The organism is Collinsella sp. LCP19S3_B6 (genome assembly GCF_052121815.1).
GTDB lineage: Bacteria > Actinomycetota > Coriobacteriia > Coriobacteriales > Coriobacteriaceae > Collinsella.
Genome location: NZ_JBQKDN010000004.1, coordinates 1 through 56,813, shown reverse-complemented (window position 1 = coordinate 56,813; position 56,813 = coordinate 1). Strand labels below are relative to the sequence as shown.

Genomic DNA, 56,813 nt, shown 5'->3' with positions numbered 1-56,813 from the left:
TCAGCATCGCGGAACCCATGATGAACAGGCCGATGATAAACAGCGAAAGAAAAATCGTGATGACGGCGCCGAGCGAGGTGGTCCAGTTACGGAAGAAGTGGCTCATTGCCTCTTTGAGCGAATAGCCCACGTTAGTTGGTGCCATAGTTGCCGTAACCTCCCCTCTCCTGGTCGCGGATTACGTGGCCGCCCTCGAGGGCGATCACGCGACGATGCATACTATCGACCATCTCGCGATCGTGGGTAGCCACGATCACGGTCGTGCCGGTGCGGTTAATGCGCTCGAGCAGCTTCATGATGCCGAGCGAAATTGCCGGGTCGAGGTTGCCCGTTGGCTCGTCACAAATCAGCAGCGGCGGACGGTTGACCATGGCGCGGGCGACGGCCACGCGCTGTTGCTCGCCGCCGGAAAGCTGATCGGGCAGCGAGTCCATCTGATCGGCCAAACCGACCAGACGCAGCACCTCGGGCACCTGGCTGCGAATGACGCCCTTGGGCTTGCCTATGCACTGCAGGGCAAACGCCACGTTTTCATAGGCGGTCTTTTGCGGCAGAAGCTTAAAGTCCTGGAACACGGCGCCAATCTGGCGGCGCAGGAAGGGAACCTTGCGGTTCTTGATTTTCATGAGATCCTGACCGGCGACCAAAATGCGACCGCTCGTAGGCCTGACATCACGGTTGAGCGTGGAAAGCAGCGTGGTCTTACCCGATCCGGAATGACCGACCAAGAAGACGAACTCACCCGGATAGATCTCGATGTTGATGTCGTCGAGTGCGGGCTTGTTGGGCTGTGCCGGGTAGATCTTGGTGACATGCTCCATCAGAATGACGGGCTCGACACCGGCCTGCTTGGCCATCTTCTTGCGACTTGCCTGCGGATCGATAGGCGCGAACACCGACGTAAAATCGGGGTTGTTGAGCGCGTTGTCAAGACTTGCGACCTCGGCAGCCTGATCATTCTCGACCATGGGCGCAGCGGGCTGCGTAGGATCGGGAATGCCGGCAAAGAGGCCGGACTGCGCCGGCTGCGGCGCGGGCGTAGCAGGAGCCATGGGATCGGGAATGCCCGCCATGGTCGGCTGAGGCTCGGCTGACGTCTGAGGCTGGTTCACGCGAGCAGTCACCTTTTGGACGGGCTCAAAGCCCGCAGCGGCGGAAAGCTCGGCATCGCTGGTGGGATTGTAGGCAAAGGGATCGGATACCGGCCGTGCCTGATCTGCCGGTTGTGCGGGGGCCTGGGCAATATGCTGGCCCTCTGAATCCGGAGTGGCGAAACGTGTGCCCGGGACACCTTGCCGTGTCTTGGGGGCCTCATCGCCCGCACCGGAGGTACGGAAGTGGTTACCCACTGGTGCTCCTTATCATCGTGCGTTTAAACTACATGAGCGCTTTGTATTTTAGCAGCATTAGCTTCACTGCACATAAGAAGCATGGCAGGGTTTTGGTCTCACCGGCCGCGCACAGGGCTAGCTCCCAAATCGTCCTCGGACATGTCGGAGTCCCCGCTGCGCGCTTCGCGCTGCGGGGACTCCTCCGTCCTGCGGAATGATTTGGGAGCTAGCCCTGTGCGCGGCCTGCGGCTACTAAGGAGTCGCCGCGTTTTTCTTGGGGTGCTGCATATACAAAGTTGGAAGGGCTGAGTTGCACTTTGCTGGCCTGGGCCCGCTTCCCGGAGGAAGCCCTTGCTTGGTGCGGGCCTGATTTGTTTGTTACCGACAAAAACAGGGGCGCCCTCTTTGGGGGCGCCCCTGTTGTGGCTTGCTTACGGTTGCTGAAGCGATACTTTGCCTCGTCTTGCCCTAGGCCAAGAACTCCTTGGTGGTTGCCACGATGTTGGCGGCATCCAGGCCGTACTTGTGCAGGAGCTCGGCGCCCGGACCGGACTCGCCAAAGGTATCGTTGACGCCAATCTTCTTGAGCGGCGTCGGGCACTGAGCGCAGAGCACGTCGGCAACGGCGCTGCCCAGGCCACCGATCACGGAGTGCTCCTCGACGGTCACGACGTGGCCGGTCTTGGCGGCGCTCTTGACGATCAGATCGGCGTCGATGGGCTTAATGGTGTGCATGTTGATGACCTCGGCGTCGATGCCCTCGGCAGCGAGCTGCTCGGCAGCCTCGAGAGCCTCGCCAACCATCAGGCCGCAGGCGATGATGGTCACATCGGCGCCCTCACGCATGACGATGCCGCGGCCCAGCTCGAACTTGTAGGTCTCGGGGTCGTTGATGACCGGCGAGGCCAAACGGGCAAAGCGCATGTACACGGGGCCGTCGCACTCGTAGGCGGCGCGGACCACGGCGCGGGCCTCCACGTCGTCGGCCGGGACAATCACGGTCATGCCAGGGATAACACGCATAAGGGCGATATCCTCGCAGCACTGGTGCGTGGCACCGTCCTCGCCCACCGAAATACCGGCGTGCGTGGCGCCGATCTTGACGTTGAGGTGCGGATAGCCGATGGAGTTACGGACCTGCTCAAAAGCGCGACCGGCGGCAAACATGGCAAAGGTGCTCGCGAAGGCAGTACGACCGGTGGTCGCGATACCGGCGGCGACACCCATCAGGTTGCTCTCGGCAATGCCCACGTCAAAGAAGCGGTCGGGGCAGGCGGCCTTAAACTTACCGGTCTGCGTGGCGGCGGCCAGGTCGGCGTCGAGGACCACAAAGTCGTCGTGCTCGGCAGCGAGCTCAACGAGGGCCTCGCCGTAGCTTACGCGCGTGGCGATTTTCTTGACGTCTGCCATCCTAGAGCTCCTCTCCGGCGGCCGTGAGCTCTGCCATGGCCTGCTCAAACTGTTCATCGTTGGGGGCCTTGCCGTGCCAACCAACCTGGTTCTCCATAAAGGAAACGCCCTTGCCCTTCATGGTCTCGGCGATAATGGCGGTAGGCTGACCCTTAGTGGCGCGAGCCTCGGCAAAGGCGGCGCGAATCTGACCGAAGTCGTTGCCGTCGGCGAGCTCCACCACGTGGAACTTAAAGGCGCGGAACTTGTCGGCGAGCGGCATGGGATCGTTGACCTCCTCGACGGGACCGTCAATCTGCAGGCCGTTGTGGTCAACGATCACGCAGAGGTTGTCGAGCTGCTGATTGCCGGCAAACATGGCGGCCTCCCAGACCTGGCCCTCCTCGCTCTCGCCGTCGCCCAGCAGGGCGTACGTGCGGTAAGTATCGCCCCAGTGCTTGGCGGCGACGGCCATGCCCACGGCGGCGGAGATGCCCTGGCCCAGCGAGCCGGTGGACATGTCGACGCCCGGAGTGTCGTTCATGTTGGGGTGGCCCTGCAGGTGGCTGCCGATATGGCGCAGCGTCTCGAGATCCTCCTTGGGGAAGAATCCGCGCTCGGCGAGCACGGCGTACAGACCCGGAGCGCAATGGCCCTTGGAGAGCACAAAGCGGTCGCGGTCGGCCTTGCGAGGATCGGCCGGGTCGACATTCATTTCCTCAAAGTACAGATAAGTCATGATGTCGGCAGAGCCGAGCGAACCGCCCGGATGGCCGGACTTGGCAGCGTGCACGCCGGTGACGATGCCCTTCCTTACCTCGTTGGCAACCTTTTTGAGCTCTTCGTCGCTCATTGTGCCTTCCTTTCATCCTCTTTAGACAAGATGCGCACGGCGCAGAAGGTAATCCCAACCCAGCCGCAATGCACGTGCGCCATTCATTATGCTGGAAACTGAAGGCTTTACCAGAGTTTTTATCATTATTTGAATAATTTAGCTGGCAGACCCGCTGATGAATCGGTTTATCAATGTGAACGTCTTTTGGATGGAGCGCAGTCTGCCCTACGCGTTAATGTCCTTGAACCCCTCGCCGAAGGCTTCCGTAACGTCGGCGACCGTCACGATAGCTTGAGGATCGCGCTCACGCACGATGGTCTTAAGTGTATTGAGCTCGCGGCGGCTAACGATCACCATAATCACCGGCTTCTCCGCGCCCGAATACATGCCGGTCGCCTTAAATTTAGTGCAACCGCGACCCAGACCATACATGATATCGGCCGCGATATCGGGGAAATTCTCCGAGATGATGAGCACCATACGGCGCTTGTTGCCGCCATCGACCACAGCGTCGATCACATAGCCGCTAATCACCATCGAAAGCCCTGCATACAGCGCGTTCTCTAGAGAGAAAACGGGGGCCGATGCCGCGCATACGGCGACATCGATCGCCATGACGGTCGAACCCACCGGCAGCGAGGTATTACGCGAGATAATCTGGCCGATGGTGTCGGAGCCGCCGGTGTTGGCGCCGGCGCGTAACACCATGCCGTAACCAATGCCCGTGATAATGCCGCCCCACATAGCGGGAAGCATCAGGTCTGCATCTGCCAGAGGCGCTACAAACGGGGCAAACAGGTCGGTAAAGAAGCCCAGTAGCACAAAGCCTGTCGCCGTCTGTACCACATAGAACATGCCGCCCTCGCGCATTACGACCAGCAACAGTAAGGCGTTCATCACGATGGTTTGGATACCGACGGGCAGCGACACGCCCCGCGCGGCACCGACCGCCTGGATAATAGTCGCAAGGCCCGTAACGCCACCGGCGGCAAGACCGTTGGGAATCAAAAACAGGTCGGTCGCGATGGCCGCCAAAGCGCACCCAAGCATAATCTGGGGCAGATCGTGGAAGAAGTTCATTGAAAGAATGCGCTTAATATCCAGACGATATGCCATGCTACCCCCCTCAAAAAAGCGCACCCCATTGGGTGCGCTTTGAACTTCTTACCGTATTTGATTCTACCGATTCGCCAAGGAAAAACCACCCCGCGGCGGGTTTGCTCTGGATATAAAACCGCCCTGTCCAGAGTTTAGTGTCGGTCCGTGACTCACCCGGGGCTTAAGCGGACGGAGACTCCGCATCAGCATTGCCGGTAGCCCAGCGATGGTAGCCGATCACAAACGGATCCAAGTCGCCATCGTCGAGAACGGCGTCGACGTTGCTGGTCTCCACGCCCGAGCGCAGGTCCTTGACCATCTGATACGGATAGAGCACGTAGCTGCGGATCTGGTTGCCAAAGCCAATCGTGGTCTTGGGACCGCGGATCTCGTCGAGCGCCTCGGCGCGCTTCTCGAGCTCAATCTCGTACAGGCGGGCCTTGAGAATCTGCATACACGCGGCCTTGTTCTGAATCTGGCTGCGCTCATTTTGGCAGGTCACTACAATGCCGCTGGGAAAATGCGTCACGCGCACGGCGGAGTCGGTAGTGTTGACGCCCTGGCCGCCCGGGCCGCTTGCGTGGTACACGTCGACGCGGATATCGTCGGGGTTGATCTCGATATCGATATCGTCGGGCAGCACCGGAATGACCTCGACGCCGGCAAACGTAGTCTGTCGACGCTTCTTGTCATCAGTGGGGCTAATGCGCACCAAACGGTGAACGCCGGCCTCGGCACGAAGCATACCGAAGGCATCCTTGCCCTCAACGGTAAAGGTCGCGCGATCAATGCCAATGACCTCGGCAGCGGGGCAATCGTTGATGGTGACCTTCCAGCCGCGGCGCTGGCAGTACTTCATGTACATCTTAAAGAGCATGAAGGTCCAGTCCTGCGCCTCCAGGCCGCCCTGTCCGGGCTTGATGGTCACAATCGCGTCACCGTGATCGAACTCGCCGGTAAACCAGCTCGAAAGTTCGAGCTCATCGATGGCGCGCGCCAGACGATCCGCCGTGGCGGCAGCCTCCTCATGCAGTGCAGCGGCATCGGGGTCATCGCCCATTTCCTCGGCAAGTTCCAGCGCCGCGCGGGCATCGGAGAGCTCGCCGCGCGCGGTATCCACGGCGGCGATATCCTCCTTGGCGCGCGCAATCTCTTCCATCGTGGCGCGAGCGGCATCGGCGTCGTCCCAAAAGCCGGGAGCGACGCTCTTGGCCTCAAGCTCGGTCACGTGGGTGCGCTTCTCGTCCAAATGAAGATACGACTCAACCTCGCCGAGCCGGTCCGCAAACTTGTCCAGCTCGGCGGGCGTTACCTCTAAAGCCTCGGCCATTAACGATTCCTGCCGTGGCAGTACTTGAACTTCTTGCCGCTGCCGCAAGGGCACGGTTCGTTGCGACCCACGTTGACATACGGGTCGTCGCTCTCGGACTTGCGGTAGGTGGTCACCTTAGCGCCGTTGTTGACAGCTGCCGGTCCGCCCTGGACGGCCGTGCGAGCCTGTGCCCGTGCCTCCTTGCGCAGGACCGAGTTGCCGTTGTCGCCATCGACGTCGGCGGGGCCGGAGAAGCGCGCACCCTCGAGCGCGGGCTCTTCCTTGTGCTCGACGGCACGCGGGGCGGCCTTGATCTCGATGCGCAGGACGGTGCGCAGGTAATCCTCATACATGGTGTCAACGAGCATCTGGAAGGCACCATAGGCCTCAGTCTTGTACTCGACCAGCGGGTCGCGCTGACCAAAGCCGCGCAGGCCGATACCGGTCTTGAGGTAGTCCATCTCCTGCAGGTAGTTCATCCAGCGGGTATCGATGACGCGCAACATAACCTGAGTATTGAGCTCGCGCATGAGGTCCTCGCCCAGGCGCTCGGCCTTCATGTTGTAGCACTTCTCGACGTAGGCTAGGACATCGGCAGCAAGGGCCTCGTAATCCTCGTCGGGGAACTTGGGCGTATCGATATGGCCGGTCAGCTCCACGACCCACTTGCGCAGGCCATCGAGGTCACGCTCGCCGTCGTGGCTGTCCTTAGTGCAAAACTCCTGCACGCAGCGGTACACGGTGTCGTGCATGACCTCGGTGATGTGGTCGGTCAGGTCCTTACCGTCCAGAATCTTGTTGCGCTCGGCGTAGATAACCTGGCGCTGCTTGTTCATCACGTCGTCGTACTCAAGAACGCTCTTGCGCATGGAGAAGTTGATGCTCTCGACCTTGTGCTGGGCGCTCTCGACGGCCTTGGAGATGATCTTGTGCTGGATGGGCATGTCGTCGCCCATTTCTGCCGTGACCATCATCTTGGAGACGCGGTCCATCTTGTCGCCACCGAACAGGCGCATCAGATCGTCCTCGAGCGACAGGTAGAACTGGGTCTCGCCCGGATCGCCCTGACGGCCAGAACGGCCACGCAGCTGATTGTCGATACGGCGGGACTCATGGCGCTCGGTGCCGATGACGGTCAGACCGCCGGCCGCAAGCACGCGCTCGCGCTCGGCCTTGCAGGTCTCCTTGGCCTCGGCGTTAAACTGCTCGAGCTGCTCGGGCGTCACGTCCTCCATGGTCAGGCCCTCGTACTCCAGGCGCTCGCGCACCAGCTCGTCGGGGTTGCCGCCCAGCAAGATGTCCGTACCACGACCGGCCATGTTGGTGGCGATGGTCACGGCGCCGTAGCGTCCGGCCTGGGCAACGATATGAGCCTCGCGCTCGTGGTGCTTTGCGTTGAGGACCTCGTGCGCGATGCCGCGCTTGGTAAGGGCGGCCGACAGCTTCTCGGAGCTTTCGATGGAGACGGTGCCGACCAGGACCGGCTGGCCCTTGGCATGACGCTGCTCGACATCATTGGCAACGGCGTTGTACTTGGCCTGGATGGTGCGGTACACCAGGTCCTCGTGATCGACACGCTTCACGGGCTTGTTGGAGGGGATGACCTCGACGGGCAGCTTGTAGATCTCGCGGAACTCGGCATCCTCGGTGAGTGCCGTACCGGTCATGCCGGAGAGCTTGTCATACAGACGGAAGTAGTTCTGCAGGGTGATGGTGGCAAGGGTCTGGTTTTCCTCGCGCACGAGCACGCCCTCTTTGGCCTCGATGGCCTGGTGCAAGCCCTCGGAGTAGCGGCGGCCCTCCATGATGCGGCCGGTGAACTCATCGACAATCTTGACCTCGCCGTTGGTAACGACGTACTGCTTGTCGCGGTGGAACATGTATTGGGCCTTCAACGCCTGCTGCAGGTGGTTGACCAGCTGGCCCGAAAGGTCGGCGTAGATGTCCTCGATACCCAGGCGGCGCTCGATCTTCTTGAGGCCGCGCTCGGTGGCGGCAATGGTGTGCTTGGCCTCGTCCATGACGTAGTCGCCCGTGGGCTCCACGTCCTCGGTGGCGGTGAGCATATCGTGCGACACGTCCTCGCCGCGCTCCAGCCCGCGCACGGCGCGCGCGAAGTCCTTGTAGGTGCTGGCCGACTTGGTGCCGGCGCCCGAGATGATCAGCGGGGTCCTGGCCTCGTCGATCAGGATGGAGTCGACCTCGTCGACGATAGCGTAGCTGTGGCCGCGCTGGACGCGCTGCTCGGGGCGGGTGACCATGTTGTCACGCAGGTAGTCAAAGCCAAACTCGGAGTTGGTGCCGTAGGTGACATCGGCCTGGTAGGCCGGGCGCTTAAGCTCGAGCGGCATGTTGTTCTGCAGCAGGCCGACGGTCATACCCAAATACTTGTAGATGCGGCCCATCCACTCGGAGTCGCGCTTTGCCAGGTAGTCGTTGACGGTAACGACATGCACGCCCTTGCCGGCGATGGCGTTAAGATAGCCGGCCAGGGTGGAGACGAGCGTCTTGCCTTCGCCGGTCTTCATCTCGGCAATATGACCCTCGTGCAGCGCCATGGCGCCGATGAGCTGTACGTCAAAGTGACGCATGCCCGTGATGCGCTTTGAAGCCTCGCGCACGGTGGCAAAGGCCTCGGGGAGCATGTCGTCAAGCGACTCGCCGTTAGCATAACGCTCGCGGAACTTATCGGTCTGGCCGCGAAGCTCCTCCTCGGTCATCTTCTCAAACTGAGGCTCAAGCCCGTTGATCTGGTCAACGATCTTGTAGTAGCGCTTAAGGTCCTTATCGGATCCAAAGGACAGCAGCTTTGACATGAATCCCATGTGGTTTTCCTTTTTTGGCCATCGCCCGTAGCGCACTGCACTGGGCGAGTTAAACACAGATAGTTGTACTTTAGCCAAACGGGACGCACGCTATACGCTCGACCTCATCCCCCACGTAATAACTACGACCGACCTGCCAAAAAGGGACGTTTTATTTTAGTGGCTACGGCCCAGATAGGCGCCGATAACTTTGCGCTGCTCGGCGCTCGCCCGATAGTAGACGCGAAGCTCGCCTTCGGCATCCAAATCAAAGCGCGCCTCGTCAATCAGGCCATTCTTGTGCGCGGTCATGAGCGCCTCCTGCATGCGCGGCCTTGCAAAGGCGGCAAACGATGCATACTCGGCCGCGAGATCGGCCATCACATCGTCGACGCAAGCCTCGTCATGGCAAACAAAATAATCGAGCATGGCATAGTTAAGCGGAAGCATCCCGATCACCGTCCTTTTTAACCATGTCGAGGGGATTCACGGCGATCAGGCAAATGCCGACGAGGTTGACGACGGCCGCCACCCATGCGACGGACGGAAGCGCGTAGCCGTCAAAGCCCAAGACCAGGCCGACGATAATCCACGTAAACAGCGGCGCTGTAAAGGTATAGGTGCCGTTGATGGCCATGCCCAGCGCCGTGCCGCACATGGAGTTGGCGCGATACCAGCTCATAAACGAAAAGTAGGCAGCAAAACCGGAGCAGGCGAAAAACGCGACGGAGGATTTGTCGGTGAGCGCTTGGGCGACAAGGACGTAACTCTGACCAAGGGGCTCTCCGCATGCCAAGGTTAGGACCGGCAGTACCAAGCACAGGTTGCCGACCCCCGAGACAAGCTGACGAATGTTGATGGCGATCTGAGGATCGATCATGCAGGTGGCGCGGCCGCCCACGCATCCCTCGACGCCCCAGCACAGGGCGGCTAACAGCGCCAGGCCCAAGCCAAGCGGCATGCCGGAAGATGCCTGCCCGCTCAGGCCGGCGCTACCGATCATAGCGCCGGCGACCACGCAGGCAACGATGCCGGTGACGACACGGGGGCTAAGCGGCTGTCGGTAGAGCACGCGGGCGAGCACCGCACCGATCGCGGGGTTGAGCGCGGCGATGGGCACGGCAAGCGTGCCTGCCTGCGAAAGCGCGATAACGTAGGCGGCAGAAGCGATGGGCCCGCCAATGAAGGCGGCGGCGATAACGATGACGCCGGGCTTTGAGGCGATGCAGCGGCCTAGGTCGGCGAGTTTGCCCTGACCGGCAGTGAAAAACGTGGCCCAGACGGCACTCAGCACGTCATTGACGCCCGAGGCGATTGTGGGCAAGATGAATACCGCCAAAAGGCCGGAGGGAGCAAATGCATCGAACCAACCGGCCCAAACGCCAAAGAGCTGACCGGCGGTAACAAAGGCCGTGTACAGCGCATACATGCAGCTCGAAAGAGCCGCGACAGCGATACCCTTCCTAAAATAGGCAGCATCGAGCGCACGCTTCTTTGCCACCGCGAGCTCGCGATTGCCCAAGGACGTCGATGTGTCCACGTAGCCTCCTATCGGTTACCTGCCAAAAAGGGACAGGTTTATTTTGGCAGGTTTTATCTGGGCAAACCAAAAATCCCCACCGTTCGGTACAAAGAGGGCGTGCTACTTTGCGTCGATAAGAAAAGGGCCGTGCACCCAATTGGATGCACGGCCCTTTTGCCATGAATGCGAGCGATTCCTCGGCGAGCTATTTACTCAGCAGCCTCGGTGGTCTCGGCCTCGGCAGCGGCCTCCTCGACGGGAGCCTCTGCGGGAGCCTCGGCGGCCTGCTTGGCAGCCTCCTCGGCAAACTTAGCGGCACGCTTGGCCTTCTCGGCAGCCTTAGCCTCAGCGGCGGCCTTGCGAGCGGCCTCGGCCTCAGCAGCCTTGGCGGCCTTGGCAGCCTTGGCCTCCTCGGCCTTCTTGAGCTGGGCGGCAGCGGCGCCACCGAACTTGTCGGCGAAGCGCTGGACGCGTCCACCGGTGTCGACGAACTTCTGCTGGCCGGTGTAGAACGGGTGGCACTCGTTGCAAAGCTCGACCCTCATCTCGGACACGGTAGCGTGCGTCTTGAAGGTGTTGCCGCAGGAGCACGTCACCGTGCACTCGACATACTGGGGATGGATACCCTGCTTCATGGTAGGACTCCTTATTGGTCAGGCGCTGGTTACCGATCAGCGCATAAGGCGTCTTGGTTTCCGACCAAGACAACAAACTCGGCTATGTTACCACGGCGTCGAGCGTCCCACAAAAGGTTCACGGTCTTTACGCCGGAGCGCACAGGCGAATCTGCCCGATCGCGGCGCCAACAGAGCCGCCCGAGCTGTCAAGAGTGCCAAAAATACACCCTACGAGACAAGCGCTCCATGTTGCAGACGTGTAACGCCGCAGCAAAGGTGCCCCTTTTTGCACGGGACAGGTACAATGATGAACACTGTACCGTAGCGGAGCGCCGCCGCGCGCCGCCAACACGCGAAAGGGTTTCCCATGGCCGAGATCTCGTCCTCCCGTATCGTCATCACCGTCCTTGGCAAGAACCGCCCCGGCATTGTCGCCGGCGTCACCCGCGTCCTGGGCGAAGCCAATGTCGACATCCGCGACATTACGCAGTCCATTATCGAGGACATCTTCACCATGACCATGCTGGCCGACACCGCCGAGTCCAAGCTCGACTTCGCCGAGCTGCAGAAGGCCCTGGCCGAGGCCGGCGAGCTTTCGGGCGTCAACGTGTCCATCCAGCGCGAGGACGTCTTTAACTTTATGTACCGCCTGTAGCGAACAGGCTGCGTGACGACGGCCCAACGTGCGCCCAGGCGCAACGTCGCCACATAGCCCGGAGAGGAGCGCGCATGGCCTACGACGCCAAGAAAATCTATTACCGCTTCGACGACCACCTGAGCCGCCTGGTCCTGGACTACGAGGCCAGCCGCCAGATTGCGCCCGAAAGCGAAAATTTGTATTACGGCATGCCCACCGAGCCTTATGACGAGGGCCTGTTTGTCGAGCACAATGTTAAGCGCGGTCTTCGCAATGCCGACGGATCGGGCGTGGTCGCGGGCCTCACCCGTATCTCGGACGTGCACGGCTACAACAAGGTCGACGGCCAGGTCGTGCCCGACAAGGGTCGACTCACGCTGCGTGGTTACAACATCGAGGACCTCGTCAACAATGCCCAGGCCGAGGACCGCTATGGCTACGAAGAGGTCGCCTACCTGCTCATTACGGGCTCGCTGCCCAACAAGGATGAGCTCGACGGCTTTTGCGGGCGTCTGGGCGCGTTTAGGCACCTGAGCGACGAGTACGTTAAGGAATTCCCGATGACCACGGTGTCGTCGAGCATCATGAACGTGCTTCAGCGCGCCGTGCTGCTGCTCTATGCCTTCGACGCCGAGCCCGACGTGATCACCCCCGAGCACGAGATCGATGTTGCCATCTCCATGCTCGCCCGTCTGCCCCGTATTGCCGCCTTCGCGCACATGGCTTCGGTCGCCAAGCGTCGCGGCTCCGAGGTGCATGTGCCGCACCCCACGCCCGGTCTCTCCACCGCCGAGACCATTTTGCAGGTGCTGCGCGGCGGCATGGCGTTTACCCGCGACGAGGCGATGCTGCTCGACGTGATGCTTATGCTCCATGCCGAGCACGGCGGCGGCAACAATTCCACGTTCGCCTGCCGCGTACTGTCGTCGTCGGCCACCGACCCGTATTCGGCCTACGCCGCGGCCATCGGCTCGCTCAAGGGCCCACGCCACGGCGGCGCCAACGCCAAGGTCGTGTCGATGCACGAGGACATTCGCGCGCACGTTTCCAACTGGGAAGACGACGACGAGGTCGCTTCCTATCTGGGCAAGATCTTGGACAAGCAGGCCTTCGACGGCACGGGGCTCATCTACGGTATGGGACATGCCGTCTACACGCTCAGCGACCCGCGCGCCGAGGTCTGCCGCCACTACGCACGTTCGCTCGCCGCCAAGAAAGATCTGGGCGAGGAGTTCGCGCTCATCGAGCGTATTGAGCGCCTAGCGCCGCAGGTGATGCGGGACCACGGCATGACCAAACCCATCTGTGCCAACATCGACCTGTATACAGGCTTTATTTACAAGATGCTCGGCGTGCCCGAGACGCTCTTTACGCCGCTGTTCGCCGTCGCGCGCATGGCAGGCTGGTCGGCGCACCGCATGGAAGAGCTCTTCTGCGCGCATCGTATCATCCGTCCGGCCTACCGCCCGGTGATCGAGCCACTGGAGTACAAGCCACTCGCCGACCGTTAGGACGCGCACCGTTATAGAACACGAGCGTGGCCAGGGCATCACCGCCCTCGGCCACGCTTTTTATGCCAGCAGAAAGGGCTGTATCGAATGATTGTTTTTTCCGATATGGATGGAACACTGTTGACGAGTGACAAGCAGATGAGCGACGCCACCTGGGCGATGCTCGACGAGCTCGCACGTCGCGGCATTGAGTTTGTACCGTGCACGGGGCGTCCACTGTCGGGCGTCTTTGAGGCCATCCTCGCCCATCCCGCCGTGCACTACGCGGTCTGCGCCAATGGCGCTAGCGTCTGGCAGCTCGACGAGGATGTGCCCACCGATGCCTCACGCGCCACGCGCATATTGAGCCGACCGCTCGACCGCGCCATCGCCCACCGCGTCCATAGCATTGCCGCTGGCCACGATGTGACCTTCGATATCTTCGCGGATGGGCAGTGCTTCCTCCCCCGCTCGCTCTACACGCGACTGGACGAATTCTGCGGCGGAGATCCTCACATCGCGGCTTCGCTCAAGCGCACGCGAACGCCGATCGACATGGATATCGACAGCAAAATCGACGAGGTCGAGGTGCTCGAACGCATCGCCATGTACTGGCACGACTCAGCCGACCGCGATGCTATCGTGGCGGCGCTCGACACACTCGAAGGCATTGAGGTCACGCGTTCGTACGCCATGAATATCGAGGTCATGGGCGGGGGTGCCACCAAGGGAACGGCATTGGCTTGGCTATGTGGGCGTCTGGGCGAGCCTCTCGCCGACGCCTGGGCGTTCGGCGACAACATCAACGACATCCCCATGCTGCAGGCAGCGGGCCACGGTGCGGCGATGATCAATGCCGAGCCCGAGGACCGCGAAGCCGCCGGCGCCATCACCGAATACGACAACGACCACGACGGCGTCGCCCGCGCCATCATGGCCGCCCTCGCCTAGCAGCAGCAACCCGGCAGGGTAGCTAATTTGGGACGGGGCTTTTTTAGCTACCCTGGTCACAGTAGTCGTTGGGGGCACTCTTCGCGGGGCGCTGCAAGGGCTGTCCCCATCTGCCGAATTAGGCGAGACTCTCCAGCACGCGACGGAGCTCCTGCTGGACGGCGTGGTCGCGGTTGCACCCCACCACGCGATCGGCGACTGCCTTGAGCGCGGGGCGCGCGTTTTCCATCGCGCAGCCCGTGCCGACAAAGCGAATGATCTCGTAGTCGTTCATCGAGTCGCCAAACGCCATGACCTCGTCGCGTTCGACGCCATAGTGCTCCATGAGCTGTGCGATGCCCGAGGCCTTCGACACACCGGGCTGCATGGCATCGATCCACGCGTTGCCCGAAGGCGCAAAGGTAAAGAACTGGCCGAGCTCGCGCTGCAGTACGTAAGCGCTGTCCATAACGGCACCATCATCGCAAAAGATACTCGCCTTGATGATATTTACGCTGGGATCGGGCAGCTCCCAAATGCGCTCGGCATTGGGAAGGTCCTTATCCACCTCGCGCACGAACTTACTCTCGTCATCGAGCAAGAAGGACTTGGTTCGGTCAAAGAGCGCAAGATGCAGATTGGGAAACGTCGCGACGGCCTGGGCTAGCTTTCGAATCGCCAGGTGCGAATACACCTCACGGCCTACCATTTTGCCGTCGGCGTAGACCTGGGCACCGTTAGCTGCGACAAAGTCCATTTTGTCGCGAACGGGCGCAAAGAACTCGCACAGGCGATCGTAGCGGCGGCCTGACGACGCGGCAAAATGCACGCCATGCTCGCGTAGCGCCAAAATCAGTTCGTAGGTCTCGGGAGGCACCTGGCCGTTTTCGTCAAGCAACGTGCCGTCCATATCGGATGCAATCAGCTTAAACATAGAAAAGCTCCCTTCGGGCTTGCTGGAATCGAACGTGTATCCGATTCCAACGTACCCAAAGGGAGCTCAAATAAGACCCCGCAGTCATAAACGTTACATAGACCTGGCAAATAGCTCACGCGCGCCAGAGAGCCCACGGTCGCGGCGTCAGGCGACACGCCAAAGAGTGTCCCCAGCGACTAGTCGTTTAAGAACGTCCCCGATGACTAGTCGGCGTAGGTGAAGGTCGTGACGTCGAACATGCCCTCGGGGCGGATGCGGAGCGTCGGGATGACCGGCAGGGGCAGGAAGATGATGCCCATGATGGGGTCGAGCGGCGGCTCAATACCCATGGCGCGCGCCTTGACCATAAAGTCGTCGTGCTGCGCTGCGACATCCTCGGCCGTGCCCTCGCTCATCAGGCCACCGAGCGCCAGCGGAATGCGGGCCACGACCTCGCCGTTGCGCACCAGCACGTGACCGCCCTGGCCCACGGCCTCAACAGCAGCCATCATATCGGCGGCGTTGTCGCCCACCACGCACACGTTGTGCGAGTCGTGGCCGATCGTGGAGGCAATGGCACCACCGGTGATGGTGAAACCGCGCACCCAGCCGCGACCGATATGCTTGCCGACCAGGCCCAGGCCATCGGGGCCGTCGCCGTCGACGCCCTCGGCTTGCAGCGACACGCCGCGGCCATGGCGCTCAATCAGCATAATGCGGCGCAGGCCCTCGGCGCTCTCGGGGCGAGCCATACCCGTGATGGCCTTACCCGGCACCACGTCAATCACAGCCTCGCCCGGCTTAAAGGCATAGTCGAAAACGTCGAGCGAAAGCTTCGGCAGCTTAACAGAGGCGCGCAGCTCGTCGGCAAGGGCTGCAACCTCAGCCATCTCGGGTGCGATCTCGCCCACAAAGGCGCCATCCTGCGCCACCAGAGCACCGGCGGCATATACGCGATGCGGGGCCGTGGCAAACGTCAGATCGTTGAGCACCAGCAGGTCGGCACGCTTACCCGGAGCGATGGCGCCGCGGAGCTCATGCGGATCGCGGCAACCGTGGTCCAGACCAAAGGCCTCGGCCGTGGAAAGGGACGCCATGGAGATGGCGACCACCGGGTCGATGCCGGCCTCGATGGCCACGCGGCAGGCGTTGTCGATCATGCCGGTCGAAAGCGCGTCGGAGGGGGCGCGGTCGTCGGTCGCAAAGCAGCAGCGGCGAGCACGGGCGGGGTTTTCCAGCAGCATAGGCGACAGGTTGGCAAGATCATGGCTGCAGGTGCCTTCGCGCAGCATGACATACATGCCGCGGGATAGCTTGTCGAGCGCTTCCTCGGGAATCGTCGACTCGTGGTCGGCGATAATACCCGCCGCGGCATAGGCGTTGAGATCCTTGCCGGCAACAAGCGGAGCATGACCGTCAACCTGCTTGGACGGCGTCTGGTTGGCAGCATCGATGCGAGCGCAGGTCTCGGGGTCGGCCATAAAGACACCCGGCAGGTTCATCATTTCGCCCAAACCAAAGACGTCGCCCGGATGCTCGGCAAAAAACGCCTGCATATCGGCAGCGGTGATGACGGCACCGGCCTGCTCGTCGGGCAGTGCGGGCACGCACGAAGGCATCATGTACTTGATGGAGATGGGCGCGCGACAACCGTCCTCAATCATAAAGCGCAGGCCGTCTAGGCCGGAAACGTTAGCGATCTCGTGGCTGTCGGCAATAGCGGTGGTGGTACCACGCGTCGCCGCCATGCGCGCATACTCGGCAGGGCGGATGTTCGAAGACTCGATATGCAAGTGTCCGTCAATAAAACCGGGTGCGAGATAGCGACCCTGACAGTCGATAACCTCAGCTGCCTCGTACGTGCCAGCAGCTTCATCTCGACCATCGTAGAGAACACCGACGATCACGCCGTCCTTGACGGCGACGCTACCGGGTGCCACGCGCTGACCGTACACATCAACGATCTGTGCGTTGGCAAACAGCGTGTCGACGGGCACGCGGCCCTCGGCGGCATCGATCACAGACCTCATGACCTCAACGGACATACATACTCCTTTAACCGTAGAAAAAAGCTGCGGAGCGGACAGACCTTCACCGCAGCAAGCCAATAGCCATTGTATGCCCAAACGATGGGCCAGCAATACGCCCCTCTGCTTAACGGCACACACCACTTGGCGCAATGGGGACAGGCTGCTTTGCACCAAAAAGAAACGTCCCTAAGTGCCAACCGGGACAACGCCGTAGGTGGAGGACGGACAGCGAGCGGACTCCAGAGCGAACAAATTGGCATGAAAAGAGGACGGCATAGACCTTCTGGTCATGCCGTCCTCTTTGAATGACAAGTTGTCGCTCTGGTGCCCGCGCAGCGTCGACCGGTCCGCCGTTCGTTAGAACGGCGGAACTGAGGGCAGCGTCGACCGGTTACGCGGTTTGGTAAAACCGCGTAACTAAATCAACTTGAAGCCCTTGCGCTTGCCCACGGAGAGGGTGTCGCCCAGCTTGAGGGCACTGGGGTCGATGTTGTAGCTCTTGGGAGCCACGGCCTTGCCGTTGATCTTGACACCGCCGCCATCGATGTCGCGACGAGCCTGGCCGGCGCTGGCCGAAAGACCCAGGTCCTTGAGCAGGCCGGCAAGGTAAATCTGGCCTTCGTCGTTTACAGTCAGCTCAATATGCTTCTCGGGGAAGTCGGCGAGCTGGCCCTCCTTGAACACACGGTCGAACTCGGCCTGGGCCTCGTCGCCGGCACCGGCGCCGTGGTAGGTGTCGCACAGGTCGCGGCCCAGAGCGCGCTTGAGCTCATAGGGATCGGCAGAGCCATCGGCCAGGGCAGCGTCGATCTTGTCGACCTCGGCCGGGGTGAGCGAGCTCGCCAGGCGGTAGTACTTGCCGATCATCTCGTCGGGGATGGACATGGTCTTGCCGAACATATCCTTAGGCGCGTCGGTCAGACCGATGTAGTTGCCATAGGACTTGGACATCTTACGGACGCCATCGGTGCCCTCGAGCAGCGGCATGGTGAGCGCGATCTGCGGCTCCATGCCCATCTTCTCCATGAGCTCACGGCCGGCGAGCAGGTTGAAAAGCTGGTCGGTGCCGCCCATCTCCACGTCAGCCTTGATCATGACCGAATCGTATGCCTGCATCACGGGATACAGGAACTCGTGCAGGGCGATCGGCGTCTGGGACTGATAGCGCTTGGTAAAGTCATCGCGCTCAAGAATGCGGGCGACGGTGAACTTGGAGCACACCTGCAGCAGACCGGCCAGGTCCATCGACAAGATCCAATCGCCGTTGTGCACGATGGTGGTCTTCTCGGGGTCCAAGATCTTCATGGCCTGGCTCACGTAAGTCTCGGCGTTGGCCTCGATCTGCTCCTGAGAAAGCTGCGGGCGGGTGGAGTTCTTGCCCGAGGGGTCGCCGATCAGCGCGGTACCGTTGCCGATGATCAGGGTGACGTTGTGGCCCAGGTCCTGGAACTGGCGCATCTTGCGCAGGGGCACGGCGTGGCCCAGGTGCAGGTCGGGGCTGGTGGGATCGACGCCGAGCTTGATGTTGAGGGGCTCACCCTTCTCAAGCTTCTTACGAAGGTCGGCCTCGGGGACGATCTTCGCGGCGCCCGAGGTGATGATACGCATTTGCTCGTCAACAGACAGCATTGGGTATCCTCCTTTTGCTATAGCACCCTCGCCGAAAACAGCGGTGCTGGAAGTCCATAAACTCTCATATGATAACAAACTGACGCGACGCGGCACCTACGACAGGAAAATCCTCGTCCTGCCGCATGCGTCGATGGCAACTGGCAAACGTGTACCGTCACGATCGACCAGATAGCGCGTCTGCCGGCGACGCAAGCAGTCGCGGCAACAGGCCTGTCCCGTCGCATCGGTGGCACAGACGCCCTCTGCGGTCAGCAGGCAGTGCTCGCACACCATGAGCTCGGGACGATCGGTATCGACGGGGCCCAGGACGCCAGGACAGGCGGCAAGCTCGGCAACGCGTTTCGCATCGTGAGCGACAAGTTCGGCAGGCAAAAACACGCGCTGCGCCCCAAGCCCCCGCAACCAGGCGAGCGTTGCCCGGTTCGCACAGAACACCGGCGCTGCCACGTCAAAGACGACGCGCAGTTCGCGAGCTATCGCCACTTGTCCCAGATTACGACAGACGATGCGGCCGGCGCGCTGCATGAGCGACCGAGTACGCTCGATATCGCCCACACGGCAGACCTCGTCGAGCACAACAGTCGTACCGGACAAGTCGAGCTCTTCGTTCGGGTCCTGGTCCATCAGCTGCCAGGCAAAGACCAAGCGAGCGGCGACAGACTCTGCAGGTTCTTCCGGCTGCGTTCCGCTATCCATCAGAACGCCCGCAAACGGCAGCGTCTCGACAGCGCGTTTCGCAAGCACGACCGCATCGGCCTCGGCCCGCATGCGCTCCAGTGCCGCCGCCGTTTGCTCAAGCACACCAGCACTGCGAATCAGATACACTTCGCAGCCTGCGTCGACCTTGCGCTTGCAATGGACAACGATGCGCTCCCCCGCCTCGGCATCCACCGGGCAGGGAACTTGCGGCCAGCGTTTAGGTACATCGGGACGCGCGTCGGCGCCCGGGTAAAACCTGATCTCGAGCGTATCGCCCGCCGCCACGGCGGCATCGAGCTCGACGGTCACTTCCTCGTGTCCCACGGCAACCAAACGGCCCACACGCACGCCCTGGTTGATCGCGCGTTCAAAACTCATAAGCTCCGCGCCCGAGCGGCCTCGCAGATACGCGTCGGTAAACCCGCGGTTAAACGACCTTCCCAGCTCACGTTCGAGCGCCTGCACGGCATCGGGATCCCACGCGCCATCACGCAGCATATCGAGCGCCCGGCGCCACGCCCGAACCACGTTGTAGACGTAGTCGGGGTTCTTCATACGCCCCTCGATCTTGAGCGACGCCACCCCGGCAGCAACAAGCTCGGGTAAATGAGCAATGCCCAGATAGTCACGCGGGCAGAGCAGACGATCGCCTTCGACGGCAACGACGCTCTCCCCAGCCTCATCCACCAAATCGTATGCCAGTCGGCACGGCTGCGTGCAGTCGCCACGCATCGCCGACCGTCCGCGCCGCAGGGCCGAAAACTCGCACGCGCCCGAATAGCCAATGCATATGGCACCATGGCAGAACACCTCGATGGGCACACCGGTAGCGCAGAGCGTCGCAATCTCTGCCACGGTCAGCTCGCGCGCCGTCGTCACGCGCTCGACCCCCAGCTCGTCAGCCGCCAAACGCACGGCCCCCTTGCTATGGACGCCCGCTTGGGTGGACAGATGAATCTCGACCCCCGGAATTGCCGCATGCAGCGCGCGGGCTAGGCCCGCATCTGCCACGATCAGCGCATCGGCGCCCAGCACATGCGCATGTGCCCCCAGTGCCACGGCTTCGGACAGCTCGTCGTCGAACACGAATACGTTGAGCGTCACGTACACGCGCACACCATGGGCGTGCGCCACGGCACACCCGCGCGCAAATTCGTCATCACTAAACCCGTGCGCACTCACGCGGGCGTTAAATCCGCTCAGCCCGGCATAAATGGCATCGGCACCTGCCGCGATCGCGGCGAGCATCTGATTGAGCCCGCCAGCCGGAGCCAACAGCTCGGGCAGTGCCAGCCCCGATGTTGGCGTCCCATTCCCGCATTGTCTGCTAGGCTCAGTCGCCCAAATCGCCATCGGCAAACTCCTTACCAAGGTATGCAATCGCTCTGTTAATTGCCGTCAACCAGCATACACGAGGCTTCGCGCGGCTCGATTGGTTTATCGTGTAATAACTTATGTCCATCCTGCCCGACGCACACCCGCCGCCTGGCACGACATACTTGGAGGTCAACATATGGGTCCTCGCCAACGACAGGGACACGGTCGCTCTAAGACGCACGTCCTGCCCGTCATCCTGCTTTCGCTTTTGGGCTTTTTGCTCATCGCGGGCGTAGCATTTGGCATCGGCATGATCGGCAACGTCAACCGCTGGCTGTCCGACCTGCCCGACTACACCGACGCCAACGCCTATCTGGTCAGCGAGCCCACCGAGATTGTTGACTGCAACGGCAACAAGATCGCCAGCTTCTATACCCAAAACCGCAAGTCCATCACCAAGGACCAGGTCTCCCCGTACGTCCTGCAGGGCACGATCGACGTCGAGGACGAGCGTTTCTACGAGCACGGCGGCATCGACCTCTTGGGCATCGCGCGTGCCTCGGTGGCAACCCTTGCCGGCGGCCACGAAGGAGCCTCGACCATCACCCAGCAGCTGGTGCGCAACACCATCCTGCAGGAGGAGCAGTTCGACTCGACCATCGAGCGTAAGGTGCGCGAGGCCTATATCGCCATCAAGATGGAGGACATGTACTCCAAAGACGAGATCCTCATGATGTACCTCAACACCATTTACTATGGCCACGGCGCCTATGGCATCGAGGCCGCCGCCGAGACATACCTCTCCAAGAGTGCTTCCGACCTCACCCTGAGCGAGGCCGCGCTGCTCATCGGTCTGCCCAACTCGCCTTCACAGTACGACCCCACGGTCAATCCCGACCTGGCGCTTTCCCGCCGCAATAAGGTGCTCGACAACATGCTGCGCCTGGGCCACATCACGCAGGAAGAGCACGATGCCGCGCAGGCTGAGCCCATCACCCTCAACGTGACCGAGATCTCGGGCAGCGGTGTCGACGTATACTCACAGCCCTACTTTGTCTCCTATGTCAAGCAGCTGCTCGAGCAGGAGTTCTCCACCGACGTGCTCTTTAAGGGTGGCCTGACTGTTAAGACCACCATCGACCCCACCATGCAGCAGGTGGCCGAGGAGGCTGTGCGCTCACAGCTCGACACGCTTTCGCTCGATGGCCTGGACATGGGCATGGTTGTCGTTGACCCCAAGACCGGCTACATCAAGTGCATGGTGGGCGGCTACGACTACAACGCCGACGAGAATCACGTGAACCACGCTACGGCAAAGCGCCCCGTGGGCTCCACGTTTAAGGCCTTTACGCTGGCAACTGCCATCCAAAACGGCATGAACCCCAACGTCAGTCTCAACTGCAACTCGCCACTCAAGGCCAAGGGCACCACGACCGAGGTGCAAAACTATGGCAACCAGAGCTATGGCAACATCACGCTTAAGCAGGCAACGGCATACTCATCCAACACCGGCTACATTCAGGTGGCCGAAGCCATCGGCAATGACAAGATCATGTCGCTCGTCAAAAAGCTCGGCATCGATCCCGCCAAGGACAATATCGAGGACGTTCCCGTCATGACGCTCGGCACCGGGTCCATCTCACCGCTCGAGATGGCATCGGCCTACGCCGCTTTTGCCAACGGCGGCTATTATCGCCAGCCGATCGCCATCACCGAGATCGACTCGCGTACCGGCTCGGTTCTGTACCAGCACACCGACAATCCCACGCGGGTGCTCACCGAAGGCGAGGCTGCCGCGGTTACCGACGTTCTATCCGGCGTCATGCAGGGCAGCGGCACGGGTGCCGCCGGCGCGCTGAGCGTCAACCAGCCCTATGCCGGCAAGACGGGCACCACTGACAACACCACCAACCTGTGGTTCTGCGGCTACACGCCGCAACTGGCATGCGCCCTGTGGACCGGTTATTCCGCAGGCGAGATTCCCATCCAAAAGTACGGTTCGGACCTGCTGGGCGACAGCACCAACCTGCCCGTCTTTAAGAAGTTCATGAACACCGTTCTTGCGGGCGCCGAGCGCGAGGAGTTCCCGACCGGAACGGCTCCCACGTACAAGAACAATAACGTCTGGAAGTTCTACGGCACCAACAACAAGAAGAAGGAAGAGGACGAGGATAAGGACGAAGACGAGGAAGAAGAGGAGGAGACCACCGGCGGGAGCGGCAACGAGGGCGGTAACACCGGCGGCGAAGGCGATGGCGGCAGTACCACCCCTACTCCCGACCCCAGCCCCAGCCCCGATCCCAGCCCCAGCCCCAGCCCCGACCCTGGCCCGACCCCCGATCCCAGCCCTAGCCCGACCCCCGATCCTTCCACAGGTCAGTAGATAGCAAAGCGCCCGAGCAGCTCAAATGCTCGGGCGCTTTTTGCTGGGACATACATGGCATATCGCGCGCAATCGAGATGCCACGACAGGAGCGTCACAAAAAGGGCGTCGGCTCAAAACCGACGCCCCTGTATTTCCACCGTCTTAGCTGGCGTTGTTTACGCGCGTAAAGCTATTTACGCGCGGCACTGAGCTTGTTAATCAGCGCTTCGAGGCGTTCGCCATCCTCGGCAGTCTGAGCGATAACCAAAATCGTGTCATTGCCGGCAAGCGATCCGAGCACATCGGGCAGCTCGGCCGCATCGACAGCCGCGGCAATGCCCGAGGCGGTGCCGGGCTGAGCCTTAATCATAACCAGGTTGTCGGTGCGCAACACACCGGTAACCAGCTCGGAGACCATGCGCTGCAGGTGCAGGTCCTCAGCCAGAACATAGATGCCCTCGGGCAGTTTGCGCAGCCCCATATCGGCGATGTCACGCGAAACCGTCGCCTGCGTGCAATCAAAGCCCATGGCGCGGAGTTCGTCCACCAGCACGCGCTGCGTACGCACGTCTTTATTGCGCACGATATCTCTGATGGCATCCTGGCGCCCGTTGCGTTTTTTAGCCATATAAAACCTCACTCCATAGATGGCGAAGACAATCTATCAGTGATTGAATAGTTTAGCGCTATTTGAGGCTATTTGTGAATAAGAACGCATTTCGAAACAATTCTATGCAAATTATTTTCGAATATGAAACAGCTAGGCTATCCTTGCGCCCGTTCTGTTCAAAAAAGCAGCCAGATGCGCATACATAACGCAGCGCATAGGCTTAACGTTGGCAATCGGCCCAAACAAAAGCCCAAGGCCTCGGCGCTCTCCCTTAAGGGCCACCGCCATCTGGCGGGTCCGCACGTCGTTGAGCATATCACGCAATCGTGCCGTACGCTCAATTGAAGACACCCCATGGGGGCTCAGGCACAAATTCTCGATACAAGCAACCAAGCGGCCATAGTAAAACCGTTGGCAGGCCAGCTTTAGATGGTTATCGTCATCTATTGCGTCAAATGGCACGCAAAGCTCTTCAAGCGCCTTGGCGTCATCGGAAAGTCGCGAGAACATGGTGGGGTCGAATGAATCCGCAACCGATGGCGCGGCCGTATGGAAACAAGCTTCGGCGCACCCAAATACGCGTTCCGCATGCGAAAGGGCAGGCGCCAAAAAGGCGATCGCACGATACGACTCGGCATGCTGCAGACACAACTCAAACAGGGAGCGTTCATACATCACACCGGAATGTTGACAAACCAGACCGCTCTCGACCAGCTTGGCCAGGCCTGAAGCCCGGTCTCCATCGTCGGCAAGGGCAATGGATTGCGCATCCAACATACGAGAATGGCGTTCCCGATGCGTATCGTAGCGATCGAGCGACACCGAGGGAAACACGATATCTGCCGAGGTCTCACAAGCGACATCGAGCATTGCCAAAAACGCGCGCGGCGCAAACCACTCATCGGCGCTCATTGCGATAATGTGGGCCCCGCGCGAAGCGGCAAAACCCTCGCGAAGGCAAGCTCCGCTCGACGGATCGTCAACGTCTATCAGATCGATGTGAATATCTCTGCCCGCGGCAACATCGAGCGAATGACGAACGCCCGGCGCAGCGTTGCGACATGCAACGACAATCTGCATATCGTAGAGGTCTTGGTTTTGGACGCTTTCGAGTGCACGCATCGCGTAGCTGGGCGAACCCTCCACAACAAGGATCACCGAAAGTCGCGGAAGCGAGCCACGTCGAAGCAAGTTATCCATCCTCTCGACAGCAATAATCAACTGCCGTTCATGGTACACCCCGGCAATAAACGCAATGAGTCGCCTGATGCGCTGCACGCCAAGAACAGATGTTGCACACGGCTCGCCCACACGAGCAGCATACTTAGATGGCTCTCGTTTCTCCCCTATTCGAGCGCGACGAGCTCGGTGGGGTCATAATCTACGCCCATAAAGGTAAGGCCGCACGCCGGCGCCGTGGGACCCGCAGCAGTACGATCGCAAGCGTCAATCACCTCGCGCATCCACTCGGGATCGCGGCGATGCATGCCGATCTCGACGAGCGTTCCCACGATGGTGCGCACCATCGAATGCAAAAACGCATTGCCCTCGATGGTAAACGTGAGGATATCCTCGCCAAAGGCGACCTCGTGGCCAAACTCGGCACGCATCACGCAACGATGCGTTGGCTTGCCCACGGCAGAAGCGACCTTACAAAAGCTCTTAAAGTCCTGTTCGCCCAAAAGCGCTGGGCAGGCGGCTGCCATCGCATCCACGTCCAAAGGATAACGATGCCACCATACCGCACCACGCGATAGCACCGGACGCGCATCGCGATCGGCAATGCGGTAGGTATAGGTCCGAGAACGTGCGTCAAAACGCGCAGAAAAGCCCTTACGGGCCTTGTAGACCTCATTAACGGCGATATCTTTGGGCAGCAGCGCATCCATAGCTCGCAGCCACCTGCGGCGCGTTAAAGCGAGCTCAGCGTCCGTAACGGGCACGCTGATGTATTGGGCCACCGCATGCACCCCTGCATCGGTGCGCCCGGCACACGTCAAATCGACTGAGCGGCGCAAGAGCGTCTCTATGGCAAGACGCAGCTCTCCGGCAACCGTCGTCTGCCCCGGCTGCTCGGCAAATCCGCTATAGGACGAGCCGTCATAGGCAACACGAAACACCAACGTGGCATCGAGCTCTGGAGTCAAATTGAAATCAGACGGCGCGGTCATGGGCGCTCCCAACAAACAAACAACGATATCGCGACAAAAAAAGAGGGGTACGCGAACGTACCCCTCGAATATAGCCTATGCAGACGAATTGTCTACTCAGCGGTCTCCTCAGCAGGAGCCTCCTCGGCAGCGGTCTCCTCGACAGCCTCGACCTTCTTGGGAGCAGCGGCCTTCTTGGGGGCCGGAGCAGCCTTCTTGGCCTTGGGCGTGCAAGGCTCGGTGACGAGCTCCATGATAACGATGGGAGCGTTGTCGCCCTTACGGTTACCGAGCTTCATGATGCGGGTGTAACCGCCGTTGCGATCTTGCCACATGCCCTGAGCAGCCTTGTCGAAGATCTCGGCAACGAGCTGCTTATCGCCGAGCTTGGCGATAGCCAGACGACGAGAGTGCAGGTCGCCCTTCTTGGCCCAAGTGATGATCGGCTCGACAACCGAACGCAGCGCCTTAGCGCGGGTCTCGGTGGTCTTGATGCGGTCGTTCTCGAAGAGGGCCTTGGCCAGGCTCTTCTTCATGGCCTTGGTGTGGCTCGCATCGGTGCCGAGCTTCAGGCCCTTCTTAACGTTGTGACGCATGGTCTAGTTTCTCCTCAAATATGCGAAGCATTAAGCCTTCAGGCTCAGGCCCATGGACTCAAGCTTGTCCTTCACTTCCTCGATCGACTTAACACCGAAGTTGCGGATGTTCAGAAGATCGTTCTCCGAGAACTCAACGAGCTGACGGACCGAGTGAATGCTGGCACGCTTAAGGCAGTTGTAGGAACGGACAGAAAGGTCCAGATCCTCGATCTGCTTGTCCAGCTCGGCGTTGTCGTTGGTGACCTCGGGAGCGAAGATCGAAACCTCCTCCTCGACCTCGGGGGTCTCGGCAAGGTTCATAAAGGCAGCCATATGCTGGTTGATGATATTGGCAGCCTGGACCACGGCGTCGCGCGGGGCGATGGAGCCGTTGGTCTCGATCTCGAGGACAAGGCGGTCGTAGTCGGTGTGCTGACCGACACGGCAAGCCTCAACGAGCTTGGCGCAACGGGATACCGGCGAGTACAGCGAGTCGACGTGGATCACACCGATGGGATCGTTGTCGCGCTTGTTGGCCTCGCCAGAGACATAGCCGCGGCCATAGCCGATGCGCATGCTCATGGTGAGATGGCCACCCTCGGTGAGCGTAGCGATGTGCTGCTCGGGGTTGACCAACTCAAACTCGGACGGAATAAAGAAGTCCGCACCGGTGACCTCGCAGGGGCCGTCAACCGAGATGGTGGCGGTCGCCTCGTCGGTCGTGCCGAGAGCCCTGAAGACAAGACCCTTGACATTCAGGACGATGTCAGTGACATCCTCGACCATGTTAGGGATGGTCATGAACTCGTGCTGCGCACCATCGATCTGAATAGCCTCGACGGCGGCACCCTCGAGCGAGGACAGAAGAACGCGACGCAGGGAGTTGCCCAGCGTATCACCGTAACCGCGCTCGAGCGGCTCGACGGAGACACGAGCAGACGTCTCGTTGATCTCTTCGACCTGAACCTGAGGCCTAATGAATTCTGACATGTATTACCTCCAGCCTCAGCAGCCCGGATGGACTACTTAGAGTAGAGCTCGACGATGAGCTGCTCGTTGATATCACCGCTGATCTGCTCACGCGTCGGCAGAGCGAGCACGTTACCAGACAGCTTCTCGATATCGACCTCAAGCCAGCCAGGGACCTCAAAGCGCTCGGAGGAAATCAGAGCCTCCTTGATGGGGAGGAGGTCACGGAACTTCTCGCCGACAGCGACGACGTCGCCGGCCTTGACGCGGTAGGACGGGATGTCCACGCGCTTGCCGTTCACGGTGAAGTGACCGTGGCGGACGGACTGACGAGCCTCTTTACGGGTGCGAGCGAAGCCAAGACGGAAAACAACGTTGTCGAGGCGAGACTCAAGGATGATCATGAGGTTCTCACCGGTGACGCCGTTCATCTTACGGGCCTTGTTGAAGTAGCCGTGGAACTGCTTCTCCAGAACGCCATAGATGAACTTGACCTTCTGCTTCTCGCGCAGCTGCATGCCGTACTCAGATTCCTTGCGACGGCGCTTGGGCTGACGGATAGATTCCTTCTTGCTGCTGTAACCGAGCTCAGCGGGATCGATCCCGAGCTGACGGCAGCGCTTAAGAACAGGAGTCCTGTCGATTGCCATATTGATACGATCCTTTCAGTTACACGCGGCGACGCTTCTTGGGGCGGCAGCCGTTGTGCGGGATGGGGGTCTTGTCCTGAATGCTCGAGACCTCGAGGCCAGCAGCCTGGAGGGAGCGGATGGCGGTCTCACGACCGGAGCCGGGGCCCTTGACGAAGACGGAAACCTTCTTCATACCGTGCTCCATGGCCTGCTTGGCAGCAGCCTCGGCAGCCATCTGGGCAGCGAACGGCGTGGACTTACGGGAGCCCTTGAAGCCCACCTGGCCAGCCGACTTCCAGGAAATGACGTTGCCCTGGGGATCGGTGATCGAAACGATCGTGTTATTGAACGTAGAACGGATGTGAGCCTGGCCCACGGAAATGTTCTTACGGTCCGCGCGCTTCAGACGGGCAGCGCGAACGTTCTTCTTAGCAGTAGCCATCTATCTAGCGCTCCTTATTTCTTCTTCTTAGCACCGATCTGACGCTTCGGGCCCTTGCGGGTACGAGCGTTAGTGTGGGTGCGCTGGCCGCGGACCGGGAGGCCCTTGCGGTGACGAAGGCCGCGGTTGCAGCCGATGTCCATAAGGCGCTTGACGTTCTGGTTGCGCTCACGGCGGAGGTCGCCCTCAACCATGATCTGGTTCTTGTCGATATACTCGCGGATGGCGTTAACCTCATCCTCGGTGAGGTCCTTAACGCGCGTATCCACGTTAACGTTGCACTCGACGCAAATCTTCGTCGCAGTGGTGCGGCCGATGCCGTAAATGTAGGTCAGACCGATCTCAACGCGCTTCTCACGCGGGAGGTCGACACCATTAATACGGGCCAACGTAGTCTCCTCTCTTAACCCTGACGCTGCTTATGACGGGGGTTCTCGCAAATGACGAGGACCTTGCCATGGCGCCTAATGATTTTGCACTTATCGCACATCTTCTTGACCGAAGGACGTACCTTCATCGTTCTTCCTTTCGGTAGCGCTCAAACTACTTCCCTACTATCTACTCGCCCAGCCGCAGGCGTTTAAAACTATGGCTGGTCTTCACACACAATCCGACCGTAGGTTGAGCTAAGCCTGCAGTCGGAAATAAGAGTGCGTGTATGCGTGCCGCTATTTGTAGCGATAGGTGATGCGGCCGCGGGTCAGGTCGTACGGGGAAAGCTCCACGACAACCCTGTCACCGGGGAGAATACGGATGTAATTCATTCGAATCTTGCCAGAAATGTTGCACAGAACCGAATGACCGTTCTCGAGCTCGACCTTAAACATGGCATTAGGCAACGGTTCCTTTACCGTACCCTCGAGCTCAATTGCGTCTTCCTTCTTCACAAGCAATCATCTTTCTCTAGAAAACGACAGCGATTGAGTATTCTACAACACGTATACACGCATCGTAATAACTTCGTAATGGCTCCACAACTACGTGGAACTTGTTACATTTGAAATGTAAAACAAAGCCGTTCCCTGATACCCAAGATCGCCTTGAAATGAGAAGGCATAGACCTTGGGGTCATGCCTTCGAAATTGAAAGGCGAGGTTGGGCATCAGGGGGCGGCGACTTTTACATTTCTCCGCCTTGGAGCGAACACCAGGATCCTTGCGCATCGGTGGTGAGAATCACCGGACCGTCATTGGTGATGGCGACGGTGTTCTCGTAGTGCGCGGCGGGCAGGTGGTCGTTGGTGGTGACGATCCAACCGTCGGAGCCCGTGCTCACATGGTTGGAACCCATCGTTACCATCGGCTCGATGGCAATGACCATACCGGCCTGGAGGCGAACGCCCCTCCCCTTCTTTCCATAGTTAGGAACGTTGGGGTCCTCGTGCATCACGCGGCCAATGCCATGACCCACATAGTCACGAAGCACGCCATAACCGTGAGACTCGGCGAGGGACTGGACGGCATAACCAACATCCCCGATATGGTTACCGGGAACAGCCTGCTCAATGGCAGCCTTAAGGCAATCGCGCGTAACCTCGCACAGGGCCTTGGCCTCGGGCGTAGGGGTTCCGACGAAAAACGTCCATGCGTTATCGCCAACCCAACCGTCGACAACGGCTCCCGTATCGATGGAGATGATATCGCCATCGCGCAGGATCATATCGGGGTTGGGAATACCGTGGACCACGGCATCGTTGATCGATGCACAAATGGTCCCCGGGAACCCGCCGTAACCCTTAAAGGCCGGGGTGCCGCCATGCATGCGGATAATCTGCTCCGCGAGCTGATCGAGCTCAAAAGTCGAAACGCCGGGGCGCACCATGGCTCCAACGTGGCGGAGCGCCATCTTAGATAGCGCTCCTGCCTTCTTCATCTGCTCGATTTGCGTTGCAGACTTAATCTTAATCATAGACCGAGGGCCTCTTTGACATCCCCGTATACGGTCTCGCGAGCCTGGTCACCGTTGACCGACTTGAGCAGACCCTGCCCACGATAGTAATCGACAAGCGGGCTCGTGGACTTCTCGTAGACGTCGAGACGGTTCTTGATGGTCTCGGGCTTATCGTCGTCGCGCTGATACATCTCGCCGCTGCATTTGGGGCAGGTAACATCGGCAGCAGTGCCGGTGTAACCGCAGGCGCGGCAGGTGCGACGCGAGGACAGACGATCGATGATGACCTCGGGGGCCACGTCGACCAGAAGGGCGCAGTCGATCTCGCGACCCATGGTGGAGAGCTCGGAATCGAGCGTCACAGCCTGGGCGGTGTTGCGCGGGAAGCCGTCAAGGATGAAGCCCTGCTGGGCGTCATCAGCGGCAAGGCGCTCCTTGACAAGGTCGATCACGAGCTGGTCGGGAACGAGCTCGCCAGCGTCCATGTACTTCTTAGCCTGAATACCAAGCTCGGTGCCACCCTTGACGGCAGCACGCAGCAGGTCGCCCGTGGAGATGTGAGCGACGCCAAACTCGGCGACGAGCTCCTGTGCAACGGTGCCCTTACCGGCACCCGGAGCTCCGAGCAATACGAGGTTCATGAGCAATCCTCCTCTAGCCTATTTAAAGAATCCATCGTAATCATACATCTTGATCTGGCCTTCGAGCTTGTCGACCGTGTCGAGCACGACGCCGACCATGATGAGGATGGACGTGCCGCCAAATGCCTGGATCAGCTGATTGCCCGTGAAGGAGAAGATGATCGAAGGCACGATGGCGATGAGCGCCAAAAAGACAGCGCTGGGAAGCGTAATCTTGTTGAGCGCGTTCTTGATGTAGGCCGCGGTAGCCCTACCCGGACGAACGCCCGGAATAAAGCCGCCCTGCTTCTTAAGGTTGTCGGCCGTGTCATCGGGATTGAACACCATGGAGGTGTAGAAGTACGCGAAGAACACGATGAGGACAACGTTAAGCACCCAGTTGAGCCAACCGGTCGAAAGCGCAGAGGCAACTGCCTGAATCCAGCCGATGCCGGGGAAGAACACGGCAACCTGAGCCGGGAAGTACAGCAGCGCCGAAGCGAAGATGATCGGCACGACACCCGCGGTGTTGACCTTGATGGGCAGGTAGGTGGTCTGGCCACCCATCATGCGACGGCCCACGACGCGCTTAGCGTAGGAGACCGGAATGCGGCGCTGGCCGCGCTCAAGGAAAACGATCAGCGGGATAACCAGCAGGATGATGGCGCAGATGATCACCATAGTGATGATGCCACCGCCATTGCCCTCGGTGCTGGAGAAGATCGCCTGCGGCAGACCGGCCATGATGTTCGCAAAGATGATCAGCGACATGCCATTGCCGATACCGCGCTGGGTAATGAGCTCACCAATCCACATGATCAGCATGGCGCCCGCGGTGAGCGTGCCGACGATCATGAGGTCGAAGATGATCTCGGGAGCGGCGGCGCCATTAAAGCTGATGCCGAAGCTCTTAAAGAGGAAGAGGTAACCCACGGAGTTGAGGATTGCCAGAGCCAGGGTGAGGTAACGCGAATACTGCGTAATCTTGGTCTGACCGACCTCGCCCTCGCGGGAAAGCTCATGCAGGGAAGGCACAACGGCCTGGAGCATCTGGAGGATGATCGAGCTGGTGATGTAAGGCATGATGCCCAGCGAAAACACCGACACATAGCTCAACGCGCCGCCAGAGAAAAGATTCAGGAGGGCCATAGCACCTGCGGCGACCGAATTGTTATCGGTCGAGAAAAGGCCCAGCATCCCCTGGAAGGGAATGCCGGGCACAGGAACGTGCGCACCAATGCGGTACACGACGAGCATAGCTATGGTAAAAAGAATCTTTTCGCGCAGTTCTTTGATGCGGAAAGCATTCTTAAGACCATTTAGCACGGCAGCTCGACCTTTCCGCCGGCGGCCTCGATCTTGGCCTGCGCAGAAGCGCTGACCTTGTCGACCTTGACCGTGAACTTCTTGGTAAGCTCACCATTGCCGAGCACCTTGACGGGCTCGAACTCGCTCTTGGTGATGCGAGCGGCCTTAAGAGCGGCACCGTCGATCACAGCGCCATCCTCGAACTTACGCTCGAGACGCTCAACGTTAACAGCGGTGTACTCGATACGACGGGGGTTGCGGAAGCCCGGAAGCTTGGGCAGGCGCATAGCCAGCGGAGTCTGGCCACCCTCGAAGCCGGCACCCTTGGTGCCGCCAGAGCGAGAGCCCTGGCCCTTCTGGCCGCGGCCAGAAGTGGTGCCGTGACCCGAAGAATTGCCACGGCCAACGCGCTTGCGGTTCTTGGTGGAACCGGGCGCGGGAGTAAGATCGTGAAGCTGCATTTGCTACTCCTCTACAATCTCGACAAGGTGCTTGACCTTGAAGATCATGCCGCGGACGGACTCGTTGTCAGTAATCTCGCGAACCTCGCGGATCCTGTGGAGACCGAGGGCACGGACAGTACGGACCTGGTCCTGCTTGCAACCGTTGGTGCTGCGGACCTGCTTGATCTTGATGGTGTCAGCCATGCTTAGTTCTCCTTACCGACGAACATCTCAGAGACCGTCAGGCCACGGCGAGCCGCGACGTCCTCAGGGCTGGAGAGCTCCTTGAGGCCCTCGACGGCAGCCTTGATGATGTTGAGGCCGTTATCGGTACCGAGGGACTTGGACAGGACGTTCTTGATGCCAGCAAGCTCAAAGAGGGGACGCACAGCGCCGCCGGCGATAACGCCGGTACCCTCGACAGCGGGCTTGATGATGATGCGGCCGGCACCAAAGTGGCCGATAACCTCGTGCGGAATGGTGCCCTCTTCGGTCACCGGCACGTGGAACATGTTCTTCTTGGCATCGAGAGACGCCTTGGAGATGGCCATGGGCACCTCAGCGGACTTGCCCATGCCAACGCCGACGTTGCCCTTGCCGTCGCCAACGACGACGAGAGCGACGAGGCTCATGCGACGACCGCCCTTGACGGTCTTCGACACGCGGTTGATGTAAACGACGCGCTCCTCGAACTCGGAGGCCTCGCGCTGCTGCTTCTGATTACGAGCCATGTGCTACATACCTCCTAGAACTCGAGACCGGCGGCACGAGCACCGTCGGCGAGGGCCTTGACGCGGCCATGGTAGATACGGCCACCGCGATCGAAGGCGACCTTGGTGATGCCGGCCTCGATGGCACGCTTGCCAACGAGCTGACCGACCTTCTCCGCAGCCTCCTTGTTCGAGGTGTGGGTGCCCTTGAACTCGGCCTCGAGGGTCGAGGCAGAGACGAGCGTCAGGCTGGAGCCCTTGCTGTCGTCGATGATCTGGGCATAGATGTTGGCGTTAGTACGGGTCACGCGAAGACGCGGACGCTCGGCGGTACCCGAGATCTTGCCGCGAACACGACGCTGACGACGCTTGAGGCCTTCCAGCTTCGCCTTATGCTTGTTCATACGTAAACTCCTAAAAAGGTTGATCTTGCCAGCACCTAACGGGGTGCTGGTCTTATGCGAGTGAGTCGGTTACGACTACTTGGCGGCCTTACCCAGCTTGCGGCGGATGTGCTCGCCAACGTAGTGGATACCCTTGCCCTTGTAAGGCTCGGGAGGACGATGGCCGCGGATCTCAGCGGCGATCTGACCGACCTGCTGCTTGTTGATACCCTTGACGTTCACGTGGGTGTTGTCGGGAACCTCGAAGGTGATACCCTCGGGAGCCTCGACGATCACGGGGTGCGAGAAGCCCAGGGAGAACTCGAGGTTCTTGCCCTTCTGCTGCACGCGGTAACCGACGCCGGCGAGCTCGAGCTTCTTCTCGAAGCCCTCGGAAACGCCAACAACCATGTTGTGGATGAGGGCGCGGGTGAGGCCGTGGCGGGCACGGGTCTCACGCTCGTCGTCGGGACGGGAAACGGTGAGGACGTTGTCCTCGATATTGATAGCGAGCTTCTCATAGACATCGAGCTCGAGCTGGCCCTTGGGGCCCTTGACGACAACGTTGTTGCCGTTGACTGCCACTTCGACTCCGGCGGGAATCTGGACAGGCTTATTACCGATACGAGACACGGTGATCTCCTTTCCTTCTACCTACCGAGCGAATTACCAGACGTAAGCGATGATCTCGCCGCCGACGTTGTGCTTGCGAGCATCGCGGTCGGTCATGACGCCATGGCTGGTGGAAATAATGGCGGTACCAAGGCCACCGCGGACGCGGGGCATGTCGGCAACGCCGGTGTACTTACGCAGGCCCGGCTTGGAAATGCGGCGGATGCCGTTGATGACCTTAGCCTTCTTGGGACCATACTTAAGCGTGATGTGCAGAGTCTTCTGGGGAACGGTGTCCTCGACATCGTAGCCCTCGATGTAGCCCTCCTCGTGCAGAACACGAGCGATCTCGACGAGCTTCTTGCTGCTCGGCATGGAGACCGTGGCCTTGTTCACAGAGTTAGCGTTACGAATGCGCGTAAGCATATCTGCGATCGGGTCTGTAAGGTTCATACAGATTCTCCTTCGTTCTTGATGAACACGTGCTCTTGGTTCTTCGCCGCCCTTAACGGCAAAGCCTAACTAGCACGTTTTCCCTGTTCCAAACGGATGCTTGAAACGCTGGTAGTGACTTACCAGCTGGCCTTCTTAACGCCGGGAAGCTCGCCCTTGAGTGCAAGCTCGCGGAAGCAGACACGGCACAGGCCGAACTTGCGGTACACAGAGTGCGGACGGCCGCAGCGCTGGCAGCGCGTGTACTCACGAGTAGAGAACTTCTGCTTGCGATTGCACTTGACGATCATCGATGTCTTAGCCACTTATATCCTCCTCACATAGAGTATTGTTCGCCCCAAGCGCCGCCCCCTTGTGGGAACGGCGCTTATAGGGCAGGTGAACCTATTTCTTGAACGGGAAACCAAAGGCGTCCAGAAGGGCCTTGGCCTCCTCATCGGTGTTGGCGGTGGTCACGAAAGTGATGTCCATACCACGCTGGTGATCGACGGAGTCAAAGTCGATCTCGGGGAAGATGAGCTGCTCGGTGACGCCCATGGAGAAGTTACCACGGCCGTCGAAGCTCTTGGCGGAGATGCCGCGGAAGTCGCGGATACGAGGGATAGCGACGGAGGTCAGACGATCGAAGAACTCCCACATACGGTCGCCACGCAGGGTAACCTTGCAGCCGATCGGCATACCAGCGCGCAGGCGGAAGGTAGCGATGGACTTGCGGGCACGGGTGATCATCGGCTGCTGGCCGGTGATGGCGCGCAGGTCGCGCACGGCACCGTCGATGGCCTTGGAATCGGTAGCGGCCTCGCCGACACCCATGTTCACGACGATCTTCTCAAACTTGGGGATCATCATGACGTTCTCGTACTGGAACTTGTCCTGAAGCTGCTGCTTGACCTCGTTGTTGTACTTGGCCTTCAGACGCGGCACATACTTCTCTTCTGCCATTGTTCACTCCTTCTTGGGGTTTTAAGCACGGGGCGTGGCCACGGTGGGTTGTCCTCGTGCCTCCTGACTGCATCCGCGCCGCTCATGGCATTTCGCGGTTTGGACTCGACGCAGCAGGAGCCGACAAAACAATCGGTACTATACGCGCATTGGGTGCGTATTTCCAGAAAAACATCGTCTGCCTGCACAACTCCACAACTCCCCCGCACAAATGGGTCCCAAAAAGCCGTTGCGGTGAAATAGGGACTGTTTGGCGGCCTAACAGGCTTAAACAATCCGTATTTCACCGCAACTCATATATGAGGCGTTATTTTTGGCGAGGCAGGACCAGGTTGAGGACGACGGCGACAAGTGCGGCGACGGCAATGGAGGATCCGCCAAAGACGGTGTCGACCCATGCGGGGAATCCAGCGCCGGCAAGCGCGCCGGCCGTGCGCTCAATGCCCGTGCCAAAGGCGATAGAGAGACCCATGAGCGTGGTATCGCGCTGAGACAGGCCGTGGCGGGAAAACATGACCACACCGTTCATGCCGATGGTTGCGAACACGCCAATGGTGGCGCCGCCAATCACCGGTTGCGGAATGGACGTGAGCACTGCCGCGCACTTGGGCAGCAGGCCCGCGACGAGCAGAATGGCGGCTGCGAGCGTAAAGACCATACGGTTGACGACCTTGTTCTCGGCGATGATGCCCACATTCTGGCCAAAGGTTGCCGTGGGGACGCCGCCCAAAAAGCCCGAGAGCATACCGACGAGACCATTGGCGATCAATCCGCCCGAGATCTGACTATCGGTCGCGGGGGTATCGAGCGCCGCAGAGGACACGGCGGCAAACTCTCCCATAACCTGCACGGCGTTCACGATGGCCACAACGCCCACCACGGCACACGCCGCTGGATCGAACACCAGACGATGGGCGCCAAACGCCGGAGGGGCAAACCAACTTGCAGTCGCGACAGCCGATAAGTCGACCATGCCCAACACCGCCGCAACGACAAAACCTGCGCAGATACCGGCCAGGATGCTGCCCAGCTTGAGGGCGCCCTTGCCGTAGTTACCGACCATAAAGGTGACGACAAACGTCACGAGCGCGACGGTCCAGTTGGTGACGCTGCCAAAATCGGCCGCGCCCTCCCCGCCTGCCATGGACGCCACGGCAACCGGGCACAGCGACAGGCCAATGACAAAGATGACGGTACCGAGCACCGGAGCTGGGAACAGAAAGCTCAAGCGCTTAAACAAAAGACCAAAGAGCACGACGAGCGCGCCGCCGATAACTTGAGCGCCCAGCACGGCCTCGAAACCAAGCTCAAGACCGACCGCTTTAAGTGCCGGCACGAAGGTAAAGCTCGCGCCCATCACGATGGGCAAGCCCGAGCCGACGATGCCTTTTATGGGGAACTGTTGAAGGAAAATGTCAAGCGCCGAGAGGACGAGCGACGCCTGAATGACGGCGGCTTCCTCTTGAGGCGTGAAGCCGCAGACCGACGCGATGATGATAGCGGGCGTGACGATACCCGCGAATGCCGCCAGTACATGCTGCAGTGCATGGGGCAATACCTGCACAAACGAAACTTTTCCCGTACGTTCGAACAGGGCGTCCCCTGCCACCGACTCTGCCATTTGCGCCTCCCATACCCCAGGCAGCGGCCCTATGCCGCCCAACGGGCGGACATTATAGGGCATATGGCACAGGTAGCATTTTGATCCGCATGCGGCAGAGGGCTGGGGTAGCTAATTTGGGACGGGGCTCTTTTAGCTACCCAACAGTGAGCGAACGCCTCGAGATGATTTTTCTGGGACGGGGATTTAAAAACCATTGCGTACCTAATGATTTTTTAATCCCCGTCCCAGAAAAATCATCGAGCAGGCAGGGTAGCTAAAAGAGCCCCGTCCCAAATTAGCTACCCCTGGGATGCGACTAGCGCTTGCGGGGGACGAGCTTGGTGCGACGCAGATGGATCATCTCGGCGGCGATGGAGATGGCGATCTCTTCGGGGTCCTCGGCCTGAATGGCAACGCCGATCGGCAGGTGCAGCTCGTCGATCTGGTCCTGCGTAAAGCCCTCCTGCTCCAAGCGAGCCCGCACAAAGGCCGTCTTGCGGCGCGAACCCAGGCAACCCAAATAGGCGGGCTTGGCGCGCAAGGCCTGAATCACCACATCGATATCGGACTTGTGGCCCGCCGTGGCGACGACTACCAGATCGCGCGGACCGATGGGGCATTGCTCGTCCAGGTTCTTGTAGTCGACCAGACGACGGTCGTAGACGCCGGGTACCCATTCGGGCGTCAACGTGCCGGGGCGGTCATCGCACGCCACGACGGCAAAGCCCGCCGCCGTGAGCACGCGCGCCGTCGCGGCGCCCACGTGACCGCAGCCAAAGATGTAGGTCAGGCCCTCGGGGCAAAGCGTCTCGATGTGCGCCGGGGGAATCTCGGAGGCGGCGTTGGTGTAGGTGACCTTACTCCCCTCTTCCGTCAGCGAAAGCCCGGGGCAGCCGGCAATGGTGCGGCGCGACTCCTCGCCATGGTATTCGGCAGCGTCGCTTTCGAGCGCGCTTGCGATAAACGGTTCAAAGTCGATGACGAAGTCGCCGATGCGTCGATACGCCAAGACGTCGGCAACCGACTGGAACAACGGCGCCTGCGATGCATCCAGGTGCAGATAGCACAGGCAGATGGCTCCGCCGCAGATCATGCCGGTATCGGAGTTCTCGCCGCCCATGGTGTAGCGGACCAGGCGCGACTGCCCTGCGGCCAACAGCTCGCGCGCCTCGTCCAGCGCAAAGAGCTCGATCTTACCGCCGCCGATGGTGCCCGCTTGGCTGCCATCGGCAAAGACGGCCATCCAGGCACCCACGCCGCGCGGCGATGACCCTGCCGTGCCGGCAACTACCACCAGCTCGCACGTCCTACCAGCCTTCAGAGCGCCAAGCGCAGCATTCACCACATCGAGCTTTTCCATCGTCGCTTCCTATCCCCTAAAAACGTCGGTGAACATGGCGAGCGCCTCGAGTACGCCGCCGCCGACCGACGTCGCCTTGTCCGAAATATAGTTGATGTAGCTGGCGTCGCCGCGCGGGTCGACGTCGGCACATTTAAAGCCCTCGGTCACCAGAACGCCGTCGGCCAAAAGGCCGCGCAAGCAGCCGTCAATCTGCGTGACCATGGGAGTGTCGCCCGCATACCCGATCACATCGCCGGCACTCACGATGTCGCCGATCACATGGTCGGACCTAAACACACCGGCGGCGGGGCTGTGGATAACGCGCTCCTTGCCATACCCGGCGATGACACCCGGCACGCCCGTATTGGGCTGGGGCGAGCCCTGGGTGATGACGCGGCCGAGGAAATGACCGCGCATGGTCTCGACCACGGCATCGCAATCGACCGGCGCGGTAAAGCCCGGTCCTACGGCGATGACGACAGGCGCCATATCGCGCGTGGTGCCCAAATTGCGCTTGGCCAGGATCGCGTCGACCACAGCAGCGGGCTTAAGTTCGTCGAGCATCTTGGCCTGGGGATCCACCACGACGGCGACATCTCCGGCCTGGGTAATTGCAAGCGCCTCTGCCGGCGTCTGCGCCAAGCGAGCGCGAATGCCCTCAACCTGAGCCTCGCCCAGGCGAATGGCCTCGCAAAAACTGATCGTGCGACGGATGCACGTGGGAACCGCGATATCGGCCATAACGACCGACACGCCGGCGCGCACCAAACGGGCGGCGACGCCCGTGGCGATATCGCCGGCGCCGCGAACATAAACGAGCATTTCCGGGGCACCTCCCTGTGCTACGGTTTGAACAGAGCAAAAGCGGTTCGACCGCTACTCTGATGATTATTTATTATCACAGTATTATACGGCGGTGAACAGATGGAAACGGTTAGCGGCAATCTCGCCTCGGCGCTCAGGATCGAGCCGGGCATTACCGCGATTATCGGCAGCGGCGGCAAGTCGACCTTGCTAAAGACGCTCGGCCTTGAGCTTATGCGCGCGGGCGGCCGCGTGCTCCTCTGCACCACCACGCATATGTTTCCCGTCGCCGGCGTGCCATGGGACGGGTCGAGTCGTCGCCTGGACGCCGCACCTTGGAAGCCGGGCGCCGCACATGTCCCCGGTTGCACCTGCGAGGCCTGCGCGGGCCTTGCGCGGGGAAGCATCTGCCAAGCAGGTGTCTTGGACCCCGAGACGGGCAAGCTCTCCGCCCCCGCCGAGCCGCTCGGCAAGCTGGCACAGCGCTTTAACTACGTCTTGGCCGAGGCGGACGGCAGCAAGCGGCTCCCGCTCAAAGCCCACGCTGCCTGGGAGCCGGTGATTCCCTCTGGCACGGCCAACATCGTCTGGATCGTTGGCGCCTCGGGGCTCGGCAAGCCCATCAACGAAGCCGTCCACCGCCCCGAGCTCTTTTGCGAGCGTTGCGGCTGCGAGACCACCGATACCGCCACGCCCGAGCGCGTCGCCCAGGTGCTCAATGCCGAGATGCAGGCGCTGAGGCTCGACGCCGCGCGCGTCATGCTCAACCAAGTCGACACGCTCAGCGACCCCACGATGGCCGACCGCTTCGAGGCTGCCCTCGGCCGTCCCGTCGTCGCCACCAGCCTCCAGGGGTAGCTAATTTGGGACGGGGCTCTTTTAGCTACCCCATGTTGAGAGAAAAAACATCAGGTAGGCAGGGTAGCTAAAAGAGCCCCGTCCCAAATTAGCTACCCTGGCGGCACCCCCTGCTAGCGAGGCGCGTAGCAGGCCGCAACGTGTTCTGAGACGCGGCGCTGGCCCTTGGCGGTGTCGACATCCCACAGCTCGTAGGCACGTGCCTCGACCAACTGGATATCGGCACGGCCGCGCAGCAGCGACGATCCGCCGTCCTTGCCCTTAAGCCCCATAAGGTTAGGAAAGAAGCTCGCGGGGAACAGCACCGGAGAGGCCGGCTCGCCGTTCAGGGCAAGACGCACGGGCGCGACACCGCCGTTGGCCTTAAAAGCACCGGCGAGTGCCTCAAAAGAATCCGAACTCACGAGCGGCTGGTCGCCCGGCAAAAAGAGGCAACCTTTCCAGTTGCGTTCGACTCCCCACGAAAGGCCCGCACGGACGCTTTCGCTGCGCAGCTCGCCCTCGTGCAGCGCGCACGGGCAATGCTTGTCCTCGCAAATCTGAGCAACCTCGGGCCAACGCGTCGAAACCACAACGTCAAAGCCCCGGGGAACCGAATCGATGGTCCGGGCAATCAGCGGCTCGCCATAGATATCGGCAAGCATCTTGTTAGAGCCAAACCGCTTGCCCTCGCCCGAAGCCATAATGACGCAACCAAGTTTCATGGCGATACCTCCCCTGAAGCCATCGTACCCATAACGCGCGTCGCGGGGCATCTACATCGAAAGCGCTTATCCCGCACGCCCACGATGCAAAAAGGGGGCACCCCGCCGGTTGGCAGAGCGCCCCCTTTACATGGCTTACCTCAACCCGGCTTTAGGCCTGGAACCAACGGACGGCGTTGCGCTCATAACGCAGCGACACTTTCGTTATTTGCGAACAAGTGGGGTTTATGGCAAAGTGTGCCCAAACTAATTTTTAGGAAGGCACCGATGACCCCCGCACAGATTGAGTTTTATAAGCGCCTTGCACACGGCCTGGCGCTCCAGTTTGGCCCCAACTGCGAAGTCGTCGTCCACGATCTGGAGACCGAGGACGTGGATCACTCTATCGTGGTGATCGAAAACGGCCATGTAAGCGGACGCAAACTGGGTGACGGTCCCAGCCATATTGTGTTTGAGTCCATGCACGAGGACACCACCGACGTGCACGACCGCGAGCCATACCTCACCAAAACCGCCGATGGCAAGCTGCTTAAGTCCTCGACCATCTTTATCCGCAACGACGAGGGCAAGCCTGTCGGCATTTTGGGCATTAACTTTGACATTACGCTCATGAAAGCTTTTGAGCGCTCGCTCGATGCCTTTACCGGCACCGACGGCACGGGCTACACCGAGCCCGAGCCCATTACCAAAACCATCGGCGACCTGCTCGAAGATCTGCTGCGCGAGTGCGAGCAATACGTGGGCAAGCCCGCAGCCCTTATGACCAAAGATGAGCGCATTCGCGCCATTGGCTACCTCGACCGTCGCGGCGCCTTCCTCATTTCCAAGTCGAGCGAGCGTGCCTGCGAGTTCTTTGGCATCTCTAAGTACAGCTTCTATAGCTACCTCAACGAGGCAAAGGCTGCCGCCGGCGACAAGTAGGCAACTCGGCCGGATCGCCCTCCCCTTTTGGGCGTGAGTTCTGGAATGCACGAATCCGAGAGTCGGCCGCAAGGCAAGTTCCATATAATCGAAGGACGAGACAGTTCGAAAGGATGGAACAAGATGGGGTCGAGCAACGCATCGCGCAACGGCCACGGAGGCTTCGCTTCTGCCGTCAGGCATGCGAAACGCGCGTTTGACGAGGGCGAAGACGATCTGTTTGCGTTGAGTCTCGACGACGTGATGAGCGATCGCCCCTGGACAGCCGACGAGCACATGAGCGGCAAAACCCATTCGGCAGGCGATCCTTCCGAGACGGCATCGTTTATCGCCGCGGCGCAGCATCTTGCGCCCGAACCGCCCGTTGCAGATCTCGACGACTTTGCGACCCGTCAGCTTGCTTTCGATTCCTGGGCTGATGCCGATCTGGACGAAACATCTGCCGGCGCGCCGACGCTCGGCGAGCCGGTAAATCCGCTTGTCGCCGCGTCCGCTTCCGAATACGAGCCGGACGACCATGCGCAAGCTATGCCCACATCCTCATACACCGATAACCACACTGACAACGGCGATTATTATGGCGACTACTACGCCGCGGAAGAGGCGCCGCGCTTTTTGGATTTCAATCCAGTAGCAAAGATTATTTTTATAGCGATTGTCGTGGTGCTACTTGGCGTCATTGCGTTTGAGGGATTCCAGCTGTTCCGCAGCCCCGTCGAGTCCGAATCGGCAACGCAGCAAAAAGAAGACGAGAGCAACGACTACCTCGACGTCAACAACCTCAAGGACGACCCCAACGACGGGGACGAGTAGCGGGGGCTGAGGGCGGCTGAAGCGTCCATATGTAGCACCAGCTTCTACGTGCTGTTTTGTTATCCAGTTACACTTTTCCAGATGTTGAGACCGTCAGATTCGACACTTTTCCGTACTTTTGAGGTGCCGATTTCGACACTTTTCCGTACTTTTATAAGTCTGATTTCGACACTTTTCCGGATGTTGGCGGAATAATTGCCGCGTAATCAGGCGCCGTCTGCACATCATTTCGCAGGCGGCGCTTGATTTGTGTCCGCGCGTGCTGATAGACTCCATCGTGCCCGCAAGGAGCGGGCGCGTTTTATCCAGAGTCGGGGTAGAGAGTTGGCTCCACGATCCCGACGCCAACCGGCCAAGAGGCACGGTGGCCCTGCCAACATCGATGAAAGGAGTCCGTATGGACAATTTCTCCGTGCGCAGTGAGCGCAACTTCCACAACCTGGCAGCCAAGCCAAAACGAATACATCTTCTGGACAAGCCGAACGGCTATGCCTCGGCCATGGTCAAGAGCAGTCTCTCCCACCAGATGCGCTTTACGGTACAGAAGCTCGAGGAAGAGCTCTGCGCCGCCGGCAATCCGCACGTACTGCAGATCAAGCTGCTCGGAGACGACTCGCGCGAGCCGTCGAGTTGGAAGTTGTTTGCAGACGGCATGTGCGTTGCGGACGGATCCGGCGCCTTTGCCCGCGAGTGCTTCTGCGAGGGAGCCGAGGTATTCCTGGACCTGTGTCGCGATGCCGTGCGCGCGGCCGAACTGCACCAGTGGAGCCAGAGGGAGTACGAGCTGCTGAGTGCGGCCCGCGGGATTGCGAGGGTGTAGACGGGCGGAAATAGACTTGCGCACCCCAATGTCGCCAAAACGACAATACCGTAGCCCTTAGCCACCGTCGCGCGCGGCCACATAGGCCACACGGTGTCAAAAAACTGACACTTGTGTATGCCTTTTGACATACACAAGTGTCAGTAATCTAAACTGGGCAACCACAACGGCATATGCAACGGCCGATAGCTCGCCAATCACGACATGCCCGCCTTCCGCGACCTGATTGCCGAAGTACCGGCACCCAGCAACGATTGCGTCGACATTTCGAGCGACATGCGGCTTGGAAGGGCTGATGAGAGATGGTTGAATGCTTGGTACGAGAGAGTGTAGTTCAGCAAAATCAGCCTAGACAGTGTGCCCCTCTGGTTCGAAGAACCTTGTCGAGATACTCGATAACCATACGCGCGGTTTCTTCGTTCACCTCATCCGCCGCGATGCAAAGTTTCGCATGGACCAGATTCCTCTTCTTGCGAATCTGGTGAGCCATGTCCGCCTCCTTCATCCAACGAGGCCTCTCCAGATACTTAATCTCGTTGATGTAGTCGATAAGGGCCGCGGGTTTCATCCTGCCGCTCTTCCTGTCCCGCACCATATACTTTTCCGCAAAGTAGTTAACGTGCTTGATTTCGGAAATCCAGTCGATAAGAACCGCCTCAAGAATGGAACCGGCAAGAATGATTGCCGCCTTATAAGCGCCGTGCGAAAAACAAGTATTTAGCTCACGGATGTCCGAGGAAAGGAAAGTGCGTAACTGTTCCTCGTTATATGCCTGAATCCTATCGGCGATTTCGGCGTTAAGGATCTCTTCCGCCGCAGACGGTTCCGCACCCTTTAGGCCTTCGAGGTCTTGGTAGTTCCTCGGAGCACGTCCGGACAGGATGGCATATTCGGTGAGATAGTACTGCTCGTCCATCGATGGTTCGACAACGGGAAAAACACTGAGGTCGCGAAGCGCTAGACGCTTCATGATGACGCCACCTGCCAACGATGACAGGGCCTGCTTTGCGATATCGCTGGAAAGGTAGAAGCAGAGGTACTCCGGAGATATCCCGTTGGCACGAATAACAGCCATGCTCGTGCCCGCATAAACGGGCTCTTGCCCATCGCGGTCAAAGACGATGGCATGATTCTCCTCGCCAATGAGGCACATGACAATATCACCCTTGCGCAGGGGCACCGTTGTTGCCTCGCCCCGCTCCAATGAGTCAAGATCAACTGGGAATCTAATGTTTCTTGGCCTGAGAACCAAGACGTTTCTGGCGGCGTCAGTAACCTTTCGCGGCATAAGAATGTTGGCGACTTTCGAAAGCTCTACGGTCTTTGAACTCGCAAGCGTGCTACGTATCTTACGATTTCGAGGAGAATAGAACGCGGGGGTAAATCTTCCTTCTATAAGTTCGCTTGGAGGCATACCGAAAAAAGCTCCACACTTGGATGGACAGTCAGGAGCCCCTCCATTTGCATAGTCTTCGACCGCCCGAAGATATGCGAGGAAATCGTCGCTGAAGCGATCGACCGGAATCTTGCAGAGACCGTCAGTCTTACGCGAGCCACGTGCCTTGGCGACAAGCGGTTTCTTGAGCTTGAGCGTCGAAAATCGACACTCTCCGAAGCCGGGTCGTGCGAAAACATAAAGCATGAGAAAAAGCGAGGTCCCAGACAAGATGTCCCCGAGCTCAAAGGCGCCGCGCAGGATGTAACCATCCGGAATAAGACTGCGCTTCTTGCCGGTGTCGAAGAAACCGCGAGCGCCCACAAAGGCGTACTCATCCGACTCATCTGAGAATACGAGCTCGGCCAGCTCGTCATGATTTCCCGTAACGAGAAAGCCCTCGCGGTTATCTAAACACTTTTGCAAGTCAATCGTCATCGCATCCTCCAACAACCATGCCGCGCGGTCCATGCCATAGAAGTAGTTGTATATCCCCTCGATGCACTTGCGTAATACTTCATCAGGGCAATTGAACTCGGGAAGTTTGCAGACCCCGTTACATACAGTAAGCCTTGTGGCGACGCAAGTCTCCGTGTTTTAGGCCAAAGAGTCTAGAAACTCTTGAGCCCTTCTTCGCCCCAAAACTTGTCGCAGTATAATGTTGCGAACGCATTTGTATTGCATTTCGAGCGATGGGAGCGCAGATGCCCGATAGCTACAAGCAGCTCATCAAGAGCAACGCCGACGAGACCGAGATCAGAAGCTTCCTGGTGGACGGCGACCAGGTCTCCGTGACCCTGCGCATCCCCGACACCCTGCGCGATGCGGCGAAGGAGGAGGCGGCCCTGCGGGGCATGAGCTTCTCCGCCTTCGTGCGCACCTGCATGATCGAAGAGCTCGCGAAGAAGGGGGCGTGAGCATGATCCGGGTCAAGACTCTCACCATCCAGCTCATAGACGCGCAACCGGACCGCATCCGCATCTGCCGCATCGACGGCGAGTCGCTTGTGACCGTCGTCGTTCCAAGGGAGGACCTTACCGAGGCGAAGTCGCTGCCGAACATCCCGCAGCGCGGCATCTACTACCTGCTCGACGAGGACCACGGCAACGTGAGCCGCGTCTACGCCGGACAGACGACCCAGGGTATCGCCCGGCTCGACGCACACAAGGCAAAGAAGGAGTTCTGGAACAAGGCCATCATGTTCCTCGATGACGACCAGAACATCAGCAGGGATGCGCTGGACGTCCTCGAAGCGAAGGCCATCGACTACGTGCGCACCCACGGCTCGTACGAGACCGACAACTCGGCGACGCCCAAGCCCTACGTCGACCCGTACAAGGAAGAGGCCGTCGAGCGCCTGCACGAGAGGATCCTCTTCAGGATGGCGGCTCTGGGGTACGACCTCAACAGGGTCGACCAGGGTCCCGCGGGTGCGCCGGCAATCTTCCACACGAAGAAGAATGGCATACGCGGGGTGGGGCGCTACGACAAGGCCACCGGGCGCTTCACCGTGCTCGCCGGCTCGAAAGTTAATCTCTCGAGGCCCGTGCTGAAAAACGCGGGCGTCGCGGCCGTGCGCAGGGCAATCTTCGACGATTCGGGCGGCATCGCAGAACTCGTCGAGGACCTCGAGTTCCCGACGCCCAGCGCCGCAGCGGTGTTCGTGCTCGGCGGCAGCCAGAACGGCTGGATCGAATGGGTAAACGACGACGGAGAAACGCTCAACCAAGTCTATAGAAGTGAGGAAAACTAGATGAACAAGCAGCAGCTGGCCTCCAAGATATGGGAGTCCGCCAACAAGATGCGATCCAAGATCGAGGCTAACGAGTACAAGGACTACATTCTGGGATTCATCTTCTACAAGTTCCTGTCCGAGACCGAGGTTGCCCGCCTGAAGGCGCGCGACTTCGCCGAGGAGGACCTGCCCAGCCTGGTGGAAGACGACGAGGAGACGGTCGAGTTCGTCAAGGGCGAGTGCGGCTACTTCATCGCCTACGACAACCTCTTCTCCACCTGGGTGGCAAAGGGCGGCGACTTCGAGATTTCGAACGTTCGCGACGCGCTTTCCGCTTTCAGCCGCAATATCGATCCTGCACGCAAGCGCGTCTTCGACGGCATCTTCGACACGCTGCAGACTGGCCTCTCCAAGTTGGGCACCGATGCGCGCAGCCAGTCCAAGGCCGCTCGCGACCTCATCTACCTCATCAAGGACATCCCGATGGACGGCCGCCAGGACTATGATGTGCTCGGCTTCATCTACGAGTACCTCATCAGCAACTTCGCCGCCAACGCCGGCAAGAAGGCCGGCGAGTTCTACACGCCGCACGAGGTGTCCATGCTTATGAGCGAGATAGTCTCGTGGCACCTGGCCGGACGCGAGAACATTACCATCTACGACCCCACGAGCGGCTCGGGATCGCTACTCATCAACATCGGCAAGGCTGTGGCGCGCCGCAATGGCGACCCGGACTCCATCAAGTACTACGCTCAGGAGCTCAAGGAAAACACCTACAATCTCACGCGCATGAACCTGGTGATGCGCGGCATCCTTCCCGACAACATCGTGGCCAGAAACGGCGACACACTCGAGGACGACTGGCCGTGGTTCGACACGGTGGAGAACAAGGATGAGACCTACGACCCGCTGTTCGTTGATGCCGTGGTGTCAAACCCCCCCTATTCTCAGAACTGGGATCCGGAAGATAAGGAGCTCGACCCGCGCTTCAAGTTCGGTGTGGCGCCCAAGTCCAAGGCAGACTACGCTTTTTTGCTGCACGACCTATACCACCTGCGCCCCGACGGCATCATGTGCATCGTCTTGCCGCACGGCGTGCTGTTCCGCGGCGGCGAGGAAGGCACCATCCGAAAAAACTTGGTGGAGAACCGCCATATCCAGGCCATCATAGGTCTTCCTGCCAACATCTTCTTCGGCACGGGCATTCCCACCATCATCATGGTGCTGCGCAAGCAGCGCGAGACGAGCGACGTCTTGGTGGTGGACGCTTCCAAGCACTTCGTGAAAGAAGGCAAGAACAACAAGCTGCGGGCAAGCGACATCAAGCGTATCGTCGACGCTGTGACAACGAACGCGACCGTCGGCAAGTTCAGCCGCCTGGTTCCCATCGACGAGATCCGCGCCAACGACTACAACCTCAACATCCCGCGCTATGTGGACTCGAGCACGGCCGCCGAAAGCTGGGACGTGTATGCCACCATGTTCGGCGGCGTGCCGAAGGCCGAGGTCGACGCGCTCGAGCGCTATTGGAAGGTATGGCCGAGCCTCAAAGGGCAACTCTACCGTGACGCAGGTGGATCGTGTCTTGTGCCCGCGACCGACGACGTTGCGCAAGCGGCGAAGGAAAATACCGATGTCCGTGCCTTTCTGGACGGATACCGTAATGCGATAAGCCATTTACCTGCTACGCTGCGAAGCCGCTTGGTAGACGGCGCCGATGAAGTTGATACCGTGGCGGAGGAAGAGGTCATCGCGGCGCTATTGAAAGACGCGCTGGCGGGCATGGCCCTGGTCGACGGCTACGACGCCTACCAGGCGCTCGACGATGCCTGGGTGGGAATCTCCGGCGATTTGGAGATCATCCAGACTGAGGGGAAAACCGCCGTGCGCAAGGTAGACCCGAACATGGTGGTCAAGAAGAAGAACGGCAAAGACGTCGAGGTACAGGACGGTTGGGCTGGCCGAATCCTGCCGTTTGCGCTTGTGCAAGAGCACCTGCTTGCCGAAGACGTCAAGGAGATTAGTTCCCGTGATTTCCGTCTAGGCGAGATATCGCAGGAAATAGACGAGATTCTCGAGAGCTTCGACGAGGAGGACAAGGGGTCTTCCGCTGCCGTCAACGACGAAGGTTCGTTTGTGGCGACTGAGCTCAAGAAGGCTGTGAAGGCTATCGGAAAACACCCCGAAAACGATTTCGAGCAAGGTCTGGTTCGTGCGCAGGCGCTGTTCGATGAGGAGAAAAGCCTCAAGAAGGCAAACAAGGAAGCGAGAGTGGCTCTTGAGGAGGCGACCAAGGAGATCATTGAGGGCCTGACCGATGCCCAACGCGACGATCTATTGGTTGCCAAGTGGATAGAGCCGTTGCAGGCCGAGCTTCTGGCTCTTCCCGAAACCGTTGTGAGCGACTTCATCGCGAAGGTAGCTGCGCTCAACGCCAAATACGCGACAACCTACTCGGACGTGTGCAACCAGATAGATGATGCAGAAAGCCAGCTAGCAGACATGCTGGGCCAGCTTACGGGCAATGAGTACGACACGGCTGGCATCGCCGAGCTGCGCAAGCTGTTGGGCGGTGAGTAGCATGGCAGAGAAACAGAATACCCCGGAAATCCGCTTCGAGGGTTTCACTGACCCTTGGGAACAGCGTAAGTTGGGCGAGCTCTGCACTATTTCTAAGGGGCATGGCTACAGCAAAGCCGACATTAGGGATGACGGCACCCCACTGATCTTGTATGGGCGCCTGTATACCCAATATGAATCACGTATTGAGAACGTGGACACTTTTGCCGTCGAGCAAGAGGGATCGCTTCTTTCAAAGGGCAACGAAGTAATCGTTCCTGCATCCGGGGAAACGGCAGAAGATATTGCCGTTGCATCATCTGTGCGCAGGTCAGGAATCATTTTTGGCGGCGATTTGAACGTCGTCACTCCAACAAGCAGGCTTGATCCAGACTACACCGCGCTTGCTATAACGTACAGCAAAGCTCATGACGATTTAGCAAGGCGAGCGCAAGGAAAATCAGTCGTACATGTCCATGGAAACGACATCGCCGAAGTTGAGATCTCTTACCCGTCGGAAAGCGAACAGAAGCGCATATCTACGACCGTTCTCGCCCTCGACAACCTTATCACCCTTCATCAGCGTGAGCCACGGTTACTGATACAGGTTAAATAAGAGTCGATAGAGCCCTCATGACGATGTCAATGTCCTTGTTCTCGAGCTCTTGAATGACGTGCAGATAGGTTTCCTGGGTGGTGGTCATGCTTGCGTGGCCGAGCCTTCGGGATACGCTGGCGATAGAGACGCCGGCGAACAGCAAAAGTGACGCATGCGTATGCCGCAGCCCATGGACAGATATGACAGGCACGCCAACATTCTTGCAGTGGCGCGCCAAAACGCTGTTAGCCGTTGAGTTATAGACCTTTCCCTTCACAAATATGGGCTCGGTCGGCGGAAGGTCTTTGAGCAGTCCAGAAAGTTGCATGATGAGTTGCCAGTCGAGTTGAACCTTCCGCATCGATGAGGCGTTTTTCGTGGGGACGAATCCGCCACCGTTCTTGTAATCCCAGGTCTTGTTCACCGAGAGCGTTTGGTGGGCGAAGTCAAAGTCTTCGGGAGTAAGCCCAAGGGCCTCGGAGAAGCGTAGGCCCGTTTTAGCGACTATCAGAATAAGCCAATCCCAACTCGGCCCGCCTGATAAATCAAGGTCGCCGAGCATGGCATGAAGCTCAAACTGGTTGAGATACTTGATCTTTTTCGCCCGCGGCTGTTTCCCTTTGATGATGGCCTTGCGCGTAGGGTCGCGGGGAATAAGCCCTTCGTCAACTGCATCAAGGATCGCCCCCTTAAGCTGATGGTGGAAGTCCATGGTTGTCTGGCGCTCGTGGTGTTCTGCGTAACCATTGATGAGCTGCTGGTACGAGGTCCGGTCGAGATCTTTTATCTTGAGGTCTGGAATCAGCTTGGCAAGCCAAGACTGCGTGAGCCGGTACTTTCCCATGGTGACCTCACGGATGGCCCCTTCTTTGTAGACGCTAATCCATTGTGAGTAGTAATCGCAGAAAAGCGATTCTCCATTGATACCGATTGACATTTTTACCCTCTTTCATCATGGGAGGTGGCTCACGCTGATGAAGGGTGATGAGGGAATCAAGACGGGTAAAGAAATTACCAAGCTTATCTATCTCGGCATCGTTGGGGATAGCAATTGTCGTTTCCCCGAGAGCCTTGGAGTCGAGGTTCCCAATGGCTCCATTGCCGCCTGCAACGCCAGTCGCCAGAAATCTTCTATACCAACTTGATCCCATCGATGCACACAAGAAATCAGAGCATGGCGAAGAAGCCACAAGCATAAAACCACCATGGACTGTTTTCCCAGGTAAATCGCTAATTCTTGCCCTTTTGCCAACTAGACGTGGCGAACCATTGGCTGACGTTATCAAGATATCGCCATCATGCACCAAGTCGATATTCACTGCGCCTTCATCTACGAACACGTCGTCGTCGTTCAAAACAAAATGATCTTCGTTGATGTTGGCGGATCGCAGCACCCGAACTCCATCCGACCCATCAACGATGTTCGTCGGTGAGTAAGTCAGTCCACGTCTAATCACCGCAACATCCGAGAACTTACGCTGTTCCCAAGTTGAAACGAGGGGGCGCATGGTCGCATGCGTCCCCTCCAATAAACAAACTATCGATTTCGCCTGTTCAAAAAAGCCGCTCATTCGTCGATATCGAAGCCACCTTCCAGGATGAACTTCTTCAACAGCGCCGCCGCACGGGTGTTCACCTTGAACAGGGGAAGCGTCTTGCCTTCCTTCTGCTCAAAGAAGGCCTTGGCGCGTACCTTGTCCACCGAGTCCTTCAAATCATCGAAGCGCCCGAACTCGTTAATGTTCGATTCCGTCAGGTCAAGCGCAGCCATGGCGGCAAGAAGCTCGCCGTCTATGCCGAGCGCCTCGACGATTCGCTCGACTTGAGCGTTTTTCGCCTTGCGGGCATAGGACGTGATGTAATCCCTCAACGTCTTGCCGTCTTCCAGGGCGACGTCCCCTCGCTCGACATCGTGAAGGAACAGCTCGGCGAAGCGCTGGTCATCCTGGCTTAGGGACGCGAACGATCGGTGGAGCTCCTCGCGCGCGGCGGCAAGACCCTCGTCGTCCTGCTCAAGGCATTTCAGCCACTTCTCGAAGTTCGCGTTCATGTAGTCGCTGTCTATGAGCCCCGTGTCGATCTCGGTTATATGACCATCGAGCTCGTAGGGCGCTTCGGGCGCGTCGCCAGGCCCGCCACCTCCTGCGAACAACTCCTTGTAGCGCTGCACGAGAATGAGATAGGTCCGCTCGTCGATGACCGGCTGCACGAAGAAGGACTTGCCCCTCGGCTCGCCTTCCAACGGCTCCTCCTCAAACTCGTAGGTGTCCTGCTCCCATGTGAAGCCCTGCACCTTCGCGGCCTCAAGGAACTCGTTAAGCTCGACGAATTCCTTCGCGAACTTGCGCCTGGCCTCCTGCGATGCGGGGAGCTTCGAGAGGTCTCCCACGCCAGCGGCCTCGAAGACCATGAGTATTTCCTGGAGACGCGCGTCCATCAGCGCGATATTCTCCGGTAGCTTCTGGACGAACATATCGAGCGGGCGGTCTCCCGAATACAGCTTCACCGCCGCTTCGATATTGCACTTCATAGTATGGGGTCTACGGTAATAGCGAATCGTGCCGAAAGGCTTGTCGGGCCCAAACAGGCGGTTCGTGCGGCTGAACGCTTGGATGACGTTCTCGTAGTCGATTACCTTGTCGAGGTAGAGAGTGTTAAGCCATTTGGAGTCGAAGCCCGTGAGCATCTGATCAACCACGATGAGCAGGTCGATGCGGGAATCACGGTTGGTGTCGACGTTGGCGTAGGGTTTCTTGTGGGACAGACGAGCCGAGATATCCTTCTTCATGGCGGGCCATGTGGGGATAGTGAACTCCTGGCCGTATGCCTTGTTATAGTCTTCTATGAGCTCGACCAGAGCGTCTTCCTTTACCGTGGAGCCGACGTTGTTGTCGATGCTCGGGTCGAAAAGGGCAGTCACCTTCATCTGCGGGGCGCGCTCCTTGAAGGCTCGGTAGTAGTCGATCGCCTCTGGGATGGAGCTTGTCGCCAAGATCGCATGGAACTTATTGCCGTGGGAGAGCACCGGAAAGCGGCGCAGGATGTCCTCGACAACCTTTCCGTGATGCGGAGTGTCGGGCCAGTATTGGGCGGGAGTGAGGAAATCCTCGATTCCCTTGATATGGTTACCGGCACCGTCGATCATCGGCCCCATGGGAACCTTTGCCGAGTCCTTATAGTAGTAGAAAACTTTGCTCTTTCGGTCGTCGGAAATGGCTTCGGCGACGGTTGCGGCTTTCGCCTGCTCTAGAGCAACCGCTTCGCGCACGTCATAGTCATCGAACGTCGTCACCATGTAGGGGTCGAAGCCCAGCACATTGCCGTCGCGGATGCCGTCGGCGATGCTGTATCGGTGCAAGCATTCGCCGAACACCATGGCCGTGGTCGATCCCTTCTTCTGATTCTCGTCGAGGATTGGCGTTCCCGTGAAACCGAAGAAGAGGGCATTGGGGAACGCGCGGCGTATGTCCTGGAGCATATCGCCGAAGGTGGATCGGTGGCATTCGTCAATGATAAATACGATACGTTTGCCAGCCAGGCGGTCGAGCTCAGCTTGGGTGATCCCCGTCTCGCCGGCCTTCAAGTTGCTCATCTTTTGGATCGAGGTGACGATAAGGCGATTCTTGGGGTCGTCACTAGCGAGCTTGGACTTGAGGACCTGCGTATTCTCAGTGCCCTGCACGTCGTCGGCGTCGTCAGCGAAGGAGCGGTACTCCGAGAGCGACTGCGTGCCCAACTCGATACGATCCATGAGGAACACGACCTTGTCGGCATCATGGGAGTCGGCGACAAGTTGGGCCGATTTAAAGCTAGTCATGGTTTTACCGGAGCCGGTGGTGTGCCAGATATAGCCGCCGGGACGACCGGGCGTGCTGCTGTGCCGTGGCTCGTCCCATTTGCATCTACGAACCTTGTCCGAGATGGCCGCGGCGGCATAGTACTGGTAGCTGCGCATGACTTTTAGGCAGCCATCCGAGCTGTCGGCCACGGTATAGAACCCAATGAGCTGATGTGCCATGGGAATGGAGAGCAGCGTCGAGGTGAAGCGCTTCCACTCGTCAGTACCGGGCTTGTCGCCCGCGCAGACGGGTTCGTTGTTGAAGTCTTCCCAGTGGAAGAAGAAGTTGGGGTTGAACGCGCCCGCTCCGGGGTTGGCGAAGTACCGCGCCTCGTCAGGGGTCATTCCCACGAAGATCTGCACCAGGCGGAAAAGTCCCGTGAACACACCTTCGTGCGCGTATTTTTCAATCTGGCCGGTTGCCTGGCTTACGGGCACGCCACTGCGCTTAAGCTCGATATGGATGACGGGCATGCCGTTAATGAGCAGGCATAGATCGCCGCGACGATCGTTAAGGATTTTGCTTTTTGCGGGATAGATTGGCTGTTGGGCGATTTGGTAACGGCTTTGACCTGCAGCAATCTCTTGACGGTCGTAGATTTTCAGGCTGACTTCCTTGCCCAGGTGAAGGGCGTCATCAGGGTTGTCGCGGATGATGGCAATGGTTTTGCCGTTGATAAACCCGTTGAGCGCCAGCGGGGTCTTAAGCGTTTCAATCTGTTCGATGACCTGCGCCATCTCACCCTGCGTGAGTGGACAGCCATTCAGGCGGTCTATGCCGGCATTGTTGTTAAACAGGATTTTCGCCCAGTTGCAGATAAGGTCCTGTTCGGTAGGGTAGCGAAGAACACCTTCCGCATCGTCCCAACCGTGCTGTTTCAACACAGTGATAACCGCTTCTTCGAACGAAGCTTCTTTATCGAAAACCATGGCAAAACCTATCTGCGTAATTGCAAAATCGTATTTTACTTATTTCAAACATTATAGGTCCCGCAGCCATTTCCCCGGGATTGCCCGGGCCCTCTAAATTGACTGACAGGGCTTTTTGGAGCCGCTTCTGCCGCTCCGGACACCAATCAATGTCAACGGAGTAGCCCACCTCAATGGAATGTATAAAGCAAGCGCACGTTTACGCCTAAACTCATGCGACAAATTGAGCCCCGATGACTTGGATCTGAGGTCATTCCCGGGGACGCCGTAGGCAGTTGATCTGTATGCGTTAGTTCTATCAAATTGACATTGATAGCAGCGACCGCCCCGCACACTTCGCCCATCAGTTATAGTCGCCCCTTACCTCCCCTCCGCCTTCAGCTTCAGCAGCAGGTCGCCCAGCTCGGGGCACTTGCTGGAAAGGCGCGTCTCGGCTCGCTCGCCCATCCCCCACCGTTGGCGGACTTCCTGGGCGCGCGGGCTCACGCGGTAGTCCCCGTCCATCACCTGCTTGAGCAGCTTGGCGGTCACGCGCGCATCGGCTAGGGCGCTGTGGGCATGGCCCGTCGACTCGTCGAACTCGATGCCAAACCACATCGCCGCGTCGCCCAACGAAACGCGCCCGTGGCTGCCCACGTCCATAATCGAGGTGTAAAACGCCTGCAGGTCGGCCCAGTCCGTAGGAAATGTGGAAAGGTCGATGCGTTTTGCCTGGCACTCGGTCAAAAGCTGTCGACGGTCCGTCCCGCTCCAGCAAACCACCTGGGCGGAGTAGCGACCAATCCAATCGCTGAGCCTTTTGATCACCATGTAGAGCGGATCGGCCATCGCGGTGTCCACGGCCGATATCCCTGTGAGCTCGCGGACGGGAAACGCAACGCCTTCGGTAAATTCCGTCTGCACAAACTGCGAGAACTCGCCCATAACGTTGCCGTGGTAATCGAGCTTAACGGCGCCGACCTCGATAATCTCGTTGCGCAGTCCACGGCGCTGGCGCTGCTTTGGCACCGGTGCAAACTCAAAGTCCAGCACGATCTGGCGCGCAAAGTTCGTCGTATCGATAGCCGAGATACCCGGCGTCTTTTCAGCTGACACGGTTAGGGCCTTTCTCCGTTGCCTGCCGCTTGCTACATAGGCGGCTACATTGCCGTAAGGATAGGCGCTCGTGCGGACATGAAAGCGGGGCGCAATACCATGCGCCAAGCACACGCCATGCGGGCGGCCCCAAGGGAGTCGCCCGCTCTATTCAAATGCATGAAAAAGATTGAGGCCCGGTGACTTGAATCAGAGGTCATCCCGGGCCCATCAGAGCTCGTAGAGCTCTTGGTTGCTTTGGTCTCGCTCCTCACGGCGCTCATCGGACTTTCCGAGGCACTCAAGCAGCGTTCGAAGCACAAGACGATATGAGAAAGCCATTTGGGTCGCCTCCCCCGCGGCGCAGCTTCTTTTCGCGGGCTCGGGATGCCACAATGGGCTTTGAGTATCGGCCCGTGCGGTAGCCCTTACCGCACCTGCGGGGAGGAGGCTTCCCATGCCCCATGTTACCTCCATCGGCCTGGACGTCCACGCGCGATCGGTCGCCGCCGCGGCGTTCAACCCCTTCACCGGCGAGGTGGTGCACCGTGACTTCGGGACGGACGCCGCCGAGATCGCGGAGTGGGCCCTCGGGTTCGAGGAGCCCAGGGCCTGCTACGAGAGCGGCCCCACCGGCTTCCACATGGCGCGCGAGCTGCGCGCGCTCGGCCTCGACTGCGCCGTGGCCGCCGTCTCCAAGATGCAGAGGCCGGCGGCGGACGCGCGCCGCAAGAACGACCGGCGCGACGCCGAGTTCATCGCCCGCATGCTCGCCACCCACAACATCGTGGAGGTCCCGCTGCCCGATGCGGCCGTCGAGGCCGCCCGGGACCTCGACCGCGCCCTCGACGACGCCACGGCGGAGTACCGCCGCGCCAGGCAGCGCCTCAACATGTTCCTGATCAGGCTGGGCCACGTCTGGGACGAGCGCAACGCCGACGGGACGAGGAAGGGATCCTGGACGCGCGCCCACTGGAGGTGGATATCCGGGATCAGGCTCGAGGGGCCCCAGCGCGACGTGCTCGAGTACTACGTCACGGCCGCGAGGTGCGCGGAGTCGGACCGCCGGCAGCTCGAGAAGAAGGTGCTCGCCCTCGCCCGGACCGACCGGTG

At 59.7% G+C, this 56,813-nt stretch carries 57 protein-coding genes and 1 riboswitch (1 of these 58 running past the window's edge); of the genes, 13 read left to right on the top strand and 44 right to left on the bottom strand.

The window, feature by feature from the left end:
- The 10 genes from ftsX to rpmE form a co-directional block, all read right to left on the bottom strand.
- Positions 1-145: the 5' portion of a permease-like cell division protein FtsX gene (gene ftsX / locus ACTQWD_RS02630; RefSeq protein ID WP_154515997.1), read on the bottom strand. Its footprint begins 776 nt before the window's first position; only the first 145 of its 921 coding nucleotides appear in the window; its start codon is at positions 143-145; its stop codon lies off the left edge, out of view.
- On the bottom strand, positions 132-1,349 hold the full coding sequence (gene ftsE / locus ACTQWD_RS02625) for a cell division ATP-binding protein FtsE (protein WP_441014996.1): 1,218 nt from the start codon (positions 1,347-1,349) through the stop codon (positions 132-134). The genes ftsX and ftsE overlap by 14 nt, the downstream gene beginning before the upstream one ends.
- Before the next feature lie 450 nt (positions 1,350-1,799).
- Positions 1,800-2,741 carry a transketolase family protein gene (locus ACTQWD_RS02620; protein WP_154516000.1) on the bottom strand — a complete coding sequence of 314 codons (942 nt, stop codon included), beginning with the start codon at positions 2,739-2,741 and terminating at the stop codon, positions 1,800-1,802.
- Between the two features lies 1 nt (position 2,742).
- Entirely contained in the window at positions 2,743-3,573 is an 831-nt protein-coding gene (locus tag ACTQWD_RS02615) for a transketolase (protein ID WP_154516003.1), read from the bottom strand.
- A 207-nt stretch (positions 3,574-3,780) separates the two neighbouring features.
- Positions 3,781-4,671 carry a YitT family protein gene (locus ACTQWD_RS02610; protein WP_427717738.1) on the bottom strand — a complete coding sequence of 297 codons (891 nt, stop codon included), beginning with the start codon at positions 4,669-4,671 and terminating at the stop codon, positions 3,781-3,783.
- A gap of 163 nt (positions 4,672-4,834) precedes the next feature.
- A complete protein-coding gene (gene prfB / locus ACTQWD_RS02605) occupies positions 4,835-5,983 on the bottom strand; it encodes a peptide chain release factor 2 (RefSeq protein ID WP_441056908.1) in 1,149 nt (382 codons plus the stop codon).
- Positions 5,983-8,790, bottom strand: a complete 2,808-nt coding sequence (secA, locus tag ACTQWD_RS02600; protein ID WP_441056906.1) for a preprotein translocase subunit SecA — start codon at positions 8,788-8,790, stop codon at positions 5,983-5,985. The genes prfB and secA overlap by 1 nt, the downstream gene beginning before the upstream one ends.
- Positions 8,791-8,946: 156 nt before the next feature.
- Positions 8,947-9,219, bottom strand: a complete 273-nt coding sequence (locus ACTQWD_RS02595; protein WP_441048323.1) for a hypothetical protein — start codon at positions 9,217-9,219, stop codon at positions 8,947-8,949.
- Positions 9,206-10,309 carry a hypothetical protein gene (locus ACTQWD_RS02590; protein ID WP_441056904.1) on the bottom strand — a complete coding sequence of 368 codons (1,104 nt, stop codon included), beginning with the start codon at positions 10,307-10,309 and terminating at the stop codon, positions 9,206-9,208. Before ACTQWD_RS02590 ends, ACTQWD_RS02595 begins: the two co-directional genes overlap by 14 nt.
- A 191-nt stretch (positions 10,310-10,500) precedes the next feature.
- Positions 10,501-10,926: a 50S ribosomal protein L31 gene (gene rpmE, locus ACTQWD_RS02585; protein ID WP_154516018.1), complete on the bottom strand. Its 426-nt coding sequence runs from the start codon at positions 10,924-10,926 to the stop codon at positions 10,501-10,503.
- A 349-nt stretch (positions 10,927-11,275) separates the two neighbouring features.
- Between rpmE and ACTQWD_RS02580 the strand changes: the two genes are divergently transcribed.
- From ACTQWD_RS02580 to ACTQWD_RS02570, 3 genes are all read left to right on the top strand, one after another.
- Positions 11,276-11,563 (top strand): ACT domain-containing protein, encoded by a 288-nt coding sequence (locus tag ACTQWD_RS02580; RefSeq protein WP_006235289.1) that lies wholly within the window; start codon positions 11,276-11,278, stop codon positions 11,561-11,563.
- Positions 11,564-11,637: 74 nt separating this feature from the next.
- Entirely contained in the window at positions 11,638-13,056 is a 1,419-nt protein-coding gene (locus ACTQWD_RS02575; protein WP_441559179.1) for a citrate synthase, read from the top strand.
- A gap of 87 nt (positions 13,057-13,143) precedes the next feature.
- Positions 13,144-13,986 carry a Cof-type HAD-IIB family hydrolase gene (locus tag ACTQWD_RS02570; RefSeq protein WP_441559178.1) on the top strand — a complete coding sequence of 281 codons (843 nt, stop codon included), beginning with the start codon at positions 13,144-13,146 and terminating at the stop codon, positions 13,984-13,986.
- 118 nt (positions 13,987-14,104) lie between these two features.
- Here ACTQWD_RS02570 and ACTQWD_RS02565 read toward each other — a convergent pair whose 3' ends face one another.
- The 4 genes from ACTQWD_RS02565 to ACTQWD_RS02550 all read right to left on the bottom strand — a co-directional run bounded on the left by ACTQWD_RS02565 (position 14,105) and on the right by ACTQWD_RS02550 (position 20,490).
- Complete coding sequence (locus ACTQWD_RS02565) at positions 14,105-14,899, bottom strand: Cof-type HAD-IIB family hydrolase (protein ID WP_427794984.1); 795 nt, start codon at positions 14,897-14,899, stop codon at positions 14,105-14,107.
- Between the two features lie 206 nt (positions 14,900-15,105).
- Positions 15,106-16,926, bottom strand: coding sequence for an adenine deaminase (locus tag ACTQWD_RS02560; RefSeq protein ID WP_441559177.1), 1,821 nt, complete (start codon positions 16,924-16,926; stop codon positions 15,106-15,108).
- Positions 16,927-17,328: 402 nt separating this feature from the next.
- Positions 17,329-18,540: a tyrosine--tRNA ligase gene (tyrS, locus tag ACTQWD_RS02555; protein ID WP_427717719.1), complete on the bottom strand. Its 1,212-nt coding sequence runs from the start codon at positions 18,538-18,540 to the stop codon at positions 17,329-17,331.
- A 96-nt stretch (positions 18,541-18,636) separates the two neighbouring features.
- Positions 18,637-20,490, bottom strand: coding sequence for a U32 family peptidase (locus ACTQWD_RS02550; RefSeq protein WP_441559176.1), 1,854 nt, complete (start codon positions 20,488-20,490; stop codon positions 18,637-18,639).
- 265 nt (positions 20,491-20,755) lie between these two features.
- On the opposite strand from ACTQWD_RS02550, the gene ACTQWD_RS02545 reads away from it, so the two are divergent.
- Positions 20,756-22,942 (top strand): transglycosylase domain-containing protein, encoded by a 2,187-nt coding sequence (locus tag ACTQWD_RS02545; protein ID WP_441559175.1) that lies wholly within the window; start codon positions 20,756-20,758, stop codon positions 22,940-22,942.
- 172 nt (positions 22,943-23,114) lie between these two features.
- On the opposite strand, the gene ACTQWD_RS02540 is transcribed toward ACTQWD_RS02545, so the two are convergent.
- The 24 genes from ACTQWD_RS02540 to yqeB all read right to left on the bottom strand — a co-directional run bounded on the left by ACTQWD_RS02540 (position 23,115) and on the right by yqeB (position 39,433).
- On the bottom strand, positions 23,115-23,552 hold the full coding sequence (locus ACTQWD_RS02540; protein WP_154516043.1) for an arginine repressor: 438 nt from the start codon (positions 23,550-23,552) through the stop codon (positions 23,115-23,117).
- Between the two features lie 132 nt (positions 23,553-23,684).
- Positions 23,685-24,734 (bottom strand): glycosyltransferase, encoded by a 1,050-nt coding sequence (locus ACTQWD_RS02535; RefSeq protein WP_441559174.1) that lies wholly within the window; start codon positions 24,732-24,734, stop codon positions 23,685-23,687.
- A 146-nt stretch (positions 24,735-24,880) separates the two neighbouring features.
- Positions 24,881-25,705 (bottom strand): tRNA pseudouridine(38-40) synthase TruA, encoded by an 825-nt coding sequence (truA, locus tag ACTQWD_RS02530; protein WP_427717709.1) that lies wholly within the window; start codon positions 25,703-25,705, stop codon positions 24,881-24,883.
- Positions 25,706-25,797: 92 nt separating this feature from the next.
- Positions 25,798-26,280, bottom strand: coding sequence for a 50S ribosomal protein L17 (gene rplQ / locus ACTQWD_RS02525; RefSeq protein ID WP_271742473.1), 483 nt, complete (start codon positions 26,278-26,280; stop codon positions 25,798-25,800).
- Positions 26,281-26,310: 30 nt separating this feature from the next.
- Complete coding sequence (locus ACTQWD_RS02520; RefSeq protein ID WP_154516055.1) at positions 26,311-27,252, bottom strand: DNA-directed RNA polymerase subunit alpha; 942 nt, start codon at positions 27,250-27,252, stop codon at positions 26,311-26,313.
- 32 nt (positions 27,253-27,284) lie between these two features.
- Complete coding sequence (gene rpsD, locus ACTQWD_RS02515) at positions 27,285-27,881, bottom strand: 30S ribosomal protein S4 (RefSeq protein WP_006235275.1); 597 nt, start codon at positions 27,879-27,881, stop codon at positions 27,285-27,287.
- A gap of 19 nt (positions 27,882-27,900) precedes the next feature.
- Complete coding sequence (gene rpsK / locus ACTQWD_RS02510; RefSeq protein ID WP_006235274.1) at positions 27,901-28,305, bottom strand: 30S ribosomal protein S11; 405 nt, start codon at positions 28,303-28,305, stop codon at positions 27,901-27,903.
- A gap of 14 nt (positions 28,306-28,319) precedes the next feature.
- The gene (gene rpsM, locus ACTQWD_RS02505; RefSeq protein ID WP_154516058.1) at positions 28,320-28,694 is read right to left on the bottom strand and encodes a 30S ribosomal protein S13; all 375 of its coding nucleotides are present in this window, start codon (positions 28,692-28,694) and stop codon (positions 28,320-28,322) included.
- Between the two features lie 14 nt (positions 28,695-28,708).
- Positions 28,709-28,822 (bottom strand): 50S ribosomal protein L36, encoded by a 114-nt coding sequence (rpmJ, locus tag ACTQWD_RS02500; protein ID WP_006363204.1) that lies wholly within the window; start codon positions 28,820-28,822, stop codon positions 28,709-28,711.
- 151 nt (positions 28,823-28,973) lie between these two features.
- Complete coding sequence (gene infA, locus ACTQWD_RS02495; protein WP_035137443.1) at positions 28,974-29,192, bottom strand: translation initiation factor IF-1; 219 nt, start codon at positions 29,190-29,192, stop codon at positions 28,974-28,976.
- A gap of 232 nt (positions 29,193-29,424) precedes the next feature.
- Positions 29,425-30,213: a type I methionyl aminopeptidase gene (map, locus tag ACTQWD_RS02490; protein WP_329738298.1), complete on the bottom strand. Its 789-nt coding sequence runs from the start codon at positions 30,211-30,213 to the stop codon at positions 29,425-29,427.
- Positions 30,210-30,836 carry an adenylate kinase gene (locus ACTQWD_RS02485; RefSeq protein WP_441559173.1) on the bottom strand — a complete coding sequence of 209 codons (627 nt, stop codon included), beginning with the start codon at positions 30,834-30,836 and terminating at the stop codon, positions 30,210-30,212. The genes map and ACTQWD_RS02485 overlap by 4 nt, the downstream gene beginning before the upstream one ends.
- A gap of 18 nt (positions 30,837-30,854) precedes the next feature.
- Entirely contained in the window at positions 30,855-32,141 is a 1,287-nt protein-coding gene (gene secY / locus ACTQWD_RS02480) for a preprotein translocase subunit SecY (RefSeq protein WP_441559172.1), read from the bottom strand.
- Positions 32,135-32,584 carry a 50S ribosomal protein L15 gene (rplO, locus tag ACTQWD_RS02475; RefSeq protein ID WP_006235267.1) on the bottom strand — a complete coding sequence of 150 codons (450 nt, stop codon included), beginning with the start codon at positions 32,582-32,584 and terminating at the stop codon, positions 32,135-32,137. The genes secY and rplO overlap by 7 nt, the downstream gene beginning before the upstream one ends.
- Positions 32,585-32,587: 3 nt before the next feature.
- Positions 32,588-32,770 carry a 50S ribosomal protein L30 gene (rpmD, locus tag ACTQWD_RS02470; protein ID WP_154516067.1) on the bottom strand — a complete coding sequence of 61 codons (183 nt, stop codon included), beginning with the start codon at positions 32,768-32,770 and terminating at the stop codon, positions 32,588-32,590.
- 2 nt (positions 32,771-32,772) lie between these two features.
- Complete coding sequence (gene rpsE, locus ACTQWD_RS02465) at positions 32,773-33,297, bottom strand: 30S ribosomal protein S5 (protein ID WP_154516070.1); 525 nt, start codon at positions 33,295-33,297, stop codon at positions 32,773-32,775.
- A gap of 14 nt (positions 33,298-33,311) precedes the next feature.
- Complete coding sequence (gene rplR, locus ACTQWD_RS02460) at positions 33,312-33,680, bottom strand: 50S ribosomal protein L18 (protein WP_118270231.1); 369 nt, start codon at positions 33,678-33,680, stop codon at positions 33,312-33,314.
- A gap of 75 nt (positions 33,681-33,755) precedes the next feature.
- Positions 33,756-34,292, bottom strand: coding sequence for a 50S ribosomal protein L6 (gene rplF / locus ACTQWD_RS02455; protein WP_370450587.1), 537 nt, complete (start codon positions 34,290-34,292; stop codon positions 33,756-33,758).
- Positions 34,293-34,325: 33 nt separating this feature from the next.
- On the bottom strand, positions 34,326-34,724 hold the full coding sequence (rpsH, locus tag ACTQWD_RS02450) for a 30S ribosomal protein S8 (protein ID WP_006235262.1): 399 nt from the start codon (positions 34,722-34,724) through the stop codon (positions 34,326-34,328).
- Between the two features lie 119 nt (positions 34,725-34,843).
- Positions 34,844-35,029, bottom strand: a complete 186-nt coding sequence (locus tag ACTQWD_RS02445) for a type Z 30S ribosomal protein S14 (protein ID WP_022094280.1) — start codon at positions 35,027-35,029, stop codon at positions 34,844-34,846.
- Positions 35,030-35,108: 79 nt separating this feature from the next.
- Positions 35,109-35,666: a 50S ribosomal protein L5 gene (rplE, locus tag ACTQWD_RS02440; RefSeq protein WP_154516073.1), complete on the bottom strand. Its 558-nt coding sequence runs from the start codon at positions 35,664-35,666 to the stop codon at positions 35,109-35,111.
- 307 nt (positions 35,667-35,973) lie between these two features.
- Positions 35,974-37,287 carry a uracil-xanthine permease family protein gene (locus ACTQWD_RS02435; RefSeq protein WP_441559171.1) on the bottom strand — a complete coding sequence of 438 codons (1,314 nt, stop codon included), beginning with the start codon at positions 37,285-37,287 and terminating at the stop codon, positions 35,974-35,976.
- A gap of 298 nt (positions 37,288-37,585) precedes the next feature.
- The gene (locus ACTQWD_RS02430) at positions 37,586-38,629 is read right to left on the bottom strand and encodes an XdhC family protein (protein WP_441559170.1); all 1,044 of its coding nucleotides are present in this window, start codon (positions 38,627-38,629) and stop codon (positions 37,586-37,588) included.
- 9 nt (positions 38,630-38,638) lie between these two features.
- The gene (gene yqeB, locus ACTQWD_RS02425) at positions 38,639-39,433 is read right to left on the bottom strand and encodes a selenium-dependent molybdenum cofactor biosynthesis protein YqeB (protein WP_441559169.1); all 795 of its coding nucleotides are present in this window, start codon (positions 39,431-39,433) and stop codon (positions 38,639-38,641) included.
- Positions 39,434-39,535: 102 nt separating this feature from the next.
- On the opposite strand from yqeB, the gene yqeC reads away from it, so the two are divergent.
- The gene (gene yqeC / locus ACTQWD_RS02420) at positions 39,536-40,273 is read left to right on the top strand and encodes a selenium cofactor biosynthesis protein YqeC (RefSeq protein WP_441559168.1); all 738 of its coding nucleotides are present in this window, start codon (positions 39,536-39,538) and stop codon (positions 40,271-40,273) included.
- A 113-nt stretch (positions 40,274-40,386) separates the two neighbouring features.
- Here yqeC and ACTQWD_RS02415 read toward each other — a convergent pair whose 3' ends face one another.
- Positions 40,387-40,977, bottom strand: a complete 591-nt coding sequence (locus tag ACTQWD_RS02415; protein WP_441559167.1) for a nucleotidyltransferase family protein — start codon at positions 40,975-40,977, stop codon at positions 40,387-40,389.
- Positions 40,978-41,244: 267 nt separating this feature from the next.
- On the opposite strand from ACTQWD_RS02415, the gene ACTQWD_RS02410 reads away from it, so the two are divergent.
- The 3 genes from ACTQWD_RS02410 (at position 41,245) to ACTQWD_RS02400 (ending at position 43,531) form a co-directional block, all read left to right on the top strand.
- Positions 41,245-41,898, top strand: coding sequence for a helix-turn-helix transcriptional regulator (locus ACTQWD_RS02410; protein ID WP_427717686.1), 654 nt, complete (start codon positions 41,245-41,247; stop codon positions 41,896-41,898).
- Between the two features lie 123 nt (positions 41,899-42,021).
- Positions 42,022-42,711, top strand: a complete 690-nt coding sequence (locus ACTQWD_RS02405; protein WP_441559166.1) for a hypothetical protein — start codon at positions 42,022-42,024, stop codon at positions 42,709-42,711.
- A 298-nt stretch (positions 42,712-43,009) separates the two neighbouring features.
- A riboswitch (SAM riboswitch) is annotated at positions 43,010-43,100 on the top strand.
- Positions 43,101-43,108: 8 nt separating this feature from the next.
- On the top strand, positions 43,109-43,531 hold the full coding sequence (locus ACTQWD_RS02400) for a hypothetical protein (protein ID WP_441559165.1): 423 nt from the start codon (positions 43,109-43,111) through the stop codon (positions 43,529-43,531).
- 343 nt (positions 43,532-43,874) lie between these two features.
- Here the strand turns inward: ACTQWD_RS02400 and ACTQWD_RS02395 are convergent, their stop codons facing one another.
- Positions 43,875-45,404, bottom strand: coding sequence for a hypothetical protein (locus tag ACTQWD_RS02395; protein ID WP_441559164.1), 1,530 nt, complete (start codon positions 45,402-45,404; stop codon positions 43,875-43,877).
- A gap of 266 nt (positions 45,405-45,670) precedes the next feature.
- On the opposite strand from ACTQWD_RS02395, the gene ACTQWD_RS02390 reads away from it, so the two are divergent.
- From ACTQWD_RS02390 to ACTQWD_RS02375, 4 genes are read left to right on the top strand one after another with little or no spacing between them, the layout of a single operon-like run.
- Positions 45,671-45,883 (top strand): YlcI/YnfO family protein, encoded by a 213-nt coding sequence (locus ACTQWD_RS02390; RefSeq protein WP_441559163.1) that lies wholly within the window; start codon positions 45,671-45,673, stop codon positions 45,881-45,883.
- A gap of 2 nt (positions 45,884-45,885) precedes the next feature.
- Positions 45,886-46,719 carry a GIY-YIG nuclease family protein gene (locus tag ACTQWD_RS02385; RefSeq protein WP_441559162.1) on the top strand — a complete coding sequence of 278 codons (834 nt, stop codon included), beginning with the start codon at positions 45,886-45,888 and terminating at the stop codon, positions 46,717-46,719.
- On the top strand, positions 46,720-49,281 hold the full coding sequence (locus ACTQWD_RS02380; RefSeq protein WP_441559161.1) for a type I restriction-modification system subunit M: 2,562 nt from the start codon (positions 46,720-46,722) through the stop codon (positions 49,279-49,281).
- Position 49,282: 1 nt separating this feature from the next.
- A complete protein-coding gene (locus ACTQWD_RS02375; RefSeq protein ID WP_441559160.1) occupies positions 49,283-49,876 on the top strand; it encodes a restriction endonuclease subunit S in 594 nt (197 codons plus the stop codon).
- On the opposite strand, the gene ACTQWD_RS02370 is transcribed toward ACTQWD_RS02375, so the two are convergent.
- The 4 genes from ACTQWD_RS02370 to ACTQWD_RS02355 form a co-directional block, all read right to left on the bottom strand.
- A complete protein-coding gene (locus ACTQWD_RS02370; protein WP_441559159.1) occupies positions 49,869-50,795 on the bottom strand; it encodes a tyrosine-type recombinase/integrase in 927 nt (308 codons plus the stop codon). The genes ACTQWD_RS02375 and ACTQWD_RS02370 overlap by 8 nt on opposite strands.
- Positions 50,737-51,429: a hypothetical protein gene (locus ACTQWD_RS02365; RefSeq protein ID WP_441559158.1), complete on the bottom strand. Its 693-nt coding sequence runs from the start codon at positions 51,427-51,429 to the stop codon at positions 50,737-50,739. Before ACTQWD_RS02365 ends, ACTQWD_RS02370 begins: the two co-directional genes overlap by 59 nt.
- Positions 51,426-54,626 (bottom strand): type I restriction endonuclease subunit R, EcoR124 family, encoded by a 3,201-nt coding sequence (locus ACTQWD_RS02360; protein WP_441559157.1) that lies wholly within the window; start codon positions 54,624-54,626, stop codon positions 51,426-51,428. Before ACTQWD_RS02360 ends, ACTQWD_RS02365 begins: the two co-directional genes overlap by 4 nt.
- Positions 54,627-54,986: 360 nt before the next feature.
- A complete protein-coding gene (locus tag ACTQWD_RS02355) occupies positions 54,987-55,721 on the bottom strand; it encodes an exonuclease domain-containing protein (RefSeq protein ID WP_441559156.1) in 735 nt (244 codons plus the stop codon).
- A 436-nt stretch (positions 55,722-56,157) separates the two neighbouring features.
- Here ACTQWD_RS02355 and ACTQWD_RS02350 point away from each other — a divergent pair.
- A partial coding sequence (locus ACTQWD_RS02350; protein ID WP_441559155.1) for an IS110 family transposase occupies positions 56,158-56,813 on the top strand: 656 nt, incomplete at its 3' end.

Excerpts from the sequence above, each read along its gene's own strand:
- ACTQWD_RS02610 (WP_427717738.1), bottom strand. The coding sequence starts at position 4,671 with ATGGCATATCGTCTGGATATTAAGCGCATTCTTTCAATGAACTTCTTC.
- ACTQWD_RS02535 (WP_441559174.1), bottom strand. The coding sequence starts at position 24,734 with ATGGATAACTTGCTTCGACGTGGCTCGCTTCCGCGACTTTCGGTGATC.
- ACTQWD_RS02415 (WP_441559167.1), bottom strand. The coding sequence starts at position 40,977 with ATGAAACTTGGTTGCGTCATTATGGCTTCGGGCGAGGGCAAGCGGTTT.
- map (WP_329738298.1), bottom strand. The coding sequence starts at position 30,213 with ATGATTAAGATTAAGTCTGCAACGCAAATCGAGCAGATGAAGAAGGCA.
- ACTQWD_RS02400 (WP_441559165.1), top strand. The coding sequence starts at position 43,109 with ATGGACAATTTCTCCGTGCGCAGTGAGCGCAACTTCCACAACCTGGCA.
- ACTQWD_RS02580 (WP_006235289.1), top strand. The coding sequence starts at position 11,276 with ATGGCCGAGATCTCGTCCTCCCGTATCGTCATCACCGTCCTTGGCAAG.
- ACTQWD_RS02560 (WP_441559177.1), bottom strand. The coding sequence starts at position 16,926 with ATGTCCGTTGAGGTCATGAGGTCTGTGATCGATGCCGCCGAGGGCCGC.
- ACTQWD_RS02410 (WP_427717686.1), top strand. The coding sequence starts at position 41,245 with ATGACCCCCGCACAGATTGAGTTTTATAAGCGCCTTGCACACGGCCTG.
- yqeB (WP_441559169.1), bottom strand. The coding sequence starts at position 39,433 with ATGCTCGTTTATGTTCGCGGCGCCGGCGATATCGCCACGGGCGTCGCC.
- ACTQWD_RS02365 (WP_441559158.1), bottom strand. The coding sequence starts at position 51,429 with ATGAGCGGCTTTTTTGAACAGGCGAAATCGATAGTTTGTTTATTGGAG.
- ACTQWD_RS02575 (WP_441559179.1), top strand. The coding sequence starts at position 11,638 with ATGGCCTACGACGCCAAGAAAATCTATTACCGCTTCGACGACCACCTG.
- rpsH (WP_006235262.1), bottom strand. The coding sequence starts at position 34,724 with ATGAACCTTACAGACCCGATCGCAGATATGCTTACGCGCATTCGTAAC.
- ACTQWD_RS02540 (WP_154516043.1), bottom strand. The coding sequence starts at position 23,552 with ATGGCTAAAAAACGCAACGGGCGCCAGGATGCCATCAGAGATATCGTG.
- secA (WP_441056906.1), bottom strand. The coding sequence starts at position 8,790 with ATGGGATTCATGTCAAAGCTGCTGTCCTTTGGATCCGATAAGGACCTT.
- ACTQWD_RS02430 (WP_441559170.1), bottom strand. The coding sequence starts at position 38,629 with ATGGAAAAGCTCGATGTGGTGAATGCTGCGCTTGGCGCTCTGAAGGCT.
- rpsD (WP_006235275.1), bottom strand. The coding sequence starts at position 27,881 with ATGGCAATCGACAGGACTCCTGTTCTTAAGCGCTGCCGTCAGCTCGGG.
- ACTQWD_RS02405 (WP_441559166.1), top strand. The coding sequence starts at position 42,022 with ATGGGGTCGAGCAACGCATCGCGCAACGGCCACGGAGGCTTCGCTTCT.
- ACTQWD_RS02485 (WP_441559173.1), bottom strand. The coding sequence starts at position 30,836 with ATGAACCTCGTATTGCTCGGAGCTCCGGGTGCCGGTAAGGGCACCGTT.
- rplE (WP_154516073.1), bottom strand. The coding sequence starts at position 35,666 with ATGGCAGAAGAGAAGTATGTGCCGCGTCTGAAGGCCAAGTACAACAAC.
- ACTQWD_RS02370 (WP_441559159.1), bottom strand. The coding sequence starts at position 50,795 with ATGTCAATCGGTATCAATGGAGAATCGCTTTTCTGCGATTACTACTCA.
- ACTQWD_RS02385 (WP_441559162.1), top strand. The coding sequence starts at position 45,886 with ATGATCCGGGTCAAGACTCTCACCATCCAGCTCATAGACGCGCAACCG.
- rplR (WP_118270231.1), bottom strand. The coding sequence starts at position 33,680 with ATGAACAAGCATAAGGCGAAGCTGGAAGGCCTCAAGCGTCGTCAGCGT.
- rpmD (WP_154516067.1), bottom strand. The coding sequence starts at position 32,770 with ATGGCTGACACCATCAAGATCAAGCAGGTCCGCAGCACCAACGGTTGC.
- ACTQWD_RS02395 (WP_441559164.1), bottom strand. The coding sequence starts at position 45,404 with ATGACGATTGACTTGCAAAAGTGTTTAGATAACCGCGAGGGCTTTCTC.
- rpsK (WP_006235274.1), bottom strand. The coding sequence starts at position 28,305 with ATGGCTACTGCTAAGAAGAACGTTCGCGCTGCCCGTCTGAAGCGCGCG.
- ACTQWD_RS02380 (WP_441559161.1), top strand. The coding sequence starts at position 46,720 with ATGAACAAGCAGCAGCTGGCCTCCAAGATATGGGAGTCCGCCAACAAG.
- tyrS (WP_427717719.1), bottom strand. The coding sequence starts at position 18,540 with ATGCTGTCTGTTGACGAGCAAATGCGTATCATCACCTCGGGCGCCGCG.
- rplQ (WP_271742473.1), bottom strand. The coding sequence starts at position 26,280 with ATGCGTCACAACGTTAAGAAGGGCCTGAAGCTCGGCACCGATGCGAGC.
- ACTQWD_RS02550 (WP_441559176.1), bottom strand. The coding sequence starts at position 20,490 with ATGCTCGCCGCGATCGCGGCAGGTGCCGATGCCATTTATGCCGGGCTG.
- ACTQWD_RS02595 (WP_441048323.1), bottom strand. The coding sequence starts at position 9,219 with ATGCTTCCGCTTAACTATGCCATGCTCGATTATTTTGTTTGCCATGAC.
- ACTQWD_RS02375 (WP_441559160.1), top strand. The coding sequence starts at position 49,283 with ATGGCAGAGAAACAGAATACCCCGGAAATCCGCTTCGAGGGTTTCACT.
- ACTQWD_RS02570 (WP_441559178.1), top strand. The coding sequence starts at position 13,144 with ATGATTGTTTTTTCCGATATGGATGGAACACTGTTGACGAGTGACAAG.
- rplO (WP_006235267.1), bottom strand. The coding sequence starts at position 32,584 with ATGCAGCTTCACGATCTTACTCCCGCGCCCGGTTCCACCAAGAACCGC.
- ACTQWD_RS02360 (WP_441559157.1), bottom strand. The coding sequence starts at position 54,626 with ATGGTTTTCGATAAAGAAGCTTCGTTCGAAGAAGCGGTTATCACTGTG.
- ACTQWD_RS02615 (WP_154516003.1), bottom strand. The coding sequence starts at position 3,573 with ATGAGCGACGAAGAGCTCAAAAAGGTTGCCAACGAGGTAAGGAAGGGC.
- ACTQWD_RS02565 (WP_427794984.1), bottom strand. The coding sequence starts at position 14,899 with ATGTTTAAGCTGATTGCATCCGATATGGACGGCACGTTGCTTGACGAA.
- rpsE (WP_154516070.1), bottom strand. The coding sequence starts at position 33,297 with ATGGCTCGTAATCAGAAGCAGCAGCGCGAGGCCTCCGAGTTCGAGGAG.
- ACTQWD_RS02390 (WP_441559163.1), top strand. The coding sequence starts at position 45,671 with ATGCCCGATAGCTACAAGCAGCTCATCAAGAGCAACGCCGACGAGACC.
- rpmJ (WP_006363204.1), bottom strand. The coding sequence starts at position 28,822 with ATGAAGGTACGTCCTTCGGTCAAGAAGATGTGCGATAAGTGCAAAATC.
- ACTQWD_RS02620 (WP_154516000.1), bottom strand. The coding sequence starts at position 2,741 with ATGGCAGACGTCAAGAAAATCGCCACGCGCGTAAGCTACGGCGAGGCC.
- ACTQWD_RS02520 (WP_154516055.1), bottom strand. The coding sequence starts at position 27,252 with ATGTCAGAATTCATTAGGCCTCAGGTTCAGGTCGAAGAGATCAACGAG.
- truA (WP_427717709.1), bottom strand. The coding sequence starts at position 25,705 with ATGACCGCGCCGTCTGATTTCAATTTGACTCCAGAGCTCGATGCCACG.
- prfB (WP_441056908.1), bottom strand. The coding sequence starts at position 5,983 with ATGGCCGAGGCTTTAGAGGTAACGCCCGCCGAGCTGGACAAGTTTGCG.
- ACTQWD_RS02545 (WP_441559175.1), top strand. The coding sequence starts at position 20,756 with ATGGGTCCTCGCCAACGACAGGGACACGGTCGCTCTAAGACGCACGTC.
- yqeC (WP_441559168.1), top strand. The coding sequence starts at position 39,536 with ATGGAAACGGTTAGCGGCAATCTCGCCTCGGCGCTCAGGATCGAGCCG.
- rpmE (WP_154516018.1), bottom strand. The coding sequence starts at position 10,926 with ATGAAGCAGGGTATCCATCCCCAGTATGTCGAGTGCACGGTGACGTGC.
- ACTQWD_RS02435 (WP_441559171.1), bottom strand. The coding sequence starts at position 37,287 with ATGGCAGAGTCGGTGGCAGGGGACGCCCTGTTCGAACGTACGGGAAAA.